The following is a 57,671-nucleotide window of genomic DNA, read 5'->3' as shown; positions in this document are numbered from 1 at the left end:
GTAATGGCATAGTTAGATTTAGGATTCTGCGGCTTCTCTTCCACGCTTAACACTTTACCAGCCTTATCAAATTCTACAACACCGAATCTTTCTGGATCTTGTACGTGATAACCGAATACAGTTGCACCTTGTTCTTTACTTGCTGCACTCTTTAAAATCTTACGAAGTCCACTACCATAGTAAATATTATCTCCTAAAATCATAGATACCGAATCATTTCCAATAAACTGCTCACCTAAAATAAAAGCCTGAGCTAAGCCATCAGGACTTGGTTGTACTTTATACTGTAATGATATACCAAATTGTGATCCATCTCCTAATAAAGCCTCAAATCTTGGTGTGTCTTCAGGAGTAGAGATAATTAATATTTCTTTGATTCCAGCTAACATTAGAGTAGATAATGGATAGTAAATCATTGGTTTATCGTAAACAGGTAATAATTGTTTGCTTGTAACCATGGTTAATGGATATAAGCGTGTACCACTTCCACCAGCAAGTATAATACCTTTCAAGATCTACACCCCTTTTTTTTACGATTGATACGATTGATGGAGATAATCCTTGCAAGTCTATAAAAGTAAGACTAATTAATTTTCATAATTTAGACTTTAAATATGTTGAGCAAAAGCTTTGTAAAGATAACACTCTAGATAAGACTAACATTCACACGATTTTTTTAAGCTTTTTTTAAAAAATTTTATTATTAGATCGATTTCCAACTAAAGTTACATCGTATTCCCAATAAATTATCTAGGCTGACTGGTAAACCATAGTGCAATAGTATGTTTCCTAGAGAGAAGTACTTTGAACAGTCGATGTTCTTCCGTAACTTGTGTTTCTTGCTTACTTAGCGTTAGTAAACAAAATGCGATCAGTGCAATTCAGGAATAATTTATCACTAAGTTTTACAAGATTAAATCACCATTTACTGATGTATCCATTTTATAAAAAATTCAGAATACCAGTTATAGCGGTACATTACACAAACAATTTAATCAGTAACTAGATCAAAGTTGTTGATGAAATTGGTATAATACATTTGACATAACGAGTCCTCCAGTTAGATATTCATATATGACATTTTTAATAAATATAATTTTAGTTTATTATGCATAAAGAACTTATAGTTTTATTAAAGAACGTATAAATTTGGTGGCATTAATAATATCTTTTTTCTTAATAATGAAATATACCAGGTATGCTATCGCATATAATATTACTGCAATCCATGTATTTATATACCATGCAATTAATATAAAATATACTGTCATTAACAAATCTAAAAAAGTATCTTTGTATATTGATATTCCAAGTATTTTTGATAAATAAAACTCAGCTAATATTGATCTAATAGCCAAAAGCAAAACTATCGAAACTATCGCTAGATTCAAGTTTTCATTTAAAATAGTAGTAAAAATAGTAATACCAACACTTAGAATAAGTGAAATCATGTTGATTTTGAGCATTAATTTTTCTTTTCTTAATGTTTTTAAATAGGTATTAGTTAATAAAGCTGTCTTCCCTTCATAAACAGACAACGGAAATAACAGCGCCATGTATTTAAGACTATCAGAATACTTTGGTAACCAAGCAGACAATGTAGCATTTAGGGGGAAATATAATAGAAGAGCAGCTAGTAATATTACCATTAAGAAATCTCTCATAGAAACATATATATTAGGTAATCTTTCCTCACTAGTTCTTCTCAACACAGGAAACATAATTATTCCTACAGCATTTATAAATAACATAACAAAATTAGATATATTTAAAGTTAAAGAAACTTTTCCAAAAGTTGAAATATCCCATGATCGCTCTATGCCAAATCTAACCACACCAATAATTAACATACTAGCTATATTTGCAAACATTAGCTTTATACCAACGCTTATATTTTCAAATGTCTCCCTGACATTAAATAAAACGTTACTTATTTTCTGATAAACAATATCTCTACAATAAAACATTGCACACAAAAGAGAGATAAATTTACCAATTAAATCTGCTGATATCAATAATTCGTAGTCTCGAATACCAGCCAATATAAAAGCAACAATCAAGAAACAATATAATACCCTATCTATCATTATTATCTGTGAATATTCTTTGATTCTATTTGTGGCTTGTAGAATAAAAACAAGCATAGCTCTGGTACCCATCACAATCATACAAAGCGACACCATTACTAACACGAATTGTCTGTCTATATTATCGCTTAAGTTTAAAGTTGGAATTATTATTAAACCAGCAATTATTATTTGTGAACATACCAACATCCAGAACTGAGAGAAAAAAAGTCTCTTGTCTATTTCATTATATTCAGCACCTCCATATCTTAAATATATCCCATCAGTCCATCCAAATTGTAAAAATCCCACATATGATGCGTAAAACACATATAATTGCCAATAACCGTAGTCCTCAACTCCTATTAGCTTAGGAACTATTAATACAACCAACACTGATATTAGTAAAGAAATAAAATTAGCGGTTATAGTGTAGGAAAAATTGTTAATAAATGACCTTGCTTTTATATTCATATTCGATTACTCCAAACGTTGCAATAACTTTTTAAAAAAGTCATTATTCAGCATTTCATTATCAAGATCTTGATATAGGAGATCGATATTGTTTACAATTAAGTCTTCATTTAAACTATTATAATCCAGCTTCAATAACCGCTGAATAATATCTTCTGAGAATCTATATTTTATAACCTTACCACCTGCAAAGATTGCATATGGAGGTACATCTTTTGCAACTACTGATCCCGCAGCTATAACTGCTCCTTGGCCAATTGTTATACCTGAAAGTATTAAACATCTTTCACCGATCCAAACATCATCTTGTAACACTATTGGACCTTTAGTTAATGTATTTTCTTTAAGGCCACATATGTGTTTTTTAAATGGATACGTTGATAGTCCTTTATATGAATGCTCTCCACCCAACAAAAACTTAACTTCACCAGCTATTGAACAATATGAACCAATAATAAGTTTTTCATCATCATTACCATAAGTTTTTACATATAAAGAACCATATGTTTTCTTTCCAACTATGACTTTATCAACTTTAAAAATATTGCTTGCAAATGTATAGTTATGTTGGTTTTTTTTCCTCCAATTCTTTTTAAAAAAGAATAGATTAAACATATTTTTTATCTTCGGGTATAACATTTTCATCTGATATCTCCCTCATGCAAATGCGTATTTTCCACATAAATAAATATATATGAGAATAAAATCATAAAAACCTAAGTAGGAAAGTACACTTGATAATCTACAATATTAAGTCAATTTCACACAAAATAGCGAGAGAACTGTTTATTTCTTCAATAAATGATAGAGATACTTCTCATATTTCCCAATTTCAAAAAAAATTTTATATATATTGATTTTTAATTCTGACACGTTTAAATAATCCCTCAAATAAATAATATAACTATCTCTTCTAATATTTTGTTTCTTCCTCCAACTCTTTATACTTTTATTGATTGATACACTATGTTCGTGAATAAGACTTTCAGATGTTAAAATGTGAGACTCATACGATTTTTTCTTCAACTTAAAGGCCAGTATGTTCTCTTCACAAAATAAAAACGTATTTTCATCAAAATACCCAACCTCTTTTAAAACACGATCTTTAATTACAAAAAAACATCCTGATAATACATCAACCTTTAAATAGTTTTTATTAAGAGCTTCCTTTGAATAGAGAATACTTCTTCCTTTTATCTTTTCTAGAGCTTTATTTAATCCTAAAAAAGTGCCCGCAATAATATTTTCATACATTGGTAATCGCCACGCAAAATTATCAACTATTCTCTTTTCTGAATCGCATACAATAGCTGATGCTGCAGCAACCTTACTATTTATATCCAAGTAATTACAAATATTTTTTATCGAAGAGTCATCCACTAATATATCAGGATTAGATATTATAATATTAGTCGGATTGTATTTTTTTTCTGCATATTTTATTCCATAATTATTCCCGTTTGCATAACCACGATTTTCTTTTGTCTCTATAACATCAATTTTCCTACTACTAAAATTACTCAATTTTTCATAAGAGTTATCAGTTGAACAATTGTCAACCACAATTATTTTGTCTATAGAAGTATAATTTCTCATGTACATTAAACATCTTATAGTTGTTTCATTGTCGTTATAATTTAATATTATCGCTACATTCATTACTTATTTTCTCCTCAGTTAGCCTTAAATATCTCACTTTTTTATCAAGCCAACGGCCTAAAACACTACCAAATATCAATATTATCCAAAATGTAGATGATCTTAATGTCCAATCAAAAAAGGACATCACTATTACTGTAAACATTGTTGAAGCCCATATCTCAGATGTATACAACTTTAAATATATTGTGTTTAAGAAACTCCTTGAGAAGGCAACTCCAAGCAATAAGGCTATTAATAATGCCCCAGCAATAGTAAAATCCTGAATTAACTCTCGAATATAAGTTCCTACATTGACCCTCATAGGTACAAAATAAAATTCCTGATATGGTGTAGTTAAAATGTTGTAACCTAATTTATTCAGAAAATTATAAATTGTCAAAAAAGAATGTCCACCAAAATTTAATGTTGGATTTGCAAGAAAAGCATTTAAAACCCCTACAGGGGCTGTGAAATATACTAATAATTTATAAAAAGTTACGTTGCCATTACTTAATTCTATCAGTAGATTACTTGCATAGTCGGAACTTATTACCTGCCCTTCAGCTCTATTTTGACTAATAGCTATGAATAAGCCCAAAAAGCAAGCACATATAAGTACAACTTTTAATTTCGAAAATCGCTTCTTGTTATGTTGTGTTTTTACCTTTCCCTTATTCTTGAAAATTATCGGTGCAGATAGTAACAGTAATCCAAAAATAAGATTGCTGCGACCACCTGATGTTAGTTGGTTACAAAACAATAAAATTACAGGAAATAACAGAAATAGTTTTACTCCGAATTTTTTAATGTAAACACCTATTAATATCATTACTATATATATAAAAGCACCCAAATAAGGAATAGTTTCAAATTCTTGTAATTGATTTACTCTATCTATATATATTTGTATTGTTGCCTTGAGTAAATTAATACCGTATATTTTAACAAACATCATTACATTTGTTACTATAGCTATTGATGACACCAAAGATAAAATAATAATTATTTTTCTTAATATACTCTCTTCTCTATAATAACTAACTTCTTTACTAATTTCTTGGTTATTTCCAAAATTCATACTTTTTCTTGCCAAATAACACCCTATTACAAAAAAAAGCTGCATAAGAATCACAACAACCCAAGTTTTTATTGATAATTCATATAATTTTATCAATCCACTTTCATACAGTACCATTACACTTACCCATATTATACTATATATACTAATTGGATTGATTTTATTTATATATAACTTTCTTCCTAATATGTATAATTGTACATTCATTATAATAAATAGCAATAACATCCAAGATGCCTCTTTTCGATTCTAATACCAATAAGCGCCATCCAGTAATCATATACTAGTCTTATTAGATATTTAATATAATTCTAAACTTCACTCTTACCTGAGTATTCATATATATTTTTATATTTTTCAACAATTAAGTCCCAATCATATTTTACACATGATTTAATACAGTTTTCAGATAACTCATTATAATTTTTCATTATATCCAGTATTCTATCTGCAATCTCCATTGCATTAAACCAGTCTACACGATAACCAATAAATCCATCTTCGAATTGTCCGTCAAATCCCTCTCCTTTAGTATAAATAACGGGCAAGCCCTGACTCATAGCCTCTGCATAAACTAACCCAAAAGTTTCTGTTTTTGACGGCATAACAAAAATATCATTTGATTTATATAGATCAATTAATTTTTCCTTTGGCTGCTGTGGTAGATATCTTACAAAATTATATCTACTAAAATAGTTAAATTCATTTGAATCCTCTATTCTCCCTACAACTGTGAATGATATATCTAAACCTTTATTAATTAGCAGTTCACAAGCTTTTATTGTTGTTCGAATATTTTTATTTTTATCAATTCTTCCAGCAAATATGAGATTAAGAGCTGTTGTACTATTCTGCTCTCTAGGAGCACTTTGTTTTTTTAACCAGAAAGAGTCTATTCCATTCGGAATTATTATACTTTTTTCCAATAAATTTTTCTTATAAACAATAGGCACATAGTTATCAAAAACTATATCTTGGTAAGCCTTTGAAATAAAAATTATCTTAGCTGCATTATTTAAGATTTCAAGTCCTTTTTTTCTCAATAGAATTCGCTTTTTAAAGAAAGAGTTAACATCAGTATTTCTGACAGCAACTATATATGGTACTCCATATTTTTTATAAAGATTATAAGCTATATAACCATCCGTAAATAACGTATGTGAATGTATTAAGTCATATGAACTTGTATCGAAAATTTTGTTTATATTATTAAATATCTTCTTTTGCTTATAATTATAAAAATAACGATCAGACTTATTAAAACAAACTGGATGATAAACATAATCCTTTGGAGGAATCACAAATTTTATTCCTCCATGGTTTGGCATATATACATTGTTAGTAATACTGCTTTCACTTAAACTCTCTATTAATTTCTCATGAAGGGTTGTGTATAAATAATTTGAATTGATGTGTAGCACTTTCATCAATTAAATCCTCATTCCTCAGATTAGAATCTTTTTTTGTCAGCACATTAATTGATAAGTGCTTCGATAAATCAAACCAATTTTTCTAATGATTTAATTATTTCTTTTGCTTTTACAATATCTTTGTTATACCAATTACTCTCTTTAATTAACTTAATAGTTTCATTATTGAATCGGTACTTTATCACTTTAGCAGGAATACCAACAGCGATTGCATAATCAGGGATATCCTGGGTAACAACAGCGTTTGCACCTATAACAGCCCCATCACCAATTTTAACTCCTTGCATAATAACAACATTAGCACCACACCAAACATCATTTCCAACTCTAGATGGAATTGTATTTAATGAATGTCCTATTAACTCAGAACTTATTTTCTGAAAGGTTGTAATATAGGACAAACTATGTCTCCCCTGCCCTATCTTCACCCCAGGACCTATAGAACAATAATTTCCTACCACACCGTTATTAATCATAGAATAAGGACCTATATAGTTATAATTCCCAAGTACCGCTAGCTCCTCCAAAAAAACTCCATTTGCGAATTTATTCCGTACTCCGATCTTACCATATACGCCCTTTTTCCCTGTTGCTATTCTAAACATCCTAAATATTATTTTCTTTAGTAGGTTCATATAATCCACCTTCAAAATAGATAAATATTACAGACTCCAATAACTATAACCAAGATTTTCTAGTTCATTTTTACAAAGAATACTCTTTACATCCGCAATTACCTTTTCTTCATTCGGGAATTCCCCAAACATTCTATCAATTTTTTCAATACTTATATTTTTAAATTCATCATGAGCAACAGCGAATACTAGACAATCAGCATTGTGAATCATATCAATAGGAACTAAATCAATTCCATACTCAAGTTTGGCATCTATAGCATCTGCATATGGATCAACCACTATGGGCTCGACTCCATATTCTGCGAGATGTTTAATAATATCTTCAACTTTAGAATTTCGAATATCAGGACAATTCTCTTTGAATGTAAGACCCAAGATCACAACCTTAGCTTGTTTTACAGTTTTATTAGCAAGAATCATTTTTTTAATTATTGAATTAGCAACAAATCCACCCATACCATCATTAATCTTTCTGCCTGATAAAATAATTTGACTATGATATCCTAGTTTTTCTGCCTCGTAAACAAAGTAGTAGGGATCAACACCAATACAGTGACCACCAACTAGTCCTGGGGAGAACTTAAGAGCATTCCATTTTGTATTCATTGCCTCTAATACATCTTTGGTGTCTATACCCATACGGTCAAATACCATTGCAAGTTCATTCATAAATGCAATATTTATATCTCGTTGGCTATTCTCTACAACTTTAGCAGCTTCAGCTACTTTAATAGAGCTGGCGTTATGTACACCTGCTTCAATTACTAACTTATAAACTTTCGAAATTTCTTCCAAGCTTTCAGTATCCATTCCTGACACGATTTTAATAATTTTTTCAAGAGTATGCACTTTATCACCAGGATTAATGCGCTCTGGAGAATACCCAACCTTAAAATCATCACCACATTTTAGTCCGGATTCCTTTTCAAGAATTGGAATACAAATATCTTCTGTAACTCCAGGATAAACAGTCGATTCATAAACTACTATTGATCCTTTAGTTAGATTACGCCCCACAATAGTACTAGCTCCCTCTACTGGTGCAAGATCTGGCGTTTTATCTGAGTTTATTGGCGTAGGAACAGCGACAATATGGAACTTTGCTTTTCTAAGCATTGTTTCATCTTCTGTGAAACATACTGTCGTTCTTTTTATCGTCTCATTCCCTACCTCATTTGTTGGATCAATTCCAGCTTTATATAAATCTATTTTCTTTTTATTTAAGTCAAAACCAATAACTTCAACCTTCTTAGCAAAAGCAACAGCTAAAGGCATACCAACATAACCTAGGCCAATAACTGATAACTTTTCTTGTTTGTTTCTTATTTTATCGTATAAGTTCATCGTATCTTTCCCCTTTTCAAGGTTCTTTATTTTGTGCTTTTAAGTATACCTAAAAATGATCCCAATCCATATGAAAGGTGGAATACTGGAAATAATAAAAGTAATATCGGTATGTACTTATATTTTTTAGCTGCTCTAACAGAGAATATTATATTTAAAATTAAATATAATCCTATTTCACTGATTAATAACCAGCTAAACATCGGTGATGATAAATATAACACTAGCATTAAAATTAATGATAATAGAAAAATAAAAGGTATAAAGTGTCTTATCCCCATAGCACCAGGGCATAATTTCATAGTGATAATATTCCATTTTCCATTCTTAATAGCCATATCTACAATACCCTTAATGCTATCTCGACAATAATAAGACAGTCTGATATCCTCTGCCATGAATATCTTTCCACCATTCTTCCGAATACGATAATTCATTTCGTTGTCCTGATTTCTAGTCAATCTTTCGTCATATAATCCATAATTTTCAAAAATCTCCCTACGAAAAGCACCAAATGGAACAGTATCTACATAGCCACTTTTTCCGTTTGTCCTGAACTGTGAATTACCTACACCAAATTTTGAGGATAACATAAGAGCGATAGCATTTCCTACAAATCCTTTGCTTTTAGTCTCAGCTACTCCCCCAACATTATCAGCATCAGTTGTATCAAGATAATATACGCATTTCGATACGTAGTCGTCTTGATATTCACTATGAGCATCTAAACGAATAATATATTTTCCAGAAGCGACTTTGATGCCAATATTCATTGCATAGGGAACGGTTTTCTGGGTATTATTATATAATTTTATTAAATCCGGAAACTTATCTGCATATTTTTTTATGATTTTTTCAGTTCTATCGCTTGAACAGCCATCAATAAATATCCATTCCATTTTTTCTTTGGGATAATTCTGCTTTAACAATGACTCAATACAGTATTCCATATATTTCTCTTCATTATATACTGGGATTATTATAGACACTGTTATATTTATTTTTGAAGTTTTATTTTCTATATTACGCATTACTTTTTACCTCATATACATTTTTTTCTTTTTCTTCTTTAAAGTTAGAACTAATTTCAACGAAATTTTTATCTTTTTTAATAACGGTAATCACAGTTTTAATCATAGTCTTGATTTCCCCCATGAAACTAAACTCTTCCAAATCCCTCAAGTTATACTTCATTTTCTCCGGTAAAACATTAATAACATATGTCTCATCAGCATTTTCTGTATTTGATAAAAGCCGATCTTCATCTTTATACTGAATACTTGCTTCAGATGTAAGTCCAGCTGGAAGAAGTAATGTTGCCATCATCTCATCTGTATATTTCTCAACGTATTTAACCACTTCAGGCCTTGTCCCAACAAAGCTCATATCACCTAAAATAATATTAAATAGTTGAGGTATTTCATCAAGTCTTAGTTTTCTTAAAATTTTACCAACCTTAGTAATCCTACTATCATTCTGTGTCGTAACTAGAGAACCAATTTTATCAGCATTATTTATCATCGTACGAAACTTAAAAATCCTAAAACGTTTCTCATATTGTGTCACTCTTACTTGTCGAAACATAATTGTCCCTTTAGAATCCATCTTAATCGCAATACTTATAATAACAAATACAGGAAAGAGAATAATAAAAATAAGGATTGCGAATATAATATCAAATATTCGTTTTGCGAATAGACTGAATTTCCTCTTAGATAGATAATTATGATATTTTTTTACACTTTGATTTTTTAATTTATCAGGTAAATCATCCCATTTTCTAAGTATCAATTTATTGCTCCTCATTTCCATATTAACTAGATTAATTTTAAATTAATAAAGAACCTCTTTCATTACCCACTTCATACTCTTGCACACATACTCCAGATCCTCATCACTTAACAAAGTATGAAGTGGGAGTGTAATTTGATTTTCATACTGACTGTAGGCATTTGGGTAATCTTTAATATCAAATCCAAGGTTCTTATATGCCGTAAACATAGGTAATGGCTTGTAGTGGACGTTACATGCAACACCGTTCTCTGCCATTTTTATAATTATTTCATTTCTCTCCGCTTCGCCAATTCCAGGTATTCTCGCTAAATAAAGATGCCCCGATGATGCAAAGTTATCGCTATATTGCTCCAAGCTTATAACTCCTAATGGCAGTAACATATTATCATATATCTCAATAATCTCTTTGCGTCTTTTCATCATACTCTCAAATCTATTTAACTGTATTAAACCAATCCCAGCCATAATGTCAGTCATATTACACTTATAAGCTGGATAAACGATATCATATTCCCATGCACCTTTTTGTGATTTCGCTAGTGCATCTTTTGACTGACCATGAAGGCTATATAACATGAATTGTTTATAAAGCCACTCATCATCTAATCCGAGAACATTACGCCAAACAACTGCTCCGCCTTCAGCTGTTGTCAAATTCTTCACAGCATGGAAAGAGTAGCAAGTAAAATCTGCAACTTGTCCACATTTCATTCCGTTCCTCACTGCTCCAAATGCATGAGCAGCATCAGTCATTACAATTACTCTATTGAATAGCTTTTGAATTTCATTATTAGCCTTAAACATTCCTCTCTTAGTCTCTACTGCTTCGTATATCTTATCGTAGTCACACATCTTACCTGCAATATCGACAGGAATAATCACTTTCGTCTTCTCTGTGATCGCATCAGCGAGTTTTAAATAATCCATCTCAAAAGAATTTAAGGCGGTATCGACTAATACGATTTTAGCGCCAACATGATCTATAATTGAAGCAGATGCGGTATACGTGTATGCTGAAGTAATTACTTCATCACCAGGACCGATTCCTAAAATTCGAAGAGTAAGTTCCATAGCTGCAGTAGCAGAATTCAAGCATACCGCTTTATTCACACCAATATATTCAGCAATTTTTTTTTCAAATGATTTTGTTCTAGGCCCAGTTGTAATCCAGCCAGACCTCATTGTATTTATAACTTCTTCAATCTCCGCATCTGTTATATCCGGCGGAGAAAAAGGTATATTTTTCACTTTAGTATCAATCATTGTAGTTTACCTCGCTTTATTCAAGTTTAGGTGTTTAGTCTTTAGAACGCTTCCTTAGTCGTTTAGTACTTAATTGGATTGCAATTATTTTTCCAATAAACTACTAATCTACTAAATATATATTTTTCAACCTAATCAAATACCTATACACCATTGCTTTCTCGATTCAACCAGCACAATATATCTCAAGCGTCTCATTCTATTTGAGTGCTAAACCAATCTTTTTTAATTCCCACTCTAAAATCTCTAAACCTCTAACTTAAACTTTCGTTCCCTAGAAGAGTTCAACATGGATTACATATCCAAAACATTTCAATTTTATATATATATGAATACGTTTTGGATATGTAATAGTATATTTACAGTTAAATCTATTCTATCTTCAATTATTCTTCCATTTTTTATAGACCGTATCTTAAATCTATTACAAACTCAATTGTTGCCAATCTCTCTCTAACATAATACCTAGCACCTCTTATATAAGCATAAACTTCCCGATCAATTCAGCGATCTCATCTGTTAGCAGAATCTCACTGTCTGCTCCCCGTGTTTACTTCTCTAGAATTCCAAAAATCTTTGTCCAAGTATATAACATCCCATTATCACAAAATCGCTTCTTTTTCTTGTTCATTAATCAATGATTCTCAACATCACTTTAGGCATAGCCTTAGTCTCAAGCAAGATTCTCGTTCCAAGCCCAACTTCTGGTATGAGGGCTTTACGAACCTTTAATATGTCCTCTCCAAAAATGTCACGAATTATCATTTATTTATTTTTCTTTGACAACCTCTTCATAAGATTTACCCTGACTCATTCCATACTTTTTAGCAATCTGAATCAACTCGTCGTATTGCTCGGGGGTCAGCTTGTCTAGAATGATACTACGAGCTTTTTTCTTCTCTTCTTGGTTTATCCCCCCGCTAGCTAGAGCTTGCAGTTCTTTAATATCCGCCATACTAAGCTCTTTTAGAAACACAGAAGTCAGCTTTGCCTTTTCCGATACTGTTATTTTTTCTTGAAGATCCTTAGCCTTTTCAATGGATACTTCAGCAGAGTAGCTTTCTGTTGATTTAGCCGGGTCAATCTTTTCATCTGATTTATCATTGTCTGCATTATTCCCATCTTTCTCGGGATTAACTGTAGCTTTATCCGTGTTCATTGTAGTATCCGTTGCACCTTCTTCATTCAACTTATTGGCTTGTTCATTTGGCTTTGCGTTCGAATCGAGGCCAATTGGTTCTTCATTTAACAAGTCACCCTCAAGGTCAGCAGCCAACGTAGAAATAAGCTTATCCACAGCATAATTAGCTGCAAATAAGCCCCCTACTCCCAGTATGACAATGATTGATGCGACCCAAATTAATATCTTCTTCCACTTTTTCTTACGCATGTGTAATCTCCTCCGTTATGGTAATCTGTCTGCTAAGATACATGTGAATAAAAAGGAACAAGATGCTCGATAACATCTTTAATTGTCGTTTGATTATCTCCAATAGCTTTCTCAATTCGTTTGAATTGAAGCTCGAGTTCGACTCTATTGATTTGTGTTGGCTTGCCTATGTAAATCCGCTCATGTTGTGTAGATGACACTGCTTCTTCATCCGTTAGCAGCTCTTCGAACAGCTTCTCTCCTTCACGCATACCGCTAAAGTTTATTTCGATATCAATATTCGGTTCGTAACCTGATAACCGAATGAGATCCTGCGCTAGATCAAGAATACGAACCGGTTCTCCCATATCTAGAACAAATATTTCTCCACCTTTGGCAAATGACCCCGCTTGAATAACAAGCTGAACCGCTTCAGGTATCGTCATGAAATATCTGACCATGTCGGGATGTGTAACAGTAACCGGACCGCCTGCAGCAATTTGCTGCTTGAACCTTGGAATAACGCTTCCACGGCTTCCAAGTACATTACCAAAACGCACTGCCACGAACTGGGTCTCGCTTATTGTATTAATACTTTGTATGTACATCTCTGCAATTCTCTTGGTCGCTCCCATAATGCTGGAAGGATTAACGGCTTTGTCGGAGGAAATCATGACGAACCGTTCTGCTTTATATTTATCTGCGCAATCAGCTACGTTCCTCGTACCGAATACATTGTTCTTAACTGCCTCCGATGGATTTCGTTCCATAAGCGGCACATGCTTATGGGCTGCAGCATGGAACACAACTTGCGGCCTAAACCTACGAAATACATCATCTAAACGACTTCGATCTTGAATGTCCGCAATAACGGTTTCCAAATGTACATTAGGGAACTTCGTCTTAAGCTCCATCTCAATCGTATAGATACTGTTCTCACCGTGTCCAAGCAGGAGCAAGGACTTAGGTTTAAATGAAGAAATCTGCCTGCATAGCTCTGAACCAATCGATCCTCCAGCACCTGTTACTAGAACAACTTTATCGGATACATAATTGGCTATACCCTCTAAATCTGTCATAACAGGTTCTCTACCTAGCAAATCCTCTACTTCAACATTGCGTAAAGCCTTAACCGCGAGGCGCCCTTTGATAAAATCATTAATAGAAGGGATAATCTTGACCTTTGCTCCGGTCAGCTTGCAAATATTAATAATTTCCGTTATATGCACTCGCTTTGCAGACGGCATCGCGATAATAATGTCATGGATGTGATGTTTATGTACTATCTCTTCAATGTTCACCCTAGTTCCCAGAACTGATAAACCGACTACCTGCATATTGCGTTTATGTGGGTCATCATCAATAAACCCTACTATACGATTGCCTAAAAAGCTGTTGCTTGTCATGATTTCTTTTGCAATTAACGCCCCACAATCTCCAGCGCCAACAACAAGTACATTGTTTGTAAAAGCGGTCTTTTTGGTTCGATTTACTCGGATTAAGCGCCAGAGAAACCGTGAGCCTCCCATTAATAGCAGCATGAGTTCAAGTGTTCGAGAGCTAATGGAGATAGGGACTCGTTCCCCATTTAAAGCATAGGTTGCTCCATACGATAAAACAAGTCCAATCACTATGGCTTTGGCTAGCTCAATAATTTCACCAATACTGGCATATTGCCACATTCGTCTGTACATTCGAAAAAAGGCTAAGCTGCTGCCGCATATAATGGTGGTTAAACATGCGAATTCAAGCATTTGTCTCACGTAGATGGGAGGGATGTTTCCGTTAAAACGAAAGAGATAGGATACCCCAATCGCTATCCATATAATACAAATATCTACCACCAGTATGACCAGCATTCTATTTCTATTACTCAACTAACTCATCCCTCCGCCAAAAGACATCTACTTGTATTTTTTCATTTCTCTTGAACACCATAATAATAGTAGTAAGCCTCTTCATTTGCCTTACGCTTCACATTATTCAGCACTACTCCCAAAATTCGCGCATTTACACTCTCAAGGTTTTTTACAGCTTTGCTAGCAATATCCCGCTTTACTTTTCCTTGATCAACGACAAGAATTACGCCATCACTTTTCGTAGATACAATTTGTGCATCCGTTACTGCAAGCAGCGGCGGCGTATCAATGAGCACAATGTCATACATTTGTCTAAGCTGCTCAATTGTTGCCGTCATCCGCTTTGAACCCATCATCTCTGCCGGGTTTGGCGGTATGGCACCTGATGTAATCACATCTAGATTAGGAATGTCTGTAACTTGTATTCCTTCCTCGAGCGAGCACTGCTGTGAAATAATGGACGACAACCCATAACGATTAGAGATAGAAAATGTATGATGGGCAGTAGGCTTACGAAGATCGGCATCAATAAGAACAACTTTCTTCTCTGATTGCGCGAAAGTGACAGCCAGATTCGTTATCGTTGTCGACTTCCCCTCACCAGGGCCTGCTGAAGAGACCATTAGCACCTGCAATTTCTCATCTATTGATGAGAACTCTATGTTCGTCCTCAGAGCGCGATAGGATTCTGATATGGGAGAACGAGGATTCGTTAGCGTAATGATCTGACGCTTATTTTTCAATCGAGACACCCTCTAATTCACCTGCCTTGTAAGTTTGAGTTGTTTTGCTGGTTTGGCTAGAGTTAGCATCCTCCGTATTCATTCTTGAAATCATAGCAAGCGTGGGCTGACCCAAAAACTGCAGCACATCTGCTTCGGTTTTAATCGTGTCATCCATATACTCAAGTAAGAATGTAATACCTACAGCAATCATTAAAGATACAATAAACGCGATCGCGACATTAAGAGGAACGTTCGGTGAAACCGGACTTGGCTGCGCATCGACCACAGCTTCATTCAGAATCGATACATTCTCTACTTTAAAAATATGCTGGATTTCTTCGCGGAAAACATTCGAGACTGCATTCACAACCTGTGCTGCTTGCTTATAATCCACATCTTGCACAACTAATGTCATGACCTGTGTATTATTTACAGAGCTAACCTGAATTTTACGTGAGAGCTCAGTCGCAGTTAATCCAAGCTGTGGATATTGCTCAGCCACTTTATCCAATATAGCCGGTGTTTTAATAATCTCTTTGTACGTATCGATCATTTTGATATTGGAGTTGATTTGATTAAGATCAAGCTGGCCGGTTGCCATTTGTGTCGTCGTTTGATTTACGATTATTTTAGTAGATGCCTCATAGACCGGATCTTTAAAAAACATGCTAATAACGGCTGCTGCTGCTGTACAGAGGAAAACAAATACTAATATTAGCGCCAATCTCTTCTTTATGATTGCCATATACTGTCGTAAATCTAGTTCGTTAGACATGCATATTCCTCCATGGGATATAGTTATTTAGAATGAGAATATAATCCTCAAGAACTATACCTTACTACATAATAATCTATAATCTTACAATATCCTATATATTCCCGAAAAAAATCTTCCTCTCATCCACATGAGAGGAAGATTTTGTATATATTTTTACTTAATTGTCGAAGTTTAGTGCACGGTAAATAATTACTGCTGCCTCTGCACGAGTCGCATTGTTATTTGGCAAGAACTTGCCTGCATTTCCAACTACGATTTTGTGAGTTGCCGCAAATGCAACGCCATCTTTTAATGACGCATTAATTTTTCCAGCGTCCGCAAAGTCTTTTAGTGCAGCATTTACATCAGCTACGTTAGAAGCGCCTTGCGATACTTTCAATGCGCGAGCGATCATCGTTGCCATCTCAGCACGAGTAATCGTTGCATTTGGATCAAATTTAGTATCTGAACGGCCGTTAATGATTTTGAGTTGTGCCGCAGCAGCTACGTATGGTGCATACCAAGCAGCTGAATCGACATCAGCAAAACCTTCTGTAGCTGAGCCATTCTCAAGATCAAGAGCACGGATAAGCATTTTCGCGAATTCAGCGCGAGTTACTTTGTCTTTCGGTGCAAATTGACCTTCTGATTTACCTTCGATTGCGCCTTTTGCAGCTACAACGCTAATTTCGCGGCCAGCCCATGCTTCTACAGAAGCAATGTCTTTGAACGAAACTTTGTTTTCTACAACCACATAAGAGGAGAACGAATCACGAGATTCGATAATAGAGTTGCCCGATACACGTCCACCGTGGAATACTAGCTTGCCATCAACGATTTTCGCTACGGAAAGAAGCTCTTTATCAAGACCAGTTGTATCGCCCAGCGGAATGCTGATTACGATCGGTTGATCGAATGAAGTTTTTGCAGTGCCGCCAACCGTTAGGTTGAAGTCATAAACTTCAGATACTGATTTCAGCGTACCTACAACGTCAGCAGATACATCGCTCTTCTTAATAGTAAGACCAATAGCAGAAGAGAACGAACCGCCTACAGGAACAGTTACTTCAAATTTGCCAATCGTGAAAGTTGCACCGGATACATTTCCAGCTGCCGCAGCTTTAACTACTGCATCGGAAAGGTTTAGAACTACATCCTTTTGTGCCACTTCACCAAGATTGATTTGCAAAGCAGTCTTCGCAAGTGCAGAAGCTGGTGCTAGTTCTTTCACCTTGGAAGCAACCGTGTTAATACCAGCAACTGCTGACAATACACTCTTCTCATCCAATTGAAGAACAGCTTGTCCATTTACTGTAGTAACACTTGAAGCTGCACTGATTGCTGCAAGCTTAGCAATTTCTGCTTTTGCATCAGCAACAAATTTAGTAACAATAGCAGCTTTCTCAGCATCAGTTGCTTTATCAAGCGCTGCTTTCAAATCGTTTAGCAATTTGTCAGTTGATTCAGGAAGCGGTGTAGCTGGAGTTACAATGTCACCGCCGCCACCACCTGGATTAGTAGTTGGAGGTGTAGTGTTTAGTGATTTATAAGCAGTGTACAAAGCGCCAGCTGCAGCAAGGAATTTAGTATCATCTTTTACTGCTAGTTTTGCTTGAGATAATACTTCAAGTACATCTTCAGTCGTTACACCATAGTGACGGAAGATCTTCTCAACTGCATAATCACCAGGCAGCGCTGCTAGCACATCCTGCAATAGTTTATTAAGGGCATTCGAATCCTTTAGTAGACTTATAAGTCCAGCCAGATCCTTGGAATCAACTTGCTTAATAAGCTCTTTTTGAATATCAAGGAAATATTGAGCAATATCATCCACTGTAAGATCATTTACTTCTGCTCTAGTGGCAAAAGATTGTAGCAATGTTCCATATTTTGTGCGCAGTTCTTCAAGTCCAGCAACTGAAGGATTATAAGAAAGCTTCACAGCATCGTGGAAAAGATTTTCCAACTTTGTTTCTTCACTGTCCGTTGGATTAAACTTGTTTACAATCGGTTTTACGATGTCGCCTTTTACATGAATGTCCAACGCATCAAGTTCAAGCTGGAATGCTTCAACTGCAGCTAATCCGTTTGTGCTAATAAGAGCGGCATGCAGCTTCTTAATATCAGCTACAAGTGCTGAATCAGCCAATGACGAAGATGCATAAACAACCCCATTTACTCCAAGCTTCTCTGCCAAACCTTTGCTACTTAGCGGAATACCAGCGAAAGCCGTAAGGGCTACGCTTGCCGCAATTGTAGAAACTGCTATTTTTTTTCTTAATGTCACTTTCTTCACTCCTAATTATATGATAATAGTTGCACTCATCTAATAGATGAATGACTAATAACGCCAATAAAATCATTTATAGTATGCGCTTTCTTCAACTACCAATCATTCTAGCACGCACTATTTTTTGTAGAAATAGGAAATAAAACGACGCAAAACCCCGTCTGAAGAAACTATAGTAATAGGCTGGTTATGTATAGGTTTGTCGTCTAACACAGACTGAGCGTTGGATTGTAAATAGGTAACCCACTGTTCTCCCATCCGCCTCTCAATGGACGCGTAGGCTTCGCCCAGACGAAAACCGCGGCGCTCAATATGATGAGCATCGGAAGATACAAAATGAATATGACCCGCCTTCAATAATGACCATGCGGATTGTTCAATGCGCTTACCAAATCCCCCAAGCAGTGAGTGGGTCGTAACCTGTGCGAATGCGCCTGCTTCAATAAGCTCAGCTAATCGATCGGGGTGCTTCACAACTTCTGCATTTCTTTCTGGGTGAGCGATAATCGGTTTCAACTTCAATACATTAAGCTCATGCACGAGCTCAATCATCGCCTTCGGAATACGGGAGGATGGCATCTCAATCAATACATAACTAGAGCCGGCTAAGGGAAGCAATTCTTTTCTATACCAAGCATCGAGCAGATCATCATGAACGCGGATTTCTTGACCTGTATGTATAGCAATAGGCACACCCGCAGCTATTAACTGTTCGTTAATAGAGAGAGTGTGCTTAGCTACGTCGATTGCTGTATTGGTATAGGTTCCATTGGCATGGTGCGGAGTGGCGATGATCGTTGTAATTCCCTCTGATACAGCTGCCCGGGCCATATTCAGAGTATCATCGAAACTTGCCGCACCATCATCCAATCCAGGTAAAATATGCGTATGGATGTCTATCATGCTGAGTTCACTTCCTAGTAGAATTTACCTGTTAGGTAGGTTTGAACCTATTCTACCATAGGAAAATGGATCTTTCAGCACTTCTCCCTATAATTCGACAGTAATTACTCTCACTTTTTCATTATATCCTACTATTTCCAAAAGTGTAAGTAAAAAAATGTAAAATGGAGGGGAATGTTCAGAAAAGTTTCAGAACTATAGAAGCTCTTTACGCAGTTCTGCTGCGGATTTTGGTGAAAGGTAGCCGTATGGAATGTCGAATACGGTTTTGGCTCCAGACTGTCCTTCACGAGCAAATTTATAAGCTGCTCTAGCATAAGCAACAAGCACGCTAGCCGTGAATTCAGGGTTGCTGTCAAGCTTCAAGCCGAACTCGATAATTTGTGTGCTGTTCTCGCCTGTTTTGCTACTGCGAAGCACCATACCACCATGAGGCATTGTGGAATGCTCGGCTTTCAATGTTGCTTCATCAATGAAATGAACCGTCGTATTATAATCGGAGAAATAGTTCGGCATCGTACGGATTTCCTCAGCAATCGCGTCTTGATCAGCGCCCTCTTCTGCTACAATGTAGCAATCACGGACGTGCTTCTCACGCGTTGTAAGCTCTGGATTTTCACCGTTACGAACTCGCGCTACTGCCTCTTCACTAGGAATGGTGTATTGAACGCCGTTCTTTACACCTTTCACGCGGCGAATCGCATCTGAATGGCCTTGGCTCACACCTTTGCCCCAAAATGTATATTCCTTGCCTTCTGGCAATATCGCCTCAGCAAGCAGACGATTCAATGAGAACAAGCCTGGGTCCCAGCCTGTGGATATTACACTTACTTTATTGCTCGTTTTGGCAACTGCATCTACCTGATCAAAAAATTCAGGAATACGCGCATGCGTATCGAAGCTGTCAACCGTATGGAACAAGCGGGCAAAAGCAGGAACCTGCTCTGGCAAATCTGTTGCTGAGCCGCCGCAAAGAATCATAACGTCGATATCATCGACAAAGCGCTCCGCATCTTCAATTTTATATGCTTTTGTTTCAGACGGAATAGATGCTGGGTCTCTACGAGTAAATATCGCATCCAATCTCATATCCGCACTTTGTCTAATTGCAAGCTCTACGCCGCGTCCAAGATTGCCGTAACCAACAATACCGATGCGAATCTGTTCTGTCATGACGCCGCCACCTCTTCTTGTTTTATAAATATATTAGATCCAGCCTCTAGCTTCCATTGCTGCTGCGATCCGTTTGATCGAAATCATATAAGCAGCTGTACGAAGGTCAGTGTCATGTTCCTTAGCAAGATCACGAACAGCTACGTAAGAAAGAATCATATTCGTCTCAAGCTTCTCAAGAACCTCTGCTTCGCTCCAGTAGTAGTTAGCCAAGTTTTGTACCCACTCGAAGTACGAAACCGTAACGCCGCCTGCATTTGCAAGTACGTCTGGAATAACTGTGATGCCGTGGCTCCAAAGTACGCGATCCGCTTCTGGTGTTGTTGGTCCGTTTGCAGCTTCTGCAACGATTTTTGCTTTAATGCGATCTGCATTTTTAGCTGTAATTACGTTTTCTAGAGCAGCTGGAACCAAAACATCAACATCAAGCTCAAGCAAATCTTCATTAGAAATATAGTACTTCTCGCCATACTCACGGATGGAAGTCGTATCCTTTAGTATGGAGATCTGTTCGATATCCAATCCATTCGGATCGTAAATTCCGCCTCTGGAGTCACTGACTGCTACAACTTTAATGCCTGCTTCGCTAAGCAAACGAGCAGCAATGCGACCAGCGTTGCCGTAACCTTGAATCGCTGCAGTAGCCGTTTCAATAGGAATATTCTTATCTTGAAGTGCTGCCAAGATTGTGTACACACAGCCTTGTGCTGTTGCTTCATTACGGCCTTGGGATCCGCCAAGAATTAGCGGTTTACCTGTAATAACGCCAGGTGAGTTAACGCCTTTTAGTCTGCTGTACGTATCCATCATCCAACCCATGATTTGCGGAGTCGTGTATACATCCGGTGCAGGAATATCTTTGTCAGGACCTACAAAATCAGCGATAGCTTCCATGAAAGCACGGCTAACACGCTCTAGCTCGCCTTTGCTAAGAAGATGTGGATCACAAATAACTCCGCCCTTGCCGCCGCCATAAGGAAGGCCAACAACGCCGCATTTAAAGCTCATCCACATGGAAAGTGCTTTTACTTCATCAAGCGTTACATCGGGGTGAAAGCGAATGCCGCCCTTAGTCGGTCCAATCGCGTCATTATGCTGGGAACGGTAACCTTCGAACACTCGAATTGAGCCATCATCCATACGAACTGGGAAGTTAACCGACAGCACGCGCTTCGGCTGCTTCAAGATGTCTGTAACATGCTTAGGCAATTGTAGATGGGCCGCTGCAGTATCGATTTGCTGTTGTGCGATTTGGTACGGATTTAACGTTTCTTCTACTATACTCACTGTCATTTTAAGTTCAGTCCTTCTTCGTAGAGTCCGACTCCCATTCCATGGATTAGCCGCTTTTTTGATTTTACCTTTTTCATCACTATTTTAAAAGAAAAATTTCGTTATTTAGTGCAAAAATTCTACATTTTTATCCATTGTCATGTTAGGTTTCACATGATGGGAGTTACCATAACACACACTGTTCTTTAATAATCCTTTTTATGTAAAAAATAAAAGGGTTTCGCACTAAGTTAGTTCAACTTAGTACGAAACCCTCACATGATACATATTTATACAATTAGAATTCGATCTCATAAACTAGCAACCGCAATTATGAATCACAAGAATTAACCATTCGTCTCCACTGTCTTCACGGACGCTTTGCTTCGCGGTTTGCTCTCGATGCTGATCCATATCAGTCCTGCGGCCATGCAGCCTGCGCCGCACATTTGCAGCAGCGCGATCTTCTCATCGAACATCACATACCCAGCTACAACAGCCGCCGCCGGAACCGCATAACGGAAAAAGTTAGAGCGCGTTGCGCCAACCTTGAACATACATGCATTCCAAACGACAAAAGCGACAACGGTGCAAATCAATACATTATAGCCAATGGATAAATAATGCCCCGCCTGAAGAGCCGACCAATTGGTTTGCCCCCAAGCCCCAAAGGTGAGCGGCAGCATAAACAACGACCCAAAAGCTATCGTCCACGTGCTTACACGCAGCGCAGAGTATTGCTTCATAAGCGACATGGAGCTTAGATTAAATAACGGACCGACAATACTGACTCCAAGCGCCATCAAGTTGCCGATCATATTATCAGATGAGAGACTGAAGCTTTCACCGCCACCCAGTATGACGAAGCATACTCCAACGATGGATATCGCTCCGCCAACAATGAGCCTCTTCGTGATGGTTTCGCGCATGAATAAAGGGGCAAACAATGCAGCGAAGATCGGCCACGGTGCTACGTTCAGCAGCGACGCGTTGGCTAAGGTCGTATATTTAATCGAGTACATCACCGTAATTTCGAGCAGTGTAATGCCAACCAACCCAATGACAGCAAGCTTCGGTACAATTCGCCATGGAATGCCCACGCTGCCCTCTCTTAGCTTAAGAATGAGAAAGAAAAACGGAATAGCCAATCCAAATCTCAAAAACGAGAAAACGATGGGATTAAACGACTCCATAGCTAACCGCGATATGCCGAAGTTCGCTCCCCACACAACAGCGATTAGTATAAGACCGCCGTAATTCATCCATCTGCTATTCATGCTCTCCGCCCCATCTATTCGCATTTGCCGCCTCATCTGGAAATATCTTATCCAGCATAGCATGGGAATCATTAGAAAAATGCTATCTCTTTTGTTTATTTCTTATGCATTTTAAACTCAAGGAACAACTCGTTATAGTGGGCCAACATTCTTTTGCCGAGGTTGTCGTAAACCTCAAGCCTTTCGGTCAGCTCTTCATCTGGGTAAAAACGCTCATCGGTCGCAATCTCCTCAGGCAGCAGCGCCAGCGCCGCCTCATTCGGAGTCGAGTAACCGACATATTCCGCGTTCTGAGCAGCCACTTCAGGATCGAGCATGAAATTGATAAATTGATGCGCGCCTTCGATATTTTTGGCCGTCTTCGGAATAACCATATTATCGAACCAAAGATTTGAGCCTTCCTCTGGCACGATATAATCAAGCTTATCGTTCTCATCCATAATTTCCGATGCATCACCCGACCAAACAAGACCGACTGCCGCTTCTTCGTTTGCAAGCAGCATCTTGATTTCGTCTCCGACAATCGCCTTCACGTTAGGCGTCATTTGGAGCAGCTTCGCTTTCGCCTCCTGCAAATGAGCCTCTTCCGTATCATTCAACGAATAACCTAAAGAGTTAAGCCCCATGCCCATAACCTCGCGAGCACCGTCCAGCAGCAGGATCTGGTTGCGCAGGCTTTTATCCCATAGATCATTCCAGCTGGAGAAAGTCAGGTCCCCGACTAACTCTGGATTGAACACAATTCCGACAGTCCCCCAAAAATAAGGAATGGAATAAGCGTTATCCGGATCAAATGATAAATTCATGAAACGCGAATCGATGTATTTTAAATTCGGGAGTTTCGAGTGATCGAGCTTTAAGAGCAACCCATCCTCTTTCATCTTGCTAATCGCATACTCAGAGGGAATGCTCACATCAAACGTCGTACCGCCTTGTCCAATTTTGGTCATCATCGCTTCATTCGAATCGAAGGTTTGGTAAATGACCTTAATGCCCGTCTCATCTTCAAAGCGGTCAAGCAGCTCGGGATCAACATAATCGCCCCAGTTGTAAATCGTCAGTGTATTGCTTCCGCTGTAGCCTTCACTATCATTCAAATACGAAGTCAGGTAGATGAGGCCAAATGAAACAACAAACACGATTACGAACATACGCACCAGCTGTGTCATTAGTGTCCCTCCTTGCTTGACGGCTTCATATTTCGTTGATTAATGAAGTAATAACCAACGACCAGAATGATCGTAAATAAGAAAATAAGTGTCGACAACGCATTGATCGATAGCGACACACCTTGGCGCGCCCGCGAGTAGATCTCAACAGACAGCGTCGAGAAGCCGTTGCCGGTTACAAAAAATGTTACCGCAAAGTCATCTAGCGAATACGTCAGCGCCATAAAGAACCCTGCGAATATGCCCGGCCTAATGAAGGGAAGCACGACGCGCGTCAGCACCTGCCACGAGCTGGCACCAAGATCATGCGCCGCATCAATCAACGTTGAGCTCATTTCCTGCAGCTTCGGCAGCACCATAATAACGACAATCGGAACACTGAACGCAATATGCGACAGCAAGACGGACACAAAGCCCAGCTTGATGCCAATCATCGTAAATAGGATAAGAAAGGACGCACCGATAATAACATCGGGACTTACGATCAATACATTGTTGAGCGTCAAAAGCGATTGTTTCGGTCGATTGCTGCGAATGTGATGAATAGCTATCGCACCAATAACACCAAGAATCGTCGAAATTGCAGCGGACAGCAGCGCAATAACGAACGTGTTCAGGACAATGATGAGCAAACGCGTATCCGCAAAAACCTCTTTGTAATAATCAAGCGTGAAGCTCTCGAAATTACGCATCGAGCCGCCGCTATTGAACGAATAAAACATTAAATAAAAAATAGGCGCATAGAGTACTGCAAACACGAGTACGAGATAGATGTTCGACCATTTATTTTTTCCGCGCATCTGCCGCACCCCGCTTTCGATTGCCAGTTAACAGCATCATCGCCGCCATTGCTAGAATCAAGAACACAGCAATCGTCGAACCCATACCCCAGTCCTGCGTCACGAGAAAATGCTGCTCGATTGCTGTACCTAGCGTAATAACCCGATTGCCGGCAATCAACCTCGTAATCATGAACAGAGATAATGCAGGTATAAATACAGCCATACAGCCGGATTTCACTCCACTGATCGTTAGCGGAAAAATAACACGCCGGAACGTCGTCCACGCGGATGCGCCAAGATCACGCGCCGCATACACAAGCGTCGGATTCATTTCCTCCAGCGCGTTGAAGATCGGCAAAATCATAAAAGGAATAAAAATATAAACCGATACGAAAATAAAACTAAAGTCCGTAAACAAAATTTGCTGTTTCGGAATGCCGATCGCTTCCAGTACGGAATTCGCAAAGCCGTATGTACCGAACAAGCCAATAAACGCATAAGCCTTTAGCAGCAAATTGATCCAGCTAGGCAGTATAATAAGCAGCAGCCAGAGCTGTTTATGCTTAGTTTTTGTCAATAAATAAGCAGCCGGATACGCGACAAGCAATGATATTGCAGTTATCAGAAACGCGTACCAGAAGGAGCTAAGCGTCATTTTCATATAAACCGGCGTAAAGAACTTCACATAATTGTCCAGCGTGAAGTTGCCCTCTACATCAAAGAAGGAGTAATAGGCAATTAACACGATCGGCGCTATAACAAATAACACAATCCAAGCCATATACGGTATGAGATAAAAACTACGTGATTTATTCGACATCTGCGGCCTCGCTGTATGCTTCAAGACGCTTATCGAATTCTTCTTCCGTTTCACCTAGTCTCATAACATGGATGGCTTCTGGGTCAAAGGTTAATCCGATCTGCTCCCCTACTGTAGCTTTGCGAGTGGAATGGACAAGCCACTCATTGCCTGATTCATCGTAACAGCAAATCTCGTAATGTACCCCGCGGAACAATTGTGAATCTACACGCACTTGCAGCTTACCATTCTCTGATGAGGTAATCTCCAAATCCTCTGGCCTGATTACAATATCAACAGCCTCATTTGGCGTGAGCCCTTGATCGACGCATTCAAATGAACGACCAGCGAACTCCACCTCGAAGTCGCGTGCCATTCGGCCGGGTACAATATTGGATTCACCAATAAAATCCGCAACAAAGCGATTGATCGGCTCATCGTAAATATCCGTTGGCGTTCCGCTTTGTTGAATTTTTCCTTCATTAATAACAAAAATTTCATCAGACATCGCCAGCGCTTCCTCTTGGTCATGCGTAACAAATATAAATGTGATGCCAAGTCGGCGCTGCAGCTCGCGCAGCTCGTATTGCATTTCCGTACGAAGCTTAAGGTCAAGTGCAGATAACGGCTCGTCCAGCAAAATAATTTCCGGTTCGTTCACGATCGCCCGCGCGATGGCAACGCGCTGCCGCTGACCGCCGGACATCTCTGAAATCTCCCGTGATTCGTAACCGTCCAAGTTGACGAAACGAAGCGCATCCTTCACTTTATTCGTCACATCCGCGTTTTTCATCTTCTTGATTCGCAGGCCAAAGGCAACATTCTCGAACACATTAAGATGAGGAAAAAGAGCGTAATCCTGGAAAACCGTATTCACTTGACGTTCATTCGCAGGAACCCGGTTTATCACTTTATTATGGAAATAGATTTGACCCTCTGAGGGTTCAGTGAAGCCAGCTATTAGCCGGAGTACCGTCGTCTTGCCGCAGCCGGACGGACCAAGCAGCGTATAAAATTTGCCTCGCTCTATTGTAAAGCTGACGTCTTTGAGGACAGCAGCAGCATTATGAGCATATTGTTTTGTCACATGTTCAAAACGAATAATCGTTTGGTCTTGCATATCGCATTCCCCTTTGCAGTTTTAGAAGAAACAATAGTGATTATACAGCATCCCCGAAAATCAGCAATACTAAAAGGAAAAATGATGTCAACAATGCTCATGACGCAACCTGTTTTTCAATTCATTGAATATGAAAGCGCTATACATTACGATTAATTCAGGTTCGGTTAGTGAACATTATTATAAATTGGAGGTTTAAGCATGAGTAAACTGACATCCGAGCAACCGGTATCCGGCGGAGTTAAAGTTTCCGTACAACGATTTGGTCGTTTCCTAAGCGGCATGGTCATGCCGAATATTGGCGCTTTTATTGCATGGGGACTCATTACGGCACTATTTATTCCAACAGGCTGGTTTCCGAACGAAAGCCTAGCAACACTTGTTGGACCGATGATTACCTACTTGCTCCCTATACTCATCGGCTATACCGGTGGTCAAATGATTCACGGCGTACGCGGAGGCGTAGTCGGCGCAATCGTCACACTCGGCGTTATTGCAGGGGCGGACATTCCAATGTTCCTCGGAGCCATGATCGTTGGCCCGCTAGCCGCATGGGTGCTGAAGAAATTCGATCAATCTATTGAAGGAAAGATTCCTTCGGGCTTTGAAATGCTCATCAACAATTTCTCGTCCGGCATTATTGGCGGCGGTCTTGCATTGATTGCCTTCAAAGGCATCGGGCCGGTCGTAGCCGCATTAAGCAAAGTACTTGCTTCAGGTGTGGAGTGGCTGATCAACACTGGTTTCCTGCCGCTTGCGAACATTCTGATCGAGCCAGCTAAAGTACTGTTTCTCAACAACGCGATTAACCACGGCATACTAGGTCCGCTTGCGCTGGATCAAGCATCACAGGCCGGCAAATCCATCATTTACATGCTGGAATCCAACCCAGGACCTGGTCTTGGCATTCTGCTTGCTTATTGGGTATTCGGAAAAGGAATGGTTAAGCAATCGGCGCCAGGCGCTGTTGTCATTCATTTCTTCGGCGGTATTCACGAGATTTACTTCCCGTATATTCTAATGAATCCGCGTTTGATTATCGCAGCTATCGCTGGGGGTGTTGCTGGTACATTCACCTTCTCCATCTTCGGAGCTGGTCTTGTCGCCGCGCCATCACCGGGCAGCATTATCGCCTATATCACCATGACGCCTAAAGGCGGACTACTAGCCATGCTAAGCGGTGTAGTCGTCGCAACAATCGTTTCATTCCTTGTCTCTGCTGTTCTTCTTAAAACAAGCAAGCAGGCAGGAGATAACGACAACGAACTTGAGCTCGCTGCACAAAAAGTTCAGCAAATGAAAGCTGAATCCAAAGGCAATGCTGCTTCACCTGCCGCTGAACAAGTACAGCTAACGAAAGAGCAAGTGAACAAAATTGTATTTTCTTGCGATGCGGGTATGGGCTCGAGCGCGATGGGCGCTTCCATATTGCGCAAAAAAATAAATGCAGCTGAGCTGCCGATTACTGTTATCAACACGGCGATCAACGATATTCCAGGCGATGCCGACATCGTGATCACCCATAAAACATTGACTGACCGCGCACGCCTAAAGGCGCCTAACGCAGAGCATATTTCCATTGATAATTTCCTTAAAAGTCCAGAGTATGACTTGCTCGTACAAAGACTAAGTTCATGACTTCATACTTAACGCTGACAGTTTACTGTCGGCGTTAAGTCCATTCTTCTGCTAAGGAGGATAGCCTATCAAAGCCTCAACTAGGCAACGTCGAATTATCGAACTGCTGCTGAGTCAAAAGCAAGAAATTACCGCAGCCGATATCGCGTCCATTGTCGGTACGAGCACAAGAACGATCCATCGCGAGCTTGTCGATATCGAATCGTTACTTGCCGCAAACGGCATTGTACTTCACAAAATAGCAGGGCTTGGTATTCAAGTAGAAGCAGACACCGGTACTCTTGAGCGATTTAAACAATCGTTTGAGCCGTCTGATTACTTTGAATATTCGGCTGAAGAACGAAAAATCGTTATTCTCTGCAGGCTGCTTGAGCATGACGAGCCGATAAAGCTGTTTGCACTCGCCCATGAGCTGCGTGTCACGATGCCGACCATCAGCCATGATCTCGATGAGCTGGAGGAACTGATCAATAAACATGGGATGACCCTTGTTCGCAGAAGAGGGTATGGCGTTGAAATTATTGGATCTGAAGAAGATAAGCGTCATTCGATTAGCTTGCTTGCCATAAATCATCTCGACGATTCCGATTTATTCGGTCAATTCAAGAACCTTACGGTCTCAAACCCGATCACAGCACAGCTGCTCGACATGATCGGCAAAGAAAACTTTAAGCGGCTCGAGCATGCGCTATGGGAACTAAATGACGAATGGCCACACACATTGTCCGAATCTAACTATACAAGATTGCTTATTAAGCTGTCGGTTGCGTTAACCCGAATTGAGAACAACTGCTTTGTCACAGCAAGCGAATATCGTCATTCTGTTGAAATCATTCCCTTGCTGCGAAGCTTGCTGGTTGTGCTCAATCTACAGCTCCCAATAGAAGAAAAAATGTATCTTTCACAACTGCTGAATAGTGAAGCTTTTCTAGATAACGGCCTGTTGATTCATCATGAAGATATGAAGGCCATTGAAGGCGTCAAGCTGCTCATCCGTTATGTCGAGGATCAGCTAAACATGTCGCTCATGGAGGATAGATCGCTAGAGGAAGGACTTATTCAGCATATAAAACCAGCCTTTCAGCGCATTAAGGATGGCATCGCCATCCGCAATCCGATGTTAGTGCCGATCAAAAAAGATTACGCTATATTGTTCTCCATTGTTCAAAGCGCTGTACAACAGGTTTATCCGCTTCTACAAGTGCCTGACGAGGAGATCGGTTATATCGTTATGCATTTTGGAGCTTCCCTTGAGCGGTTAAAGCCTTTTCCAAGAAAAATAAGAGCTGTTCTCGTTTGCACGAGCGGCATCGGTTCATCCAAGCTTCTAGCTGTCAAAATTGCTAACGTACTGCCGCAAATCGACCTGATCGGTCATTATTCATGGTATGAAGCGACAAGGCTACCGCCGAGCCGCTATGATTTGATCATTTCAACTGTTGATTTGCCGCTAGAGCCGGATCGCTATATTAAGCTGAGTCCTCTGCTCACGCCGGAAGAAACAAATAAGCTTCGCAGCTATATAGAGGGCACCACCTTGAAGAAGGCCGCTCCCTCCCTATCAGCAAACGAAGATACGGCAGGCCAGTCACCTCTAGATCGTTTGCTTCAGCTTCAGCTGTATTCCGGCATCGTTCTTCAGCTGCTTGTCGGCTTCCATGTGCATGATTTAACGCTGTTGCCAGATCAAGATCGATTGGATCACCAGCTGCCGAGCATGCTTTCCTTAATCAGAAAGCCATATATCGATGCAAATCGCGAAAAAATAGCCGACCAGTTGCTCGCAAGAGAGCTGCAAGGAAGTCTGGTCATACCAGATACCGAGCTCGCCCTGCTTCACACACGCAGCGAATGGATTAAAGAGCCGCTGCTTGCTTTATATCGTTATGATCGAACTTTGCAGCTAGGCGAGGATGAAGATGCGCAGGCCAAGCACCTGTTGATGATGCTCGGCCCTCTCAAGCTTGATTCCTATAGCCTTGAGCTGCTAAGTGAAATTAGCGCAATGCTGCTGCTGCCGGATCTGCTTACTTTATTAGCGCATGATGATGCGGCAAGCATTAAGTTGTTTATCTCAAAGAAGCTGGAACAATATATAAAAACCAAATTGGATTGGAGAGAATAATCATGACCATTCTATCTACAGAGAAAGTAAAATTAAACGTTAACCTTAAGGACAAATACGAAGCGATCCGCATGGTTGGACAAATGCTTGTTGACGCAGGGCATGCTCCGCAGTCGTATATCGACAAAATGATTGAGCGCGAGGAGTCTCTATCCACTTATATTGGCGGAGGGCTTGCCATGCCTCATGGCACGAATGAATCGAAAGCACTTATTAAATCTACAGGCATGGCCATTATTACCGTACCGGCTGGCGTAGACTTCGGCGGCGAAGAGCCTGCTCAATTAATTATCGGCCTAGCGGCTGTCGGCGACGATCACCTTGATATTTTGACCAATGTTGCTGTGCTCGTGTCAGAGGAAGAAGATATGCAGCGCATCTTGAACGCTTCATCGGAGCAAGAATTGATTTCTATCTTTGAATCGGGGATGGAATCATGAAGGCCGTTCACTTCGGCGCAGGCAACATAGGCAGAGGTTTTATCGGTTTGCTGCTGCATAACGCGGGCTACGAGGTATGTTTTGTTGATGTAAATGATACACTTGTCTCGCAGCTGCAGGAAAAAGGGCAATATGCGGTTAAGATTGCAAACGAGCAAGGCGACACGTATCTTGTTGACCATATAACTGCTATTGACGGCAAAAATATAGATTTAGTCGCTAAAACTATCGCAGAAGCGGATATCGTCACAACCGCTGTTGGCGTATCGGTACTGAAGCATATTGCCGCTGCGGTTGCTAAGGGAATTGAGCTTAGAATCGAGAGCGGCAAAGCCGCTCTTCCGATTATTGCGTGCGAGAATGCCCTTGGCGGCAGCACGATTTTGAAGCAGTTCGTTTATGGCCATCTATCTGCGGATGTACAGGCGAAAGCCGATCAGCATATCGTTTTCCCTGACGCCGCCGTTGACCGTATCGTTCCGCTACAGCAAAATGAAGACCCACTTGAAGTTATGGTCGAGCCTTTCTATGAGTGGACTGTAGAGCGCTCCCCATTGCTTAATTCGCTTAAGGAAATTGACGGAGTACACTACGTCGATCAACTGGAGCCGTATATCGAGCGCAAGCTGTTCACTGTTAATACAGGGCATTGCGTTGCAGCGTATCACGGTTTTCTTAAAGGCTGCGAGACGATTCAAGAAGCGATGAACAACAAAGAGATATTGGCAGAGGTACGAGGCGCATTGCAGGAATCAGGAGCTGCGCTTATCAAAACGTATCAATTCGATGAGAAAGAGCATGCGCTTTATGTTGAGCAAATTTTGGAGCGCTTTGTTAATCCTTATTTGGTAGACGAGGTTGTTCGAATCGGCCGCTCGCCTATTCGCAAGATTTCTCCGAATGACCGTCTAGTTAGACCGGCCTCATTAGCTTATAAATATGGCATGCCTGCTATTCATTTGACCACGGCTATGGCAGCAGCTTTACATTTTAATGCTGTAGATGATCCCGAGGCTGCCGAGCTGCAAGCTTCCATTAAGGAGCTAGGCCTGCATTCTACGATAACAAAATATACAGGTTTAGATGAGCAGCATCCGCTTCATATACAAGCGGCAGAGCAATACCGCAAGCTGGAGCATTCCCTCCAATCTGCGGCGAAAGGAGTCTGAAGTTAATGACATTAACACTTAAAGGGATAGCAGCATCACCGGGTATCGCCATTGCCCCGGTCTTCCATCTCGCATCCGAGCGTTTTATACCGACTGAGCAATCTGTGCAAGACAGTGCGCAGGAAATAGAAACGTTCCGCCGTGCTGTTGCAAGCACCCGTGAAGAAGTTGAAGCGATTCGTGCAAAAACAGAGGAGCGCCTCGGAGCAGACAAGGCCGAAATATTCGAAGGTCATCTGATGATTTTGGAAGATCCTGATTTCATTGAAGCGATTGAGCAGAAAATAGACGAAGAATCCATAGATGCTCAATTTGCGCTCCATGAGATATCTAAATATTTTATCGACCTGCTGCAATCGATGACTGATGAACTGCTAAGAGGGCGCGCCGTTGATATTGAGGACGTATCCGGACGTATCATGAGTCATTTGCGCGGCGTTCCGCATACTGACCTAGCCAATCTTTCGGAGGAGTGTATTATCGTTGCGCGCGATCTGACGCCTTCAGATACTGCTCAGCTTAATTTGAACTTCGTACGCGGTTTTGTCACAGAGATAGGCAGCCGCACCTCGCATTCTGCCATTATGGCGCGGTCATTGGAAATACCAGCAATCGTAGGGATCGGCCAAGCGGTTCAGGATATGAAAGAGCAAGCCGTCATTATCGTTGACGCGGCTGAAGGCATTGTCCTAATTGAGCCTACGGATGAAGAGCTGGCAGCCTATCAAGAAAAGAAACAAAAGGATGATCTGCGCAGAGCGGAATTAAGCAAGCTGAAGGATAAGCTCACTTTATCCAAGGATGGCAAGCAAGTAGAGCTTGCAGCCAACATCGGCAGCTTGGAAGATATTCAGCGGGCAATCGACAACGGCGCCGAAGGAATTGGACTTTTTCGTACCGAATTTCTATATATGGGGCGCAGCTCCCTCCCTACTGAGGAGGAGCAGTTCACCAGCTATAAATATGCACTTGAGAAAATGAACCCTAAGCCAGTCGTCATCAGGACGCTTGATATAGGCGGAGACAAGGAACTCCCCTACATGGAGCTGCCAAAGGAAAGCAACCCATTCTTAGGACAGCGCGCGCTGCGCCTATGTCTCGATAGACAAGACTTGTTCCGTACACAGCTGCGGGCGCTTCTCCGCGCCAGCCGCTACGGCAATTTGAAAATCATGTTCCCGATGATTGCCGTATTAGAGGAGCTCCTCGAGGCAAAGAAGCTGCTTGAGGAAGAAAAGCAGAAGCTCATCGCCGAAGGCGTGCAGCTTGCCGAGCATATCGAAATAGGCATGATGGTCGAAATTCCAGCTGCGGCAGTCGCTGCCGATCTTTTCGCTCCTGAAGTTGATTTCTTTAGCATCGGCACTAATGATTTGATTCAATATACAATGGCGGCAGACCGTATGAACGAAACGGTATCGTACCTATACCAGCCATGGCATCCATCCTTGCTTCGCCTCATCAGCTTCGTTATTCAAGCGGCAGAGAAGGAAGGCAAATGGGTGGGCATGTGCGGCGAGATGGCAGGCGATCAGACGGCAATCCCTTTACTGCTTGGCCTTGGCCTGCATGAATTCAGCATGAGCGCAGGTTCGATTCTGCAAGCAAGAGAGCTGATTGGACAGCTTGACCAGTCCGAATGGTCGGTTCATGCCAATCAAGCACTGACTATGCGGAGCACTCAGGAAATTACACAATTCGTAGAACGCACAAGAAACGGAGTGATTCATCATGATTAGCAAAACTTACACTATCATCAATCCGACGGGCTTTCATGTACGCCCAACTAAAACCTTCGTCCAAACAGCAAACACCTTTCCTTGTAAAATCAGCGTCATCGCTAAAGGTAAAAAAGTAAACGGCAAAAGCTCGCTTAGCATGCTGACACTTGGTATTGCGATGAATGAAGAAGTGACTTTGGAAATTGACGGCGAACAGGAAGAGCAAGCGCTCGAGACGCTTGGTCAATTGCTCACTGAAATTCACGAATAGCAGATAATTAACGGCTGGCCGAATGAGAAGAGATCATCTTAAATGATCCCTTCCAAGATGGTCAGCCGTTTTTATATTACTCTGCTGAGTTAATCAGGCTCACCTCACTTCCTTGTTCTACATTTGCATACAAAAAAAGACGCTCTCATCCACTTTTCATTGTGGTTTTGAGAGCGTCTTTGCATATTGGGCTGTACCTCGGATTATTCGAGACTAGCCCTTTTTTAAATTAAACAGATGCCGGAACTGCTGGTTCCATCTGATCGTCCTTCGTTTTCCGATGGGACAAAGTAAAGTATAGATAAGAAAGTACCGCGAACAGAATAGCAATGCCCGCCATAATTGCAACATATCCAGCCATCGAGCTGTAATCTCCGCTTGAGATAATATCTCTAAAGCCTTTGACGGAGTAAGTCATTGGCAGGAACGGCGATACTTTTTGCAGCCATCCAGGTACAAGCTCGATAGGGAATGTGCCCGCAGAGCTCGTTAATTGGAAGATAAGCAAAATAACTGCGATAAATCGTCCCGGATTGCCCATTGAAGCAACTAGGAATTGAATAATCATCATAAACGTAATGCTGGTTAGTATGGAGTACATTACGAACAAGCCCATGCTTTGCACTTCCAGCTTCAGCACATAAATGAGAGCAGCATCCGCAATCAATGCCTGAATGGTACCGATTAGCGCTAAAGTGAGTGCTTTACTCAAAAACCAGCTCCAGCCGTTAACTGGACGAACAGCCGGTTCACGAACCGAATATACAATCGTTAATAGCATAGCCCCGACATATAATCCAAGCGATAGGAAATACGGCGCAAGACCCGTACCGTAGTTATCTACCTTCGTTACTTTCTCTACATCAAGCTTCACTGGATCGGAGAACATATCCACCATCGTATCTGTCAGCTTTAGATCAGACGTCTTATCCGACGCTTCATTTAGCTTGCCTGACAGCTCCTGAGTGCCATCCTCCAATTTCAACAAACCTGAAGCTACTTGCTGCGCACCATCCTCCAGCTCTACCGAACCATTAACGAATGGCGTAATGCTTGAGGACAACTGTGAAAGTCCAGACGTAAGCGTTGCTGCCCCGCTATTCAGCTGTTTGGCACCTGCTGCAAGTTTTGATCCGCCGGCACTTGCTTCAGCAAGCTTCGAGCCAAATTGATTCATGCCGGTTGAAAATTTCTTCGCACCAGCGACTACCTGCTCTGCCCCTGCACCAAGCTGCTTGCCGCCGGCCGCTGCTTCCTCGACCTTCTTATCGAAGGTTCCAAGTCCATCAGATACTTTGACTAGGCCGTCGCTCAGCTTAGACGCCCCGTCTCTTAGCTGCTTCTGTCCTTCTGAAGACTTCTCCAGACCCGCCGCAAGCTCTCGGCTCGCTTTGAGCAAAGACGCAAAGCTTTCGCTCTCCGCCAGCTCGGGGTTCGCCTGACCCAGCTGCGCCAGCCCATTCGCCAGCTGCGACGCTCCTGCCTTCAGCTGCTCCTCGCCCGCAGCTGATTCCTTAAGACCGCCCGCCAGCTGCCCTGCAGCCTGCTGCGCGTCCGACGCGCCTCCCGCCAGCTGTCCGCTCGCTCCGGCTAATTGCGACAAGCCGTCGCTAAGCTTCACCGCTCCGGCTCCAAGTGAGCCCGCGCCTTCACCAAGCGATGCGGCTCCCGCGCCAAGCTCCTTCTGCGCTGCCAGCAGCTGCGCCAGGCCGCTAGCCAAGTTAGACGTGCCCGTGCTAAGCTCGGCACTGCCTTTGCCAAGCGCCTTGCCGCCATCGTTCAGCTTAGCGACTCCCTCTTTGAGAGTCAGCGATCCGCTGACCAGCTTCGCTAAGTTTTTCTCGATGAGTACGGCTCCGTCCTTCGCCTTTGTCGTCCCATCAGCAATTTCACCTGCACCATCGCTCGCTTTGCTTATGCCATCCACGAGCTCCTCCATTTGCTCAAAAACAGTGCGCGTATAAGCCGACGTCACTTCTTTGTTAAGCTCCATTTTCATCGTGTCTACTGCTTTGCTGCCAATCTGAGAAGCTAAAAAGTTATAACTCTCATTAGCTAAATACGTAAGCTTAGCCGGTGTTGGCTTATCTGAAGTTAAAGTGGTTGTTTTCTCCGAGAAATCAGAAGGAATCTCAATGGCCAAATAGTAGCTATGATCTTCCATTCCCACCTCAGCTTCCTCTTTACTCACGAAATGCCATTCAAATTTTTCATTTTCCTTTAGCTCTGCCTCAAAATCATCGCCAATATGCATCATCTCGCCGTTAAATTCATACCCTTTATCCGCATTAACGACGGCTACTGGCATCTTATCCAAATTTCCGTACGGGTCCCAAAACGCCCCTAGAAACATCGATGAGTACATAACGGGAATCATCAGCACGCCAATTACCGATATCAACAACATTTTGTTGCGGCCGATTCCGGACAATTCTTTACCAAACTGCTTTAAACCTTTGAACTTCAAATCGTCCACTCTCCCAGTTACTGATTGACCAGTTCTCTCATTCGGTCATTTCTTTGTGTAAAAAAAGGCATCCAGGTTATTCCGGAGCCAATCCTACTTGCATATAGAATCGCAATTTTTCCGCTACTTGCTGTTTGTTCAGCGGTTCATGCGTTTTTTTCCATTCTACCGTAAGCGCCATATACAAGCGGAGCATAACAAACGCAGTCATTTCTGGATCACAAGGCTTAATCTCGCCCTTATCGATCGCCAGCTGGATTTGATGTTGAATATAACCAACGACTGCCTTCTCTATTTGTTGTATACCCTCCAGCGCCATGGGCGTACCAATCTCGCGTACCTCATGCGATAGCTTAAGTGCAAGCTCATGTTCCTCGCGAAAATCGAGCAGCTGCTCGAGCGCAGCGTTCAAATTATCGAAGAATAATCGATTAGGATCAACAACCTTTTCTGCAACCTGCTTCATTTCAATAATAAGCTTCTTCATAATTTCGTGGAACAACTCTTCTTTATTCGTAAAGAACGTGTAGATCGTCCCTTTGCCCACATTCGCAATTTTCGCTACCTGATCCATGGTCGTCGCCTTATACCCAAACAATGCGAACGACTTCCCCGCAGCATTCACAATCTGCTGTCGTCGATCAATGGCCATTCCTTCACCTCCGAGCATTTCATTCCTTTATCACTTTAAAAACTGACCAAAAAACTAAAACGGTCATTTAGACTTCCGTTATCATAGCACTCTCCAGTTCCGATTGCAATACCCGATTCATACAATAGCAATATGGCTCAAGGCATAACGACAAAAAAATGACTTTACTCGTCAAAAAGCGCTATACTATATGTACGATTTTAATTAATTTCTGCACAGCAGATTAAAAGGAGTGTTCCCCTTATGTCATACAAAGAAATTACGTCCATTGAAGAATGGAACAACGTCTATGAAGCTTCAGCTACTCGTCCACTCGTTATATTCAAGCACAGCACAACTTGCCCGGTCAGCGCTAACGCTTACCAAGAATTCAATCAATATCTTGATGGGAAACCAAGAGAAGATGTGGAATACGTGCTTGTAAAAGTTATCGAATCGCGTCCGGTTTCCAACCAAATCGCTGAAGATACTTCCGTTAAGCATGAGTCCCCGCAAATAATTTTTATCGAGAAAAAAGAAAAAGTGTGGACAACGTCCCACTGGTCGATTACTAAAGCTCATATTACAGCTGTACTCGACTAATTTTTTTATAAATTTTATTAAAAAAAGCTTCCAGCCTAATGCCTCAGCGCATAACGGTTGGGAGCTTTTTTTTCATACTATTCCTCCGGATCTAACTTACATTCTGCCAGCGTCAGCATTCGAGTACGATACTTCCATTTGTGTCCGATAAAGATGGCAAGGAAAAGGGGAATGCCGATGTAGGAGGCGAAGATATAAGCCCAATCAATACGGCCATCCTTGAGCGCGCCGATAAACTGACCGCCAATCACAACAATACAGAGCAGCATAGCTAGGATCGGACCAAACGGAAACCATTTCGCCAAATAGGCCAGATCCTCTAGCTTATGGCCTTGTGATACATAAGCTCTGCGAAAGCGGTAATGGCTAATTGCAATGCCAAGCCAAACGATAAAGCCAGACATCCCCGAAGCATTCAGCAGCCACACGTAGACGACGCCGTCACCGAAGAAGGAAGCTAAGAAAGCGAGCATGCCAAGAGCCCCCGTCGCAAGGAGCGCCGCTACAGGAACCCCGCGCACGTTCAGCTTTGCCAGAAATCGAGGGGCCTTCCCCTCCTTCGCCAGCACCCAAAGCATCCGCGTAGAGGCATACATACCGGAATTGCCCGCTGACAATACCGAGGTCAATATGACTGCATTCATAATTGAAGCCGCTACGGCAAGACCTGCTCTCTCGAAAATGATCGTAAATGGACTCGTCGAAATGTCCCCGCTCGCGAGCTGCGCGTTTGAATAAGGGATCAACATGCCAATTAGCAATATCGCCAATATGTAGAACAAGAGGATTCTCCAAAAAATAGAACGGATGGCACGCGGGATATTCTCGCGAGGATTCTCACTCTCTCCAGCCGTTACTCCAATTAGCTCCGTTCCTTGAAAAGAGAAGCCAGCTGCCATAAACACGCCTAACGTAGCTAAAAAACCAGCAGGAAACGGATTGTCCGTCAGATTGCTTATGCCAACCGCTTCCCCATTCCAAATGCCGATCACCATCATCAAGCCGATAGCGATAAACACGATTACCGTCACAATTTTGATCATGGCAAGCCAGTATTCCGATTCGCCATACCCCTTAACAGACAGAAGGTTAAGGCTAAGCATTAACAATAGAAATAGACCGCTCCACAAAATAGACGGACTGTTCGGAAACCAAAATTTCATAACAAGCGTGGCCGCAGACAGCTCCGCCGCAATCGTTATCGCCCAGTTGTACCAATAGTTCCAGCCAAGCGCAAAACCAAGCGAAGGATCAACAAAACGCGCTGCATAGGTGCTGAACGTTCCAGACACAGGCATATAGGTAGCCATTTCCCCTAAGCTTGTCATCAGAAAATATACCATAATGCCTATCAGCGAATAAGCAAGCACCGCTCCTCCTGGCCCAGCAGAGTGAATGGCACCGCCACTCGCAAGAAACAACCCCGTGCCGATAGAACCCCCAAGCGATATCATGGTCATATGCCGAGCCTTTAGACCTCTGCGCAGCGTGTTCGAATCCTCTCGTTGCTCACTCATCGTCACGTTCCTCCTTTCCATCTCCTCAGTTTGTTGAATTTCCCGTATTTTATCCATCCGATAAAAAGTTTAGTAAGACAATTGATTGAAAAATAGTAAGATAAGCCTCTCTATATAAACGCAGCAAAAGTTTGTGAATAAGCCGCTAATAAAACAGATGATTATCCAGTATCACACAACGCTAAAATACGACAAATGGACTATCATATTTTCCATTTTTTAATATATAATGAGTAGGTGTGAATTCCACGCAACGATGAGAGGAATGGTAAAATGTTTGGTAAATTAGCAGCAGATGCCCTTGGAATAAGTGATATTGGCGCGATCATCAAGCCTGCAGATTTCAGCAAGGCTGATGCTGACGATTATGTCATGCACGAGGATAATGAGAAGATTTATTTTCTCATTAAGTCAAAAACCGACGAATATTGCTTCACGAACCTAGCACTCATTCATCTTGACGGCAAAAGCGCCTTGAGCAAAAAACGCACATTGAAGCGCTACTCTTACAGTGCTAATCAAATTTCGCAAGTTGCATTAGAAACAGCTGGAACAGTCGATCTCGATGTTGAAATCAAGTTCACGATTGGCTCAGTGCCATTCTCCATCGATGTCAACAAGAAGCATATCGAAGAGCTGAAAGACCTTTATAAAGCACTTATCAAAATCTCAGAAATTACACGCGAGAACGAAATCTCGCTTGAATATGCAAGACGCAGTCTGGATCTCGCATCCACAACGTTGCAGCAAATCCATAAAGGCGACTTCAACGTCGTCGAACAATTCGACGGACTGAACAAATCCGCGTTCAACTGGCTTGTAAATACGCACAAGCAATATCGCATCAAGGATTTTGGCGCTATTTTTGAGCGTTATATCAATAATTAATTCGGACGTTTAGACCTTATCATCACAAAGCAGATCCGCTCATTTGAGCCGATCTGCTTTTTTCATACCAATTACATCACTTTCATGTAATATTACCTAACACAAATATTGCGCAAAACCATCATTCGAGTATATATTTAAAGAAATGGTTGCCATACATATCACATGCGAAGAGGTGATTCAACTTGCCAGGTGAACTCATATTAACCGTTGACGACGAAGTTAGAATCGGCGAGCTCGTGGGCATGTATTTATCCAAGGACGGCTTCCGCCATCTGAACGCAACGACAGGCAAGCAAGCAATTGAATTAACGGAGAATGAACAGCCTTCACTGATCGTGCTGGACGTTTTGCTTCCAGATATGGAGGGTTACGAGCTTTGTGCAAGGCTAAGACAAACAACCGATGTCCCGATCGTATTCCTCACTTGCAAGGATACTGAAATCGATAAGGTTGTTGGCCTAAGTGTCGGCGCGGATGATTACGTTAGCAAACCTTTCAGCCCAATCGAACTAATCGCCCGCATCAAAGCGCAGCTGCGTCGAAATCGAATCGTCAGCCATCGGCAAGCTGACATCACTCCCTCTTCTGTCATTTCCTCTGCACATGTCGAGCTTCGCATCGATGCACATGAGGTTTACGTCGAAGGCAAGCGAATCGAGTTGTCCACCAAAGAATTTCAACTGCTCGCCTACCTGATGCAAAACGCGCGGCAGGTGCTTACAACAGAACGATTACTCAGTCATATTTGGGGCTACGAGAGCAGCCTCGACACCAAAACCTTGCAGGTACATATCGGGCATTTGCGCAAAAAAATAGAACAAGTCCCATCCACTCCTTCGCGCATCATTACGATTCGCGGTATTGGATATAAATTCGATGAACCGATTAAAGAGCATTAAGTCTCTCCTCCAGCCGCGCACCTTCGCTTTCCAGATGCTTGCGGCTATGCTGACCGTCTCCCTCATCCCGCTATTGCTTTTATCTGTATTCGCCGGACAAACCGTATCTTCACAGCTCAATCATTTCAATGAGCTGAATACCGCCATGATTGAGAAAAATTATTTCAGCATGTATGAAGCCAACATTGAAGAACAGGTCCGGGCGATCGATACCGAGCTGCGCCTTGTCGAGGATGCCGTCTTGCTGGCCAAAGCACTCGCAGAATCTATTTTTTCCACGGAAAATCATGCTGAGGTTCGGCCGCTCGTTTTCAAGTATGACCTAGCACAAAAGCGATTTATAGAGAAGCAGCCTGATGGCATGGGGGTCGTTTCTATCCGAACAGACAACCCGCTGCAATATCCAACACCGGAGCAGGCTTATGATTTAGCACGCAGCAAGGCTTTATTTCCACTTTTTAAATCTGAATCGTCACGGAAGCAAAACATCGTTTCGATTTACTATATTCATCCCAAATCCGGTTCCTATTATTATCCGGAATTTATTGCTCAAGATTCCGATGCTCCCTCGAAGCCTATTCATCTTCTAACTTCATACAACTTTTATTCCGATGCGCTTAACGTCAGGCCAAAGTCGAACCGGGTGGCATGGACGAAGCCCTACCTCGACATCACGCCAAGAGGCTGGATGTTCACAGCTACGACGCCTGTCTATGATGAGAATCGAGTCCTCAGAGGAGTCGTAGCGGCAGACGTGACGATTGAGCGTTTCGTAAATAATGTGCTGGATACTAGATTCGCCGACGAGAACGGCATTGCATTGCTGCTAGATACGGATCACGAGCTTATCGCTGCCCAGCAGCATGGCGCCAACGAGATTCAACAGCTCGATTTAGCCCAGCTCTTCAGTAATGATACGTTAAACAGCTTCCGCAGCATGCAGCTAGACGGTCAGCAGAAGGTCGTCTTCAGTCGCTCTATCCCATCAACAAATTGGACACTTGGCTATATCATCCCTGAACATAAACTGCTTGAACCGATCCACTCAGCCACCCTTATGCTTTCTGCCCAGACGAGCGACAAGCTTATCGTCCAACTTTCCTTGCTCGGCTTAGTCGCGGTATGCTTGAGCGTTCTACTTTCTTTCTATTTACGATCTAAGATTTCACGGCCCGTCAATATGCTTGCCGAAGCATTCGCTGAGATGAGTGAGGGACAGTTCACCTCCTCGCTTGAAGACACATGGTCACTCGAATTCAACCAACTGCTGCACGCCTTCAACCGCATGTCGCACAAAATTCAGGAGCTCATGGAGGAGCAGACCGAATTAAATCATCAGCTTGAGTACAAGGTCGAGCTGCGAACGGAAGAGCTTCGTGATATGAATAATGAATTGGAAGCACGTGTTGATGAGCTGCTTCGACTAGAGCATTGGCGCAAGGAGCTGCTCATGAATATTTCACATGATTTAAAAACGCCGATAACGTTGATACGCGGTTATATCGAGGCTATTAACGATGGCACCATTAGCGGAGAAGATACTGGCATCTTTTTGAGCAGAATTTCTGAGGACATTCAGACGATTAATCAGTTCGTTCGCAACTTAAATGAGCTAAGCTTACTGGAAACGAGACAGCTTGAAGCTAAGTTCACTTCTTTCGCAACAGATTCTTTCTTTCATGCAATGGTCAGCAAATGGGAACCCTTCATGAAGCTGGAGCAGCGCCCCTTCCATACAAGAAAGCATGCCAGCGGCGGGCGATTGCGTGGCGACAATCATCTAATTAGCCGCGTAATCGACAATCTCATAGATAACGCGTTGAAATATTCTACCGGCAGCAGCCCCATTACTTTTACATACGAACTCACTAGTCATACTGCAATCTTTCGAGTTATCGATATCGGATCAGGCATACCCGATGACGCATTGCCTTATATTTTCAATTCCTTCTACCGTGTAGATAAGTCAAGAAACAGCGGTATCCCCGGCAGCGGTCTCGGCTTATCCATCGCCAAAGAAATCGCCGACATTCATGGAGGCCAGCTAACCGTTATACCAAACGCAGAAGAAGGCCATGGTTGCGTTTTCTCATTAACTCTTCCTCTATCCAACTAACGACTCCACAATAATAAGAGCCTGCTCATTCGCCCTTTGCGGCAAATGAACAGGCTCGTTTTAATTATAATGCTACTCTGTCTTATTCAAATCAAGCGTAGGCGTTTCATTAAAGAAGTTGAAAGGTTTAATCATCGCCGTCACCCATTCCGTAGGCATGATCGGGAATTCTTCTGCCCGCATGACATGCGTCGTCCCTGTCGTCAGCCATACAACCGTATCCTTGTTCTCAATACTGCGATTTTGCTGTGTCCATAGGCCAAGTCCAGTGTCTTTGTTATGTGTGGTATATTTGCCTTCAGAATAAAGCTCATCTTTCATGTAAGGCGTTACCCAAATATGATTATTTATAAATTCCGCACGTTTCAATACATAGTCCGTTTTCGTGAAGAGCGGCTCCTCCATGAATGGATGAGTGCCCCCTGCGTAAGGCATAACCTGATAACCTGTTGCATAGCCCAACTTATTTTGTTTGGACGTATTCGTCACTAGCACGATTTTGTCTGCATCAAATTTCTGAATCGCGTCCTGTTCAACTTTGTACGTCTTCTCCACCGTTATCATCTCGCTCCGTGCAAATTCCGGATTTTTCACCGAGATAGCTTTCGGCAAAATTTCCCCTACGGAGTTCGATTCTCCATCCACATCTAGATCCAGCCTGTAGCTGAAAATATGCTGATGCGTAGGCGCCACAATATTCGCATCTACGAGTTTACCATTGCGCGTATCCTTTTCAGCGGTTTTATCCGCCATTGTTTTCGAATCGACCGCTTTTACCTGAGCGAGTCCCGTTGCACCAGCCATAAGCTTAATCGAACCATTTTGTAAAAACACCCAATCTAAGACATAATCATAATTGCCAATCGTAGCTATAGCTCGAAGAACGAGTTCACGACGCTCTCTTGCATCGCCATTGTGAGACCATTCCGGATCTGCATATCTTTCAAACAAAGCAAAAGAATTTTTAATGATTTGTGCTTTTCCGTCTGTGCCGTTAAGGGCCGCATCAAACATCGTCGCATTTTTTGGAACATCGGACCCTATATTAAGCGGCCTTGTCGACAAACCAACGCCATATTCACCAGCATCCATAAATATTTTGTACAGCCACGCCGCATCTGGATCGCCGTACGGCACCATCATGCCGCCAAGACCGCCTTCATACATAATTTTGCGCTTATTCCCATTCTCTGTGTAAGATACAGTGGATACCATAGGCCCTACACGTGGGTCTAGGCGGAAATGGAACTTCCAGTTCTGCCAGTCCACCATCGTGCCTTTGACCGAGAAGCTCGCACCTTGAGGCTGGCTGATAATGAGAGGCTTGATCTCGTCAGTCCGTTTCGTCTTAATGACCTTCGTATAATCATTAGGGTCTTTCGAAACTGGAGGATTGCCTGACTCATAAATTTTCAACACTTTCTTCGTATTCAAATCAACGAGGAAAGCTAGACCATCCATCGGATGCGCAAAGTTGTTAACCGCACCTTCAATCTTCGGACGCGGAACTGACATCGCTAAGCGCGAGCCTGGCGGCGTAAGCTCTGGACCGTAATCGCCAAGCGGCCCATCTGCGAATGACACCTTGCTTAGATCGGTTATGCCATGCCTTGCTAGAGCGGCTACAGCTTCCTTATCTTTTTCAACTATCGCTTCCGTCTGGCCCCATTCTGTGTAGAAAGGCCATCCTTCCTTCACTTCTTTCCAGTACACCACTTTATCTGTATCCAAATTGACTGTTCCTTCATACGGCTTATTTCCCTTTATAAGCGTGAAAGCTGCTTCCCTTGGCAGCTTAGAACCGCCAGCATCATCCCAAGCCCATACCCGCTGTTTATCAGGCTCCTCCAGCTTAATTTCTGAGAAATACATGTCCTTGCTGCCATATTGCGATGATTTAATTATATTCGCTGCTTCTTCTATTTCCTGCGGGCTTAGCGGATTAAGCGGATGGTAGACGATCTTATCGATCTCTGCAGCGCTTAATCGACCTAAGCCGATCGCCCCTGGAAAGATATTAATAGAAGCAATGACAACGGACGCTGCAATAACGGATACAATCATTTTTTTCTTTCTCATCGTTTCCCTCCAATTATTATTTCTCTACTATTTCTTTACTAGACCTGCCAGTAGCTCCTCGCGTCTCTCTCATCGCATCCCTCATTTTCCATTGTTTATGTTATATACTCTAACATTTGAAGGTAATGAATCACGGTCATCAAGGTAAAAGAAACTTAATAAATTACCCCCATTTCGGTAAATCTTTTCAGCAAAAAAAGCCTATCCGCATAAACAGCAATCTCCCGCTTCCATCAGGAAGCAGGAGATCGCTCATGCAGGTAGACTTCTATAAAAATTTGATTATTTTAAACTTGAATAACGAACGGCACTACAATGGTTTGACCATTTCTTTGAAATTGGCCCCACACTTTGTACAGCCCTTCTACCGGAAAACTAACGCCAAAAACGGCCTGCGGACCCGATGATGCCCAGTTAAGCGGATGGATATGAATGAATTGCTGCGTAGACTGATCAATCGCGACAACATGACCTACTGCACCAAGATAAAGCTCTAGATCCTTAATCGGCTCCCCCGTCTTCTCATCCGTAAACGTATAGGTCATCGTTAACATCGTCTGCGGTAAAATGGGTTCAGCAAACGCAAGCTCTACTCTCATACCATCAACATTCGCTGCCAGATCTTCACTTGGTTTCAAGACGGTCGTCTCGAACGCTGCGCCCTGCACCTCAACCTCCCCCATGCGCGTAAGCTCATTCATCCCCTTCGGCAAAAAATCCGCATACAGCTTATAGCCGCCTCCCGAAGGCAATGAAATCGGAACCTCGAATTCTCCTCCGCCATTATATACAGGATGAACATGCTGAAAATGCTGCAAATCCCCGCTCACAACAATAAGATGCATCAGCTTCTCGTTTGTAATCTCGTAAGCTTCAACAGCTGCCCCATTTCCATCATCAATAGAGATGGAAAGCATTGAAGAGACACCCGCAGAAGGCGTCCCTTGCGGCCATGCAACGTTCATCTTCACAGCTTTTTCCGCCGCCGTTTCCATGCCAGCTCCCGAATGCCGATGACCCAATGACAACGCATAAGGATCAAGAAAGGGGTCTGACAAATCTCCCGATGCATTAGACCAATCCACCTCTTGCAGCAGAAACGCCGTCACAAAAGCAATCATCAGCATCGTCATCATAACTGTCCACTTGTGCTTCGCCATACCCATTCCCCCACTTCGATAACATCACTATGTGGTCATTGTATAGGTACGGGGTAAATCTAAAGCCACAGCAAAGTAAAAATAAAGTAAAGTCTTTATAAAATGTAGCGACATTTCATGTCCAACATTTTACATCCCATAAACATCCATAGCCGCCTGCAGTGCCCGGCCTGCAACCAACTGATAACCGTGTCGCAGCAGAACGGCTTCCAGCGCGCCGAGCGTAAGCAGCACGTTGCGCTTGCTGCAGCTGTAGCCCATCGTGCCGATGCGCCATATTTTCCCCTTCAAGGGACCGAAGGAGCTGGCGATCTCGATGCCGTAATGATCAAGCAGCATCGAACGTACAGATTCTCCGTCTATGCCAACCGGAATTTCAATACAAGTAACGACGGTCATTTTGCAGGCGGGGTCGCCATAGAGACGCAAGCCCATTGCCTCCAAACCAGCAATCAATGCCCCTTCATGCTCACGATGCCGTGCAAAACGCGCCTCCAGCCCCTCTTCCAGCACGAGCCGCAGCCCTTCACGAAGCGCATAAAGCATGGACGTCGCTTCCGTATGATGATTAAGCCGAGCCGGGCTCCAATAGTCCTGCAGCTGACTCAAATCCAAGTAGTTGCTTTGTATCGGGCGCAGCAGCGGATCCTCCTCGTCGTCAGCGAGAAGCAGCCCTCTCTCAACCTTTTTGCGGCTGAGCAGCTTCACCTCAGCACGTTTATTGTACGTAATCGGCGCCATGCCTGCCGGTACGGATAAACACTTCTGCGTGCCGCCAATTACCGCATCGATGAGCAGCCGGTCAGTCGCTACCTCAATACCGCCAATTGTCGCAACAGCGTCCACGACGAAGAGCGCATTCGCTTCCCTGCACGCTTGCCCGATGCCTTCGAGCGGCTGCATTCTTCCCGTTGATGTCTCGCCATGCACAAGAGCTACGACATCAGGCTGATGCTCCTTTATGGCATTAACTATTTCCTCCGTTAAAAATACACTGCCCCAATCTTTCTCCAGCGTTACAACCTCAGCACCGCAGCGCTTCGCAATCTCGGTCAGCAAATGGCCGAAGCGTCCATAAATCGGCACAAGCACCTTATCGCCAGGCTCGATCAAGCCTACGAGAACAGCCTCTATCCCCGATCTCGACGTCCCATCCACAGGGAATGCCCATTCATTATCGGTCTTAAATAATTGGCGCAGCATCTCCATTGTTTCATTCATTAATGCCGTAAATTCTGGGTCAAATTGTCCCAATATCGGATACGACATCGCCCGCAGCACCCGCGGATCCACCTCGACTGGACCTGGTGTCATAATCGTACGCGGTGATGGCGCCAAATCTTTGTACAGCTTCATACTTCTTCCCCCTCATAGCCTAATCGATAGAGCAGCTCTGTCAGCACGAGTACGCCAACCGCAAGCTCACGCGGCTCTGTATACTCCTCCGGTGAATGCGATATGCCTCGTCTACTTGGAACAAATAACATCGCAGTCGGACAAATATGCTCAAACATTTGTGCATCATGCCCCGCTCCGCTAACCATTCGTTTCGAAGAAATGCCCATTTCACCACAAATATGATCCATATGCTGTTTAAGCACCTCATTCATCGGAACCGGTTCTTCCCTAAACCACTCCGTCCCTTGAATCTGCAGTTGCCTCTCACCAGCCAATGCTGTAAATCGCTGTACGACCCAGCGGCAAAAGCTATCGAGAGCCTGTTCATTGGCATGACGCGCATCTACAGTAAATACAACCTTTCCCGGAACGACATTCGGTACATTCGGAAACACCTGCAGCCTGCCAGCAGTCGCCACTAATGGCGATCCAAGCCGCATAGCCTCTTGACGCAGCGCCCCAATCATCGCACTAACCCCTTCAAGCGCATCCCTGCGCATATGCATCGGAGTTGTTCCCGCATGATTCGATTCGCCAATGACTTCAAACTTCAATCTTCGCTGGCCAGCAATTGTTTCCACTACACCGATAGCGACGCCTTCCTGCTCCAGCACCGCCCCTTGCTCGATATGGATCTCAATAAACGCGCCAATATCATGACGGCGGCTATCCCTGCCCGTTCCTTCACCAAAGCCGCATTGCTGCATCGCATCCGCAAAAAATACATCTTGAGCATCCTGCAAATGAACAATTTGCTCAAAGTTTCGTTTGCCGGCGATGCTGCCCGATCCCCAGTAAGCCATCGGAAATCGGCTGCCTTCCTCTTCGCAGAGGGATACAAGCTCCAGCGTTCGCTTCGGCTTGCCGAATTGCTTTTGCAAATAATCAAGTGCAAGCAAACCCGCCGCAATGCCATAGGCTCCGTCATAATGCCCGCCTTGAATAACCGTATCAATATGTGAGCCCGTTATAATAGAAGGCGCATCCGGATCGTCGCCTTGTAATTTTCCGAATAAGTTGCCAACGTTGTCAAACTCCGTCGTTAGACCGCAGCTCTCCATTTTGAGCGCAAGCGCTTGCTGCGTCTCCAGCCATCCCTCGGTATAAAGCAGCCGCGTTATGCCGCCTTCTTCATCCGGGCTATATGTTGCCAGCCAATTTAATACTTGCATAACCTGCGTCTCGAAATACGATAATAGCCGTTCCTTCTCTCTCGGATGGGAAAGCACACTTCGCATCATAGCTGCTCCTCCTTCCATTAACTTAAGCCTATTACCTAACCCACTCGCCTTGCATACTCTCGCTTAACCCTTCCGATTCTTCATAGACAAGGCGACCCCTTACATAGGTAGCCTTTATTTTGCAATGAAGCTCTTCACCGACATATGGACTATGCTTATGACGTTGATATAGCTGCTCCGCTTCCAGCGTATAAGACTTGTTCAAATCAATCAGCACAAGGTCAGCGTCTGCACCAATGCGTATTTCACCCTTCGAATCTTGCAGTCCAAATCGTCTTGCCGGCCCGCTTGCCAGCAGCTCGCTGATCAGCGTGAGCGGCAGCCCCCGCTTCACATGGCCTTCTCCCACAATGAGCTCTACCGAGCTTTGCGCTCCGGCGATACCGCCCCAAGCATCAAAGAAGTTGTCCGCCTCCTTCATCGAGGCTGGACAAGGCGAATGATCCGACGAAATCATATCCACTCGCCCTTCGGCAACGGCATTCCACAGCTTCGCCCGCTCCTCGGCATCTCGCAGCGGCGGAGAGCATTTCGCCACCGCTCCCTTACGGTCCAAATCAGCCGCTGTTAAAGCTAAATAATGCGGACAGGTTTCAACCGTAACGTTCATCCCGCGCTCACGCGCAGCCGTAATCAGATTAATGCCCGCCTCGCTGCTAATATGAACAAAATGAAGCGCACAGCCCGTTTGCTCCGCATAAAAGAGTGCCCGATTGATAGCCTCCAGCTCAGCAATAATAGGCCGCGAGGCCACATAGTCAGCTGGCGTCAATCGTCCTCCCGCCCGCATCGCTTGACCAAGCTTAGCAACAATCGGCTCGCTTTCGGCATGAAGGGCTAGCACCTTGCCGAGACCCGCGATGATCTTCATGCCTTCGAGCAGCGTATAATCATCCACCTCTCGAAACGCGTCCTCACTCGGATCACCAGGCGATGACATGAATGCTTTAAAACCAACCACTCCAGCTTCATCCAAAGGCGCAAGCTCATGCAGCTTGCCAGGCACCAAACCGCCCCAGATGGCATAATCCACATAGGACCGCCCCTCTGCAGCCGCCAGCTTCTGGTGCATAGCATCCACAGTGACTGTAGGCGGAATGCCATTTAGCGGCATATCAATATAGGTGGTGCAGCCGCCAGCAGCGAGAGCAGCAGACCCCGTCTCAAAGCCTTCCCACTCTCCCAAGCCCGGCTCATTCAGATGGACGTGTACATCAATCATGCCAGCCATAATGGTTAAGCCCGCTGCATCCACTACCGAATTCGCCTCTATATCATCGAGATTCTCGCCAAGCACAACAATACGTCCCGCTTTGATTCCTATGCCCAGCATCCGCACTTCATCCTTCAATACGACGCTGCCGCTTTTGATCAATACATCCAGTTTCTCTCGTCCGACCATCTCACCCTCCGCCTTTCATTGCCCAGTCACTTTTATGCCGTTTATGAGCCGAATCTGCCAAATCGCGTAGCAGCTGCGATGCTAATGAAATAAACCGCGGACAACGAGGTCCGCGGCCCTATTAACTACCTATTTGTGTAAAACTAATCATCTTCAGGAGATGAGCATGTTTTAACCGCACTCTATTACTATTTCAGCTCTATTTTTATTTCAGTTCAGTAACTATCAAGCTTGCATCCACCTCTTTCAGCAGGCTCAGATCATGATAGGTAGCTGGAGCAGGAATCGATTTGATGTTGCCGACAGATTTCAGATACTCGCCGACAGCAGGTCCGTTGCTTCCATTCACGTAGGTATCGCCAACYTCCATCGAATACACATTCCGTGACATGATTTGAGTCAGCTCTTCCTCACTAAGGTGCAGCTCAGGCGCTAATGTTTTAATCGCTTCCTCACGGTTGTCATTGATATAATCCGTCGCTTTCTTCAAAGCGCGCAGGACAGCTTTTAAAGTGTTCGGGTTTTTCTTAAGGAAATCATCTGAAACTTGGATCGTCGTATGCACGCTCATCCAATTCACATCACCTTGCTTGTCAGGAAGCTCGCTCTTCGTGCCGCTGAAGAGGAACTTGCCGCCGCCTTGAATCGCCTTCGTAATGAACGGCTCCCAAGCAGCCAACGCATCGATGTCACCCTTCTCCAAAGCGACAACCGCGTCGCTCGGTGCAAGATTTACATATTTGATTTTGCTTGCGTCTACGCCAAGCTCTTTAGCCATGTTATTGATTGCAATCGTAACGTCAGCTCCGCTTGGAATACCAATCGTTTTGCCTTCAAGATCCTTCGCGCTCTTCAGCTCAAGCTTGCTTGAACCTACAACCGCTTGCGTGCCAGCAATTTGTGCGAGCGGCGCAATGATTTTGACCGGAATGTCTGTTGATTTCAAAATAATATCCATAAAGTTCGTTTGAATACTTACAGGTGCGCTGCCGCCAGCAACCATCGGTCCGATATCCGGCCCGCTCTCGATCAGTTGACTCGTTACATTAAGCCCTTCTTCCTTGAAATAACCAAGCTTGTCGGCAATAATTTGCTGCGATGAGATTTGTGCATCACGAACACCAACTAGCGTTAGATCTTTCATCTCAAGCTCAGTGGATGCCGGCGCATTTGCATTTGCATTTGCTGGCGCCTTCTCGTTGCCGCCGCACGCAGCAAGCACAAAAGTTAACGACGTAAGGACAATTGCAGATTTAAACCATTTTCCCGATTTTTTCATTGGTATTCCCTCCACTTATCTCTTTTTAGTTGTACTGCTTCAGCTTCGTATGTAGCGTTACTTCTCGATGGCATCTCGAAGTCCGCCTTTACGCCAAGCCATTACCCTCTTCTCAACCAGCTTCAGCAGGTAAGAAAACAAGCTATATTCTAGGCCAATCAGAATGATGGCAATGAACATATTCGATATTTTAAAATAATTTCTCGCATCTACGATGATGTAGCCAAGCCCTGATTTGGCCCCCATCATCTCGGAGACGATGAGCGCTGAGAAGGATAAGCCCAGACTCACCTGCGCGCCAACGAGGAAATTCGGAATGGCTGACGGCAGCATCACTCTCGTGAAAATTTGCCGCTCCGTCGCACCCAGGCTGAGCGCAGATCGGATCAGCGTGGAAGGCACCGACTTAAAGCCGTCTAGCGTGTACACCAGCACCGGGATAAACGTCGTCCACGCAATAAGCAGCACCTTCGGAAACTCGCCGATCCCAAACCAGATAATAAACAAGGGCAGCAGCGCCAAGGTCGGAATCGGGCCAACTAAGTTAAGAATGGGCGAAAACCATCGTTCAACCGTTTTGAACTTGCTCATGATGACGCCAACCCCTACCGCCACCGCACTTCCGATAACAAAGCCAAGCGCAATTCGAATCGTACTAGAGATCAAGCTGTCTGTAATAATCCCCGTCTTCGCGAGCTCCCAGCCCTCCGATAGCAGCACGGTCGGTGCAGGAAGAAAGTTCGGATTAAAAAACTTTGCCGTTTCATTCACTCTAGAGAACAGCTCCCAAAAAACGAAAAACATTATGGATGGGAGGATGTTATATTTCTGAAAAAACTGATTCATTGCCGATGGCCGTTTGCCTCGCGCCTGCTTGCTTATTACTGTCGTCCCCGTCCGTGAAGCCTGCATGCTTCCTGTGTCCTTCACGGTAGATAATTTGGCTCCGTTCATTATGACCCCACCTTTGCTTGCGCTAGCTCCAGATGCTCCTCATCCATAAGAACCCGTTCAATGCGGCTCATCATTTCGCCAAAACCAGCAGAATGGGAAGATCGCGGATGTTTAATTCCGACCTCAAAAATTTCTGCAATTTCACCATGCTTCATCACGACAACACGATCCGCGAGATAAACCGCTTCGCTTATGCTGTGTGTCACGAACAGGATTGTTGGTTTGAGCTGACTGCAAATCTTTTGCAGCTCTACTCGCATCGTCTCTCGCGTCAGTACGTCCAGTGCGCCAAACGGCTCATCCATTAGCAAAATGTCCGGCTTGCTCGCAAGCGCCCTTGCAATGCCTACCCGTTGCTTCATACCCCCCGACAATTCACCAGGATAATGTCCGGCGTATTGTTCCAGCCCTACCAACTTCAGAAACTCCATTGCGGTTTCCTTCGCCTGTGCTTTTGGCATCTTCTGCACTTCTGGGCCGAAGGCAATGTTGTCCTTTATGGTCATCCAAGGGAATAAGGCATGATCCTGAAATACCATTCCTCTCGACTTGGAAGGCCCCTTAATTTCTTCTCCATCTACGGTAATCGCACCATCATCAGGCAGAAGGTAACCAGCAATCATATTTAACAGCGTCGATTTGCCGCATCCGCTATGGCCAAGTATGCAAATAAACTCATGCGAGTTAACTGTAAGATCTACATTTTTCAAAATCGTTCTGCTTCCAAAGCTTTTCCCAACCTGATTCACCACTAATTTCATTTGTACCAACCCCAATCCCTTGTTGTTGTCAGGTTATATAACACAAAATTGTTTTGTAGCTACATCATAATCCGAATCCATGTCATTGTCATTGTGCATAGTAGCTAAAAATATCCCATATTCCTTGCATAATCCGCACAATCATATATTTACACCCCGCTGCATAGATGATATATTGTGTCATATAATCTAACATAAAAAGCATTGGCGGTGTGGTTATGCTCCTAAAAGAACTCTTATCTCTCCCGGTATATGCGAATGCAAAAATACTTGCCGGACATGATGGCATGACAAATAGCGTCCAATCGGTCAACATCATGGACGCTCCAGATATTATTAACTATTTGAAACCGCAGGAATTGCTTCTCACGACCGGTTATGCGATGAAGGATCAACCAGAGGCTCTGCTCTCACTCGTCAAAAGCATGGCTGAATTCGGATGTGCCGGTCTAGCGATTAAGACCAAACGTTTTTTGCAGGAGGTGCCAAGCGATGTGCTTCAGTGTGCGGAAAAGCTTCATTTTCCGATTATAGAGCTGTCTCTGGCGCATTCGCTGGGTGATATATGCAACGACTCACTTAGCCATATTTTGGAGAAGCGCACGGATGAGCTGCATTATGCATTGACGACACATAAACAGTTTTCACAAATGATCATGCAGGGCAAAAGCACCGTCGATGTCATTGAAGCATTGTCGCTTCTCATCGACTCCCCGGTTATGCTGATCAATCCACAAGGCGGACTTCTACATCGTTCAAACGCTATGACAACGGATTTGTATCTTGCATTGTCGTCCGATCTTCAAGCAGAGCTGATCTCACCCTCGCTGCACAGCTCTTATAGCATCCCATTTACTTCTCCAACTTTCATTGGCGCACCTTTTACAGCTGTTGAGCTGTACCCGATTGTTACCTTTCAGCTAGAAGGATTGTTGGTCGCTTTGACGAGCGACAGCAGCAAACACTTCAGCAACTTAACGAAACATGCAATGGAACAAGCCGCCAACGTCATCGGACTCGAGCTTATCAAGAAGCAAGCGGTCAAAGAGCGGTCGCGGCGTTATAAAAATGAGTTTTTCTCCGACTTTGTTGATGGCCTCATTACCTCTGAGCAAGAGCTTATTCATCGCAGCAAAAACTATGATTTGTTGAATCATCCCGTTTACGTCAGCATTGTCGCTAAGCGCGACACCTCTTTTGATTCTTTTCGTCCGCCAAGCGCACTCGAATCTGATGGCCGCTTTATATCCGAGCGTGACCGCCATTACAATGTACTGAAAAGCGAGTTTTCGAAGCTTGATTTGCGTTTTGTACTTTTTACGAAAAATGAATACTTCTGCTTCCTTATCGCGCTTAAGGCAAAGCAAGATGCTGCCAAAGGCACCGAAGATAAGTTTTTAGGGCAGCTGAAGCAAATGGTGCTTTGCCTAAGCGAACAGCACGGCATCCCCATCTCGATTGGCATCGGGAATCCGATATCACAGCTCACACAAGTCCCTTTATCCTATAAGGAAGCGATCGAAGCGCTGCAAACAGGTTACGACGCGCGAAAGAAGCAGTTTGTCCAACCTTACCGCGCCAAAGATTTCAGCAACTTGCTGCGGATGATCCCAAAGGAGGAGCTCAAGGAATATTACGAGGAGACGTTCAAGGATTTATTAAGTATTGAAGGCAAGGAGCGCAGCGATTTAATGAAGACACTCAGCACCTTCTACGATACGCATTGTCAGCTTGCTGAAACGGCAAAGCAGCTGTTCGTGCATCGCAACACCGTCACCTATCGCCTCGAAAAATGCGAAAGGCTCACCGGCCGCGATTTGCGAGATCCCGTGGAGAGCCTTCGCTTCCGCACCGCATTTTCGATGCAGTTGATGTTCATGACAGACTAAGTGCAAACTTGAGCACTCGACTCGTATTACTTTCCACGCTGTAAGGGCATATTTGTGCTTACCAGCAAGATTTCGAGCTGATCTTATGTCAATTGCACCTAATATGCATATATATGTGCTTATTAGGTGCTAACTCTGGCACTTAGGTGCTGTTAGAGCATCCGCGCCCTTAAAGCGGTTAGTCGAGCTTGCCCACTCACACCGCTCTACCTAACCCCGCGCTTCGCCTTTTTACAGTTCAGCTTGTAGGTTTTTCCGTATGCCTTGCCGTAGCGTACGATTTTACGAAGCATCGATTGGTCATCAAGCAGTAAGAACGGGCATGGATCAGGCAGCGTATTAACTTCAAGTATCCATGGCTTAAGTTCGCGATCAAGCGCAAGATCAACACCTAATTCCTTAATGCCGGGATAAGTCTGGTGGAGCTTCATTGCGGTGAGAACGCCAAGCTTATCCATCCCATTCAACATACGCCGCCTCACTGGCGCACTCATATAACGCCTCAGCAAATACCCCGTTGGATAAATCGTTCCTCCCTGACTGCCATTCGTTACAATTTTTCGAGGATGTGCTACTCTGCCCAAAGTTCCCGTCGCCTCCCAACCCCCGTGCGGCGACTGCTGCACCACGAGCCTTATATCAAACGGACGCCCCTTATGCCTCAGCAAGCGAATCCCTTTTTGCACTAGGTAAGCCTTCCTTTTCGAATCTCTCAAAATAGACTGATAAGCCGCTTTATAGGTGAAAAAAGCCAACCTTTTCTCTCCAAGCTGGTACGAATAGGGCCGAAAGCCCTCCTCGTCAAGCACTACCCTCATCACACCTCTCCCCTGTCCACCTCTGATCGGCTTTACATACACCATCCCCCACTGTTTTAACATTTTAAGCAGGCTCTTCCTTGTCATCATCTCCGCTTCCGGCAAATGATTCTTTAACACCGAGTCACGTCTCATCACTTCCGATTTGGCCCACTTATCCGCAACCGTACGACGATGTTTTTTCATAAACGATATAGCAGCCACCCTCTCTCTCACAATATACTACTGCCTCATGATTCACTCTTATTAGCATACGAAGCTTGAACGAAATGGATGTAGGCGTTTGTCCCCATAATCAGAACCTAGAGGCGCAAACAACATATGCTTAATTAACGCATTCATTCGAGATATTTGTCCTACAGGAGGCTCAACACCAAATGTCACCATTAGCTCTGCTTCATCCGCATATCAAGCGAATCGTCCAGCATCACCCCTGGTACAACACCCTTCTTCAACAGGATGGAATAGATCCGCAAGTTTGCCAGTTGTCTGATCTTCCGCTCATCACGTCGGACATTTTGGAGCAGCATTATTTTACAGGGAGAGCTCGAGAAGAGGAAGGTTTGTCCGTTTACAGAACCTCAGGCACTTCATCAGGCGTTCGCAAGGCGATTTATTATTCAAAGGAAGATGACGAGAGTTATATCGATGCAAAAACAGCCTGCTTTCAGGATTGGCTGACCGCCAGCGCCAGTGCAGCCAGCACTGCCGCTGAGCCTCCCATCCCTATTCGCAGAGCATTAGCCGACATGGGTACAGGGCATGCAGCAAACACAGCGCTGACCATCTTTGAGCGGCTTGGCCTAGCGGCAGACTCCCTGTCGTTCTCGCTCCCGATTGAAGAGCATATTGCGAGGCTGGAATCTTATCGACCAGAGCTTCTTTATACGATGCCGTCGATTTTGGATGCTATCGTCTCTCACGCGAAGGAACCAAAGCAGTTTGGCATCAAAAAAATAATAGTAGTCGGCGAAATCGC

49 protein-coding genes and 1 pseudogene (2 of these 50 cut by a window edge) are annotated in these 57,671 nt (G+C 43.0%); 13 read left to right on the top strand and 37 right to left on the bottom strand.

The window, feature by feature from the left end; genetic code table 11:
- The 24 genes from rfbA to AB4Z50_RS07875 all read right to left on the bottom strand — a co-directional run.
- Positions 1 to 512, bottom strand: partial view of a glucose-1-phosphate thymidylyltransferase RfbA gene (gene rfbA / locus AB4Z50_RS07990; protein WP_441877771.1) — the 5' portion only. Its footprint begins 367 nt before the window's first position; only the first 512 of its 879 coding nucleotides appear in the window; it begins with the start codon at positions 510 to 512; its stop codon lies beyond the left edge, outside the window.
- Positions 513 to 1,121: 609 nt separating this feature from the next.
- Entirely contained in the window at positions 1,122 to 2,540 is a 1,419-nt protein-coding gene (locus AB4Z50_RS07985; protein WP_441877769.1) for a lipopolysaccharide biosynthesis protein, read from the bottom strand.
- A 6-nt stretch (positions 2,541 to 2,546) separates the two neighbouring features.
- The gene (locus tag AB4Z50_RS07980) at positions 2,547 to 3,185 is read right to left on the bottom strand and encodes a CatB-related O-acetyltransferase (RefSeq protein WP_441877767.1); all 639 of its coding nucleotides are present in this window, start codon (positions 3,183 to 3,185) and stop codon (positions 2,547 to 2,549) included.
- Positions 3,186 to 3,326: 141 nt separating this feature from the next.
- Positions 3,327 to 4,199 carry a glycosyltransferase gene (locus AB4Z50_RS07975; protein ID WP_441877765.1) on the bottom strand — a complete coding sequence of 291 codons (873 nt, stop codon included), beginning with the start codon at positions 4,197 to 4,199 and terminating at the stop codon, positions 3,327 to 3,329.
- Positions 4,171 to 5,487: an O-antigen polymerase gene (locus AB4Z50_RS07970; protein ID WP_441877763.1), complete on the bottom strand. Its 1,317-nt coding sequence runs from the start codon at positions 5,485 to 5,487 to the stop codon at positions 4,171 to 4,173. Before AB4Z50_RS07970 ends, AB4Z50_RS07975 begins: the two co-directional genes overlap by 29 nt.
- 83 nt (positions 5,488 to 5,570) lie before the next feature.
- Positions 5,571 to 6,686, bottom strand: coding sequence for a glycosyltransferase family 4 protein (locus AB4Z50_RS07965; protein ID WP_441878025.1), 1,116 nt, complete (start codon positions 6,684 to 6,686; stop codon positions 5,571 to 5,573).
- Positions 6,687 to 6,757: 71 nt separating this feature from the next.
- On the bottom strand, positions 6,758 to 7,324 hold the full coding sequence (locus tag AB4Z50_RS07960) for a CatB-related O-acetyltransferase (RefSeq protein ID WP_441877761.1): 567 nt from the start codon (positions 7,322 to 7,324) through the stop codon (positions 6,758 to 6,760).
- Between the two features lie 27 nt (positions 7,325 to 7,351).
- Complete coding sequence (locus AB4Z50_RS07955; RefSeq protein WP_441877759.1) at positions 7,352 to 8,671, bottom strand: nucleotide sugar dehydrogenase; 1,320 nt, start codon at positions 8,669 to 8,671, stop codon at positions 7,352 to 7,354.
- Positions 8,672 to 8,697: 26 nt separating this feature from the next.
- Positions 8,698 to 9,702, bottom strand: coding sequence for a glycosyltransferase family 2 protein (locus AB4Z50_RS07950; RefSeq protein ID WP_441877757.1), 1,005 nt, complete (start codon positions 9,700 to 9,702; stop codon positions 8,698 to 8,700).
- The gene (locus AB4Z50_RS07945; RefSeq protein ID WP_441878023.1) at positions 9,695 to 10,477 is read right to left on the bottom strand and encodes a sugar transferase; all 783 of its coding nucleotides are present in this window, start codon (positions 10,475 to 10,477) and stop codon (positions 9,695 to 9,697) included. The genes AB4Z50_RS07950 and AB4Z50_RS07945 overlap by 8 nt, the downstream gene beginning before the upstream one ends.
- A gap of 27 nt (positions 10,478 to 10,504) precedes the next feature.
- Complete coding sequence (locus AB4Z50_RS07940; RefSeq protein ID WP_441877755.1) at positions 10,505 to 11,728, bottom strand: DegT/DnrJ/EryC1/StrS family aminotransferase; 1,224 nt, start codon at positions 11,726 to 11,728, stop codon at positions 10,505 to 10,507.
- Positions 11,729 to 12,497: 769 nt separating this feature from the next.
- Positions 12,498 to 13,118 carry a hypothetical protein gene (locus AB4Z50_RS07935; RefSeq protein ID WP_441877753.1) on the bottom strand — a complete coding sequence of 207 codons (621 nt, stop codon included), beginning with the start codon at positions 13,116 to 13,118 and terminating at the stop codon, positions 12,498 to 12,500.
- A 32-nt stretch (positions 13,119 to 13,150) separates the two neighbouring features.
- Complete coding sequence (locus AB4Z50_RS07930; RefSeq protein ID WP_441877751.1) at positions 13,151 to 14,974, bottom strand: polysaccharide biosynthesis protein; 1,824 nt, start codon at positions 14,972 to 14,974, stop codon at positions 13,151 to 13,153.
- 41 nt (positions 14,975 to 15,015) lie between these two features.
- Positions 15,016 to 15,708, bottom strand: a complete 693-nt coding sequence (locus tag AB4Z50_RS07925; RefSeq protein WP_339206392.1) for a CpsD/CapB family tyrosine-protein kinase — start codon at positions 15,706 to 15,708, stop codon at positions 15,016 to 15,018.
- A complete protein-coding gene (locus AB4Z50_RS07920; RefSeq protein WP_339206390.1) occupies positions 15,689 to 16,456 on the bottom strand; it encodes a YveK family protein in 768 nt (255 codons plus the stop codon). Before AB4Z50_RS07920 ends, AB4Z50_RS07925 begins: the two co-directional genes overlap by 20 nt.
- Before the next feature lie 160 nt (positions 16,457 to 16,616).
- Entirely contained in the window at positions 16,617 to 18,725 is a 2,109-nt protein-coding gene (locus tag AB4Z50_RS07915) for an S-layer homology domain-containing protein (protein WP_441877748.1), read from the bottom strand.
- A gap of 120 nt (positions 18,726 to 18,845) precedes the next feature.
- Positions 18,846 to 19,631: a tyrosine-protein phosphatase gene (locus tag AB4Z50_RS07910; RefSeq protein WP_441877746.1), complete on the bottom strand. Its 786-nt coding sequence runs from the start codon at positions 19,629 to 19,631 to the stop codon at positions 18,846 to 18,848.
- 195 nt (positions 19,632 to 19,826) lie between these two features.
- Positions 19,827 to 20,804, bottom strand: coding sequence for a diaminopimelate dehydrogenase (locus tag AB4Z50_RS07905; RefSeq protein ID WP_441877744.1), 978 nt, complete (start codon positions 20,802 to 20,804; stop codon positions 19,827 to 19,829).
- Between the two features lie 33 nt (positions 20,805 to 20,837).
- A complete protein-coding gene (locus AB4Z50_RS07900) occupies positions 20,838 to 22,097 on the bottom strand; it encodes a Glu/Leu/Phe/Val family dehydrogenase (protein WP_076268474.1) in 1,260 nt (419 codons plus the stop codon).
- Between the two features lie 326 nt (positions 22,098 to 22,423).
- The gene (locus AB4Z50_RS07895) at positions 22,424 to 23,353 is read right to left on the bottom strand and encodes a DMT family transporter (RefSeq protein ID WP_441877741.1); all 930 of its coding nucleotides are present in this window, start codon (positions 23,351 to 23,353) and stop codon (positions 22,424 to 22,426) included.
- Positions 23,354 to 23,448: 95 nt separating this feature from the next.
- Entirely contained in the window at positions 23,449 to 24,522 is a 1,074-nt protein-coding gene (locus AB4Z50_RS07890; RefSeq protein ID WP_441877739.1) for an ABC transporter substrate-binding protein, read from the bottom strand.
- The gene (locus AB4Z50_RS07885) at positions 24,522 to 25,322 is read right to left on the bottom strand and encodes an ABC transporter permease (protein WP_076268477.1); all 801 of its coding nucleotides are present in this window, start codon (positions 25,320 to 25,322) and stop codon (positions 24,522 to 24,524) included. Before AB4Z50_RS07885 ends, AB4Z50_RS07890 begins: the two co-directional genes overlap by 1 nt.
- The gene (locus tag AB4Z50_RS07880; RefSeq protein ID WP_076268478.1) at positions 25,306 to 26,124 is read right to left on the bottom strand and encodes an ABC transporter permease; all 819 of its coding nucleotides are present in this window, start codon (positions 26,122 to 26,124) and stop codon (positions 25,306 to 25,308) included. Before AB4Z50_RS07880 ends, AB4Z50_RS07885 begins: the two co-directional genes overlap by 17 nt.
- Positions 26,114 to 27,223, bottom strand: coding sequence for an ABC transporter ATP-binding protein (locus AB4Z50_RS07875; protein ID WP_076268479.1), 1,110 nt, complete (start codon positions 27,221 to 27,223; stop codon positions 26,114 to 26,116). The genes AB4Z50_RS07880 and AB4Z50_RS07875 overlap by 11 nt, the downstream gene beginning before the upstream one ends.
- Positions 27,224 to 27,424: 201 nt before the next feature.
- Between AB4Z50_RS07875 and AB4Z50_RS07870 the strand changes: the two genes are divergently transcribed.
- Together AB4Z50_RS07870 and AB4Z50_RS07865 are read left to right on the top strand one after the other, a co-directional pair.
- Positions 27,425 to 28,861 (top strand): PTS mannitol transporter subunit IICB, encoded by a 1,437-nt coding sequence (locus AB4Z50_RS07870; protein WP_441877736.1) that lies wholly within the window; start codon positions 27,425 to 27,427, stop codon positions 28,859 to 28,861.
- Between the two features lie 67 nt (positions 28,862 to 28,928).
- Positions 28,929 to 29,048 (top strand): annotated as a pseudogene (locus AB4Z50_RS07865) (HTH domain-containing protein); the annotation flags it as partial.
- An 18-nt stretch (positions 29,049 to 29,066) separates the two neighbouring features.
- On the opposite strand, the gene AB4Z50_RS07860 reads toward AB4Z50_RS07865, so the two are convergent.
- Positions 29,067 to 29,303: a hypothetical protein gene (locus tag AB4Z50_RS07860; RefSeq protein ID WP_441877734.1), complete on the bottom strand. Its 237-nt coding sequence runs from the start codon at positions 29,301 to 29,303 to the stop codon at positions 29,067 to 29,069.
- Between AB4Z50_RS07860 and AB4Z50_RS07855 the strand changes: the two genes are divergently transcribed.
- Genes AB4Z50_RS07855 through AB4Z50_RS07835 form a run of 5 tightly spaced genes read left to right on the top strand, consistent with a single transcriptional unit; the run spans position 29,286 to position 34,587 of the window.
- A complete protein-coding gene (locus AB4Z50_RS07855) occupies positions 29,286 to 30,986 on the top strand; it encodes a BglG family transcription antiterminator (protein ID WP_441877732.1) in 1,701 nt (566 codons plus the stop codon). The two genes, AB4Z50_RS07860 and AB4Z50_RS07855, sit on opposite strands and share 18 nt — an antisense overlap.
- A gap of 2 nt (positions 30,987 to 30,988) precedes the next feature.
- Complete coding sequence (locus tag AB4Z50_RS07850) at positions 30,989 to 31,426, top strand: PTS sugar transporter subunit IIA (RefSeq protein ID WP_339206377.1); 438 nt, start codon at positions 30,989 to 30,991, stop codon at positions 31,424 to 31,426.
- Positions 31,423 to 32,595 carry a mannitol-1-phosphate 5-dehydrogenase gene (locus AB4Z50_RS07845; RefSeq protein WP_441877730.1) on the top strand — a complete coding sequence of 391 codons (1,173 nt, stop codon included), beginning with the start codon at positions 31,423 to 31,425 and terminating at the stop codon, positions 32,593 to 32,595. The genes AB4Z50_RS07850 and AB4Z50_RS07845 overlap by 4 nt, the downstream gene beginning before the upstream one ends.
- Before the next feature lie 5 nt (positions 32,596 to 32,600).
- Positions 32,601 to 34,334: a phosphoenolpyruvate--protein phosphotransferase gene (gene ptsP / locus AB4Z50_RS07840; RefSeq protein WP_441877728.1), complete on the top strand. Its 1,734-nt coding sequence runs from the start codon at positions 32,601 to 32,603 to the stop codon at positions 34,332 to 34,334.
- Complete coding sequence (locus AB4Z50_RS07835) at positions 34,327 to 34,587, top strand: HPr family phosphocarrier protein (protein ID WP_339206371.1); 261 nt, start codon at positions 34,327 to 34,329, stop codon at positions 34,585 to 34,587. Before ptsP ends, AB4Z50_RS07835 begins: the two co-directional genes overlap by 8 nt.
- 229 nt (positions 34,588 to 34,816) lie before the next feature.
- Here the strand turns inward: AB4Z50_RS07835 and AB4Z50_RS07830 are convergent, their stop codons facing one another.
- Entirely contained in the window at positions 34,817 to 37,054 is a 2,238-nt protein-coding gene (locus tag AB4Z50_RS07830; protein ID WP_441877726.1) for a YhgE/Pip family protein, read from the bottom strand.
- Positions 37,055 to 37,130: 76 nt separating this feature from the next.
- The gene (locus AB4Z50_RS07825) at positions 37,131 to 37,706 is read right to left on the bottom strand and encodes a TetR/AcrR family transcriptional regulator (protein ID WP_076268486.1); all 576 of its coding nucleotides are present in this window, start codon (positions 37,704 to 37,706) and stop codon (positions 37,131 to 37,133) included.
- A 243-nt stretch (positions 37,707 to 37,949) separates the two neighbouring features.
- Here AB4Z50_RS07825 and ytxJ point away from each other — a divergent pair, with 243 nt between their 5' ends.
- Positions 37,950 to 38,288 carry a bacillithiol system redox-active protein YtxJ gene (gene ytxJ, locus AB4Z50_RS07820; protein WP_076268487.1) on the top strand — a complete coding sequence of 113 codons (339 nt, stop codon included), beginning with the start codon at positions 37,950 to 37,952 and terminating at the stop codon, positions 38,286 to 38,288.
- A 77-nt stretch (positions 38,289 to 38,365) separates the two neighbouring features.
- Here ytxJ and AB4Z50_RS07815 read toward each other — a convergent pair whose 3' ends face one another.
- Positions 38,366 to 39,805 carry an amino acid permease gene (locus AB4Z50_RS07815; RefSeq protein ID WP_441877723.1) on the bottom strand — a complete coding sequence of 480 codons (1,440 nt, stop codon included), beginning with the start codon at positions 39,803 to 39,805 and terminating at the stop codon, positions 38,366 to 38,368.
- A 273-nt stretch (positions 39,806 to 40,078) separates the two neighbouring features.
- On the opposite strand from AB4Z50_RS07815, the gene AB4Z50_RS07810 reads away from it, so the two are divergent.
- The 3 genes from AB4Z50_RS07810 (at position 40,079) to AB4Z50_RS07800 (ending at position 43,711) form a co-directional block, all read left to right on the top strand.
- Positions 40,079 to 40,693, top strand: a complete 615-nt coding sequence (locus tag AB4Z50_RS07810) for a PH domain-containing protein (RefSeq protein ID WP_441877719.1) — start codon at positions 40,079 to 40,081, stop codon at positions 40,691 to 40,693.
- A 185-nt stretch (positions 40,694 to 40,878) separates the two neighbouring features.
- Positions 40,879 to 41,595 (top strand): winged helix-turn-helix domain-containing protein, encoded by a 717-nt coding sequence (locus AB4Z50_RS07805; protein WP_441877717.1) that lies wholly within the window; start codon positions 40,879 to 40,881, stop codon positions 41,593 to 41,595.
- Positions 41,573 to 43,711, top strand: a complete 2,139-nt coding sequence (locus AB4Z50_RS07800; protein WP_441877715.1) for an ATP-binding protein — start codon at positions 41,573 to 41,575, stop codon at positions 43,709 to 43,711. Before AB4Z50_RS07805 ends, AB4Z50_RS07800 begins: the two co-directional genes overlap by 23 nt.
- Positions 43,712 to 43,783: 72 nt before the next feature.
- Here AB4Z50_RS07800 and AB4Z50_RS07795 read toward each other — a convergent pair whose 3' ends face one another.
- The 8 genes from AB4Z50_RS07795 to AB4Z50_RS07760 form a co-directional block, all read right to left on the bottom strand.
- The gene (locus AB4Z50_RS07795; RefSeq protein WP_441877713.1) at positions 43,784 to 45,790 is read right to left on the bottom strand and encodes a copper amine oxidase; all 2,007 of its coding nucleotides are present in this window, start codon (positions 45,788 to 45,790) and stop codon (positions 43,784 to 43,786) included.
- Between the two features lie 287 nt (positions 45,791 to 46,077).
- Complete coding sequence (locus tag AB4Z50_RS07790) at positions 46,078 to 46,950, bottom strand: hypothetical protein (protein WP_441877711.1); 873 nt, start codon at positions 46,948 to 46,950, stop codon at positions 46,078 to 46,080.
- Positions 46,951 to 47,079: 129 nt separating this feature from the next.
- Positions 47,080 to 48,306: a pyridoxal-phosphate-dependent aminotransferase family protein gene (locus tag AB4Z50_RS07785; RefSeq protein ID WP_441877709.1), complete on the bottom strand. Its 1,227-nt coding sequence runs from the start codon at positions 48,304 to 48,306 to the stop codon at positions 47,080 to 47,082.
- Entirely contained in the window at positions 48,303 to 49,589 is a 1,287-nt protein-coding gene (allC, locus tag AB4Z50_RS07780) for an allantoate deiminase (protein WP_441877707.1), read from the bottom strand. Before allC ends, AB4Z50_RS07785 begins: the two co-directional genes overlap by 4 nt.
- A gap of 31 nt (positions 49,590 to 49,620) precedes the next feature.
- Positions 49,621 to 50,991 carry an allantoinase gene (locus tag AB4Z50_RS07775; RefSeq protein WP_441877705.1) on the bottom strand — a complete coding sequence of 457 codons (1,371 nt, stop codon included), beginning with the start codon at positions 50,989 to 50,991 and terminating at the stop codon, positions 49,621 to 49,623.
- A gap of 205 nt (positions 50,992 to 51,196) precedes the next feature.
- Positions 51,197 to 52,270, bottom strand: a complete 1,074-nt coding sequence (locus AB4Z50_RS07770; protein WP_441877703.1) for an ABC transporter substrate-binding protein — start codon at positions 52,268 to 52,270, stop codon at positions 51,197 to 51,199.
- Between the two features lie 57 nt (positions 52,271 to 52,327).
- The gene (locus AB4Z50_RS07765) at positions 52,328 to 53,182 is read right to left on the bottom strand and encodes an ABC transporter permease (RefSeq protein ID WP_441878021.1); all 855 of its coding nucleotides are present in this window, start codon (positions 53,180 to 53,182) and stop codon (positions 52,328 to 52,330) included.
- Positions 53,183 to 53,223: 41 nt separating this feature from the next.
- The gene (locus AB4Z50_RS07760) at positions 53,224 to 53,985 is read right to left on the bottom strand and encodes an ABC transporter ATP-binding protein (RefSeq protein ID WP_339206353.1); all 762 of its coding nucleotides are present in this window, start codon (positions 53,983 to 53,985) and stop codon (positions 53,224 to 53,226) included.
- 218 nt (positions 53,986 to 54,203) lie between these two features.
- On the opposite strand from AB4Z50_RS07760, the gene AB4Z50_RS07755 reads away from it, so the two are divergent.
- Positions 54,204 to 55,874, top strand: a complete 1,671-nt coding sequence (locus tag AB4Z50_RS07755; protein WP_441877701.1) for a PucR family transcriptional regulator — start codon at positions 54,204 to 54,206, stop codon at positions 55,872 to 55,874.
- Between the two features lie 206 nt (positions 55,875 to 56,080).
- Here AB4Z50_RS07755 and AB4Z50_RS07750 read toward each other — a convergent pair whose 3' ends face one another.
- A complete protein-coding gene (locus tag AB4Z50_RS07750; RefSeq protein ID WP_441877699.1) occupies positions 56,081 to 56,878 on the bottom strand; it encodes a YheC/YheD family protein in 798 nt (265 codons plus the stop codon).
- A gap of 191 nt (positions 56,879 to 57,069) precedes the next feature.
- Between AB4Z50_RS07750 and AB4Z50_RS07745 the strand changes: the two genes are divergently transcribed.
- Positions 57,070 to 57,671, top strand: the 5' portion of a protein-coding gene (locus tag AB4Z50_RS07745; protein WP_441877697.1) for a hypothetical protein. The gene runs 649 nt beyond the window's last position; the window shows 602 of its 1,251 coding nt (coding positions 1-602); it begins with the start codon at positions 57,070 to 57,072; the stop codon falls past the right edge of the window.

It is taken from the genome of Paenibacillus sp. 2TAB26, from assembly GCF_052115145.1.
Classification (GTDB): Bacteria; Bacillota; Bacilli; order Paenibacillales; family Paenibacillaceae; genus Pristimantibacillus.
Note: the sequence above shows the minus strand (reverse complement) of the source record. Positions and strands in the feature narration are given on the sequence as shown.

Coding starts and splice junctions, on each gene's coding strand:
- AB4Z50_RS07815 (WP_441877723.1), bottom strand. CDS start 39,805: ATGAGTGAGCAACGAGAGGATTCGAACACGCTGCGCAGAGGTCTAAAG.
- AB4Z50_RS07775 (WP_441877705.1), bottom strand. CDS start 50,991: ATGGTCGGACGAGAGAAACTGGATGTATTGATCAAAAGCGGCAGCGTC.
- AB4Z50_RS07955 (WP_441877759.1), bottom strand. CDS start 8,671: ATGAACTTATACGATAAAATAAGAAACAAACAAGAAAAGTTATCAGTT.
- AB4Z50_RS07965 (WP_441878025.1), bottom strand. CDS start 6,686: ATGAAAGTGCTACACATCAATTCAAATTATTTATACACAACCCTTCAT.
- ptsP (WP_441877728.1), top strand. CDS start 32,601: ATGACATTAACACTTAAAGGGATAGCAGCATCACCGGGTATCGCCATT.
- AB4Z50_RS07810 (WP_441877719.1), top strand. CDS start 40,079: ATGTTTGGTAAATTAGCAGCAGATGCCCTTGGAATAAGTGATATTGGC.
- AB4Z50_RS07885 (WP_076268477.1), bottom strand. CDS start 25,322: ATGCGCGGAAAAAATAAATGGTCGAACATCTATCTCGTACTCGTGTTT.
- AB4Z50_RS07855 (WP_441877732.1), top strand. CDS start 29,286: ATGCCGACCATCAGCCATGATCTCGATGAGCTGGAGGAACTGATCAAT.
- AB4Z50_RS07935 (WP_441877753.1), bottom strand. CDS start 13,118: ATGCGTAAGAAAAAGTGGAAGAAGATATTAATTTGGGTCGCATCAATC.
- AB4Z50_RS07900 (WP_076268474.1), bottom strand. CDS start 22,097: ATGACAGTGAGTATAGTAGAAGAAACGTTAAATCCGTACCAAATCGCA.
- allC (WP_441877707.1), bottom strand. CDS start 49,589: ATGATGCGAAGTGTGCTTTCCCATCCGAGAGAGAAGGAACGGCTATTA.
- AB4Z50_RS07890 (WP_441877739.1), bottom strand. CDS start 24,522: ATGACACAGCTGGTGCGTATGTTCGTAATCGTGTTTGTTGTTTCATTT.
- AB4Z50_RS07975 (WP_441877765.1), bottom strand. CDS start 4,199: ATGAATGTAGCGATAATATTAAATTATAACGACAATGAAACAACTATA.
- AB4Z50_RS07785 (WP_441877709.1), bottom strand. CDS start 48,306: ATGAAGCTGTACAAAGATTTGGCGCCATCACCGCGTACGATTATGACA.
- AB4Z50_RS07795 (WP_441877713.1), bottom strand. CDS start 45,790: ATGAGAAAGAAAAAAATGATTGTATCCGTTATTGCAGCGTCCGTTGTC.
- AB4Z50_RS07845 (WP_441877730.1), top strand. CDS start 31,423: ATGAAGGCCGTTCACTTCGGCGCAGGCAACATAGGCAGAGGTTTTATC.
- AB4Z50_RS07910 (WP_441877746.1), bottom strand. CDS start 19,631: ATGATAGACATCCATACGCATATTTTACCTGGATTGGATGATGGTGCG.
- AB4Z50_RS07850 (WP_339206377.1), top strand. CDS start 30,989: ATGACCATTCTATCTACAGAGAAAGTAAAATTAAACGTTAACCTTAAG.
- AB4Z50_RS07945 (WP_441878023.1), bottom strand. CDS start 10,477: ATGAGGAGCAATAAATTGATACTTAGAAAATGGGATGATTTACCTGAT.
- AB4Z50_RS07765 (WP_441878021.1), bottom strand. CDS start 53,182: ATGCAGGCTTCACGGACGGGGACGACAGTAATAAGCAAGCAGGCGCGA.
- AB4Z50_RS07940 (WP_441877755.1), bottom strand. CDS start 11,728: ATGATTGATACTAAAGTGAAAAATATACCTTTTTCTCCGCCGGATATA.
- AB4Z50_RS07895 (WP_441877741.1), bottom strand. CDS start 23,353: ATGAATAGCAGATGGATGAATTACGGCGGTCTTATACTAATCGCTGTT.
- AB4Z50_RS07985 (WP_441877769.1), bottom strand. CDS start 2,540: ATGAATATAAAAGCAAGGTCATTTATTAACAATTTTTCCTACACTATA.
- AB4Z50_RS07755 (WP_441877701.1), top strand. CDS start 54,204: ATGCTCCTAAAAGAACTCTTATCTCTCCCGGTATATGCGAATGCAAAA.
- ytxJ (WP_076268487.1), top strand. CDS start 37,950: ATGTCATACAAAGAAATTACGTCCATTGAAGAATGGAACAACGTCTAT.
- AB4Z50_RS07950 (WP_441877757.1), bottom strand. CDS start 9,702: ATGCGTAATATAGAAAATAAAACTTCAAAAATAAATATAACAGTGTCT.
- AB4Z50_RS07920 (WP_339206390.1), bottom strand. CDS start 16,456: ATGTCTAACGAACTAGATTTACGACAGTATATGGCAATCATAAAGAAG.
- AB4Z50_RS07825 (WP_076268486.1), bottom strand. CDS start 37,706: ATGGCCATTGATCGACGACAGCAGATTGTGAATGCTGCGGGGAAGTCG.
- AB4Z50_RS07860 (WP_441877734.1), bottom strand. CDS start 29,303: ATGGCTGATGGTCGGCATCGTGACACGCAGCTCATGGGCGAGTGCAAA.
- AB4Z50_RS07905 (WP_441877744.1), bottom strand. CDS start 20,804: ATGACAGAACAGATTCGCATCGGTATTGTTGGTTACGGCAATCTTGGA.
- AB4Z50_RS07875 (WP_076268479.1), bottom strand. CDS start 27,223: ATGCAAGACCAAACGATTATTCGTTTTGAACATGTGACAAAACAATAT.
- AB4Z50_RS07800 (WP_441877715.1), top strand. CDS start 41,573: ATGAACCGATTAAAGAGCATTAAGTCTCTCCTCCAGCCGCGCACCTTC.
- AB4Z50_RS07980 (WP_441877767.1), bottom strand. CDS start 3,185: ATGAAAATGTTATACCCGAAGATAAAAAATATGTTTAATCTATTCTTT.
- AB4Z50_RS07880 (WP_076268478.1), bottom strand. CDS start 26,124: ATGTCGAATAAATCACGTAGTTTTTATCTCATACCGTATATGGCTTGG.
- AB4Z50_RS07960 (WP_441877761.1), bottom strand. CDS start 7,324: ATGAACCTACTAAAGAAAATAATATTTAGGATGTTTAGAATAGCAACA.
- AB4Z50_RS07970 (WP_441877763.1), bottom strand. CDS start 5,487: ATGTTATTGCTATTTATTATAATGAATGTACAATTATACATATTAGGA.
- AB4Z50_RS07790 (WP_441877711.1), bottom strand. CDS start 46,950: ATGGCGAAGCACAAGTGGACAGTTATGATGACGATGCTGATGATTGCT.
- AB4Z50_RS07750 (WP_441877699.1), bottom strand. CDS start 56,878: ATGAAAAAACATCGTCGTACGGTTGCGGATAAGTGGGCCAAATCGGAA.
- AB4Z50_RS07835 (WP_339206371.1), top strand. CDS start 34,327: ATGATTAGCAAAACTTACACTATCATCAATCCGACGGGCTTTCATGTA.
- AB4Z50_RS07870 (WP_441877736.1), top strand. CDS start 27,425: ATGAGTAAACTGACATCCGAGCAACCGGTATCCGGCGGAGTTAAAGTT.
- AB4Z50_RS07760 (WP_339206353.1), bottom strand. CDS start 53,985: ATGAAATTAGTGGTGAATCAGGTTGGGAAAAGCTTTGGAAGCAGAACG.